Annotated in this window: 42 protein-coding genes, 1 pseudogene and 1 riboswitch (1 of these 44 running past the window's edge); of the genes and pseudogenes, 23 read left to right on the forward strand and 20 right to left on the reverse strand. The window is 56.6% G+C overall.

Annotation, left to right across the window (positions count from 1 at the left end; genetic code table 11):
• Positions 1-170: 170 nt before the first annotated feature.
• Together LOC70_RS21820 and LOC70_RS21825 are read right to left on the reverse strand one after the other, a co-directional pair.
• A complete protein-coding gene (locus tag LOC70_RS21820; protein ID WP_230256085.1) occupies positions 171-1,145 on the reverse strand; it encodes a serine O-acetyltransferase in 975 nt (324 codons plus the stop codon).
• A gap of 108 nt (positions 1,146-1,253) precedes the next feature.
• The gene (locus tag LOC70_RS21825; RefSeq protein ID WP_230256086.1) at positions 1,254-1,718 is read right to left on the reverse strand and encodes a hypothetical protein; all 465 of its coding nucleotides are present in this window, start codon (positions 1,716-1,718) and stop codon (positions 1,254-1,256) included.
• A 398-nt stretch (positions 1,719-2,116) separates the two neighbouring features.
• On the opposite strand from LOC70_RS21825, the gene LOC70_RS21830 reads away from it, so the two are divergent.
• Positions 2,117-3,001 carry a hypothetical protein gene (locus tag LOC70_RS21830; RefSeq protein ID WP_230256087.1) on the forward strand — a complete coding sequence of 295 codons (885 nt, stop codon included), beginning with the start codon at positions 2,117-2,119 and terminating at the stop codon, positions 2,999-3,001.
• Between the two features lie 13 nt (positions 3,002-3,014).
• Here the strand turns inward: LOC70_RS21830 and LOC70_RS21835 are convergent, their stop codons facing one another.
• Together LOC70_RS21835 and LOC70_RS21840 are read right to left on the reverse strand one after the other, a co-directional pair.
• On the reverse strand, positions 3,015-3,404 hold the full coding sequence (locus LOC70_RS21835) for a hypothetical protein (RefSeq protein WP_230256088.1): 390 nt from the start codon (positions 3,402-3,404) through the stop codon (positions 3,015-3,017).
• A 103-nt stretch (positions 3,405-3,507) separates the two neighbouring features.
• The gene (locus tag LOC70_RS21840; RefSeq protein WP_230256089.1) at positions 3,508-6,564 is read right to left on the reverse strand and encodes a CHAT domain-containing protein; all 3,057 of its coding nucleotides are present in this window, start codon (positions 6,562-6,564) and stop codon (positions 3,508-3,510) included.
• A 189-nt stretch (positions 6,565-6,753) separates the two neighbouring features.
• Here LOC70_RS21840 and LOC70_RS21845 point away from each other — a divergent pair, with 189 nt between their 5' ends.
• The gene (locus LOC70_RS21845) at positions 6,754-7,425 is read left to right on the forward strand and encodes a hypothetical protein (RefSeq protein WP_230256090.1); all 672 of its coding nucleotides are present in this window, start codon (positions 6,754-6,756) and stop codon (positions 7,423-7,425) included.
• Here the strand turns inward: LOC70_RS21845 and LOC70_RS21850 are convergent.
• Entirely contained in the window at positions 7,353-9,065 is a 1,713-nt protein-coding gene (locus LOC70_RS21850) for a HEAT repeat domain-containing protein (RefSeq protein ID WP_255716323.1), read from the reverse strand. The genes LOC70_RS21845 and LOC70_RS21850 overlap by 73 nt on opposite strands.
• Before the next feature lie 195 nt (positions 9,066-9,260).
• On the opposite strand from LOC70_RS21850, the gene LOC70_RS21855 reads away from it, so the two are divergent.
• The 3 genes from LOC70_RS21855 (at position 9,261) to rdgB (ending at position 12,798) form a co-directional block, all read left to right on the forward strand.
• On the forward strand, positions 9,261-10,850 hold the full coding sequence (locus LOC70_RS21855; protein WP_230256092.1) for a c-type cytochrome: 1,590 nt from the start codon (positions 9,261-9,263) through the stop codon (positions 10,848-10,850).
• 149 nt (positions 10,851-10,999) lie between these two features.
• A complete protein-coding gene (locus LOC70_RS21860; protein ID WP_230256093.1) occupies positions 11,000-12,178 on the forward strand; it encodes a hypothetical protein in 1,179 nt (392 codons plus the stop codon).
• A gap of 5 nt (positions 12,179-12,183) precedes the next feature.
• Positions 12,184-12,798 (forward strand): RdgB/HAM1 family non-canonical purine NTP pyrophosphatase, encoded by a 615-nt coding sequence (gene rdgB, locus LOC70_RS21865; RefSeq protein ID WP_230256094.1) that lies wholly within the window; start codon positions 12,184-12,186, stop codon positions 12,796-12,798.
• A 96-nt stretch (positions 12,799-12,894) separates the two neighbouring features.
• Here the strand turns inward: rdgB and queD are convergent, their stop codons facing one another.
• On the reverse strand, positions 12,895-13,308 hold the full coding sequence (queD, locus tag LOC70_RS21870; protein WP_230256095.1) for a 6-carboxytetrahydropterin synthase QueD: 414 nt from the start codon (positions 13,306-13,308) through the stop codon (positions 12,895-12,897).
• 511 nt (positions 13,309-13,819) lie between these two features.
• Here queD and LOC70_RS21875 point away from each other — a divergent pair.
• The 3 genes from LOC70_RS21875 to LOC70_RS21885 all read left to right on the forward strand — a co-directional run bounded on the left by LOC70_RS21875 (position 13,820) and on the right by LOC70_RS21885 (position 18,409).
• Entirely contained in the window at positions 13,820-14,770 is a 951-nt protein-coding gene (locus LOC70_RS21875; RefSeq protein WP_230256096.1) for a DoxX family protein, read from the forward strand.
• A 16-nt stretch (positions 14,771-14,786) separates the two neighbouring features.
• Positions 14,787-16,628, forward strand: coding sequence for a Gfo/Idh/MocA family protein (locus LOC70_RS21880; protein WP_230256097.1), 1,842 nt, complete (start codon positions 14,787-14,789; stop codon positions 16,626-16,628).
• A gap of 191 nt (positions 16,629-16,819) precedes the next feature.
• A complete protein-coding gene (locus tag LOC70_RS21885; RefSeq protein WP_230256098.1) occupies positions 16,820-18,409 on the forward strand; it encodes a sulfatase family protein in 1,590 nt (529 codons plus the stop codon).
• Between the two features lie 15 nt (positions 18,410-18,424).
• On the opposite strand, the gene ilvA is transcribed toward LOC70_RS21885, so the two are convergent.
• The 3 genes from ilvA to lepB are packed head-to-tail and all read right to left on the reverse strand — an operon-like array spanning position 18,425 to position 22,783.
• Positions 18,425-19,672: a threonine ammonia-lyase gene (ilvA, locus tag LOC70_RS21890; protein WP_230256099.1), complete on the reverse strand. Its 1,248-nt coding sequence runs from the start codon at positions 19,670-19,672 to the stop codon at positions 18,425-18,427.
• A gap of 16 nt (positions 19,673-19,688) precedes the next feature.
• Positions 19,689-20,675, reverse strand: coding sequence for an LPS export ABC transporter ATP-binding protein (gene lptB / locus LOC70_RS21895; RefSeq protein ID WP_230256100.1), 987 nt, complete (start codon positions 20,673-20,675; stop codon positions 19,689-19,691).
• Between the two features lie 20 nt (positions 20,676-20,695).
• Positions 20,696-22,783, reverse strand: coding sequence for a signal peptidase I (lepB, locus tag LOC70_RS21900; protein ID WP_230256101.1), 2,088 nt, complete (start codon positions 22,781-22,783; stop codon positions 20,696-20,698).
• A gap of 229 nt (positions 22,784-23,012) precedes the next feature.
• On the opposite strand from lepB, the gene LOC70_RS21905 reads away from it, so the two are divergent.
• The 9 genes and pseudogenes from LOC70_RS21905 to LOC70_RS21945 all read left to right on the forward strand — a co-directional run bounded on the left by LOC70_RS21905 (position 23,013) and on the right by LOC70_RS21945 (position 34,273).
• Complete coding sequence (locus tag LOC70_RS21905; RefSeq protein WP_230256102.1) at positions 23,013-24,425, forward strand: hypothetical protein; 1,413 nt, start codon at positions 23,013-23,015, stop codon at positions 24,423-24,425.
• Positions 24,426-24,504: 79 nt separating this feature from the next.
• The gene (locus LOC70_RS21910) at positions 24,505-25,716 is read left to right on the forward strand and encodes a DinB family protein (protein WP_230256103.1); all 1,212 of its coding nucleotides are present in this window, start codon (positions 24,505-24,507) and stop codon (positions 25,714-25,716) included.
• Positions 25,717-26,130: 414 nt separating this feature from the next.
• A riboswitch (cyclic di-GMP riboswitch) is annotated at positions 26,131-26,243 on the forward strand.
• Between the two features lie 173 nt (positions 26,244-26,416).
• Entirely contained in the window at positions 26,417-26,596 is a 180-nt protein-coding gene (locus tag LOC70_RS21915; protein ID WP_099261212.1) for a Flp family type IVb pilin, read from the forward strand.
• 440 nt (positions 26,597-27,036) lie between these two features.
• Positions 27,037-27,594, forward strand: a complete 558-nt coding sequence (locus LOC70_RS21920) for an A24 family peptidase (protein WP_230256104.1) — start codon at positions 27,037-27,039, stop codon at positions 27,592-27,594.
• 281 nt (positions 27,595-27,875) lie between these two features.
• Positions 27,876-28,988, forward strand: a complete 1,113-nt coding sequence (cpaB, locus tag LOC70_RS21925; RefSeq protein ID WP_230256105.1) for a Flp pilus assembly protein CpaB — start codon at positions 27,876-27,878, stop codon at positions 28,986-28,988.
• A 346-nt stretch (positions 28,989-29,334) separates the two neighbouring features.
• Positions 29,335-30,395: pseudogene (locus LOC70_RS21930) on the forward strand (type II and III secretion system protein family protein); the annotation flags it as partial.
• Entirely contained in the window at positions 30,396-30,947 is a 552-nt protein-coding gene (locus LOC70_RS21935; protein WP_230256229.1) for a hypothetical protein, read from the forward strand.
• Between the two features lie 123 nt (positions 30,948-31,070).
• The gene (locus tag LOC70_RS21940; RefSeq protein ID WP_230256106.1) at positions 31,071-32,297 is read left to right on the forward strand and encodes an AAA family ATPase; all 1,227 of its coding nucleotides are present in this window, start codon (positions 31,071-31,073) and stop codon (positions 32,295-32,297) included.
• 119 nt (positions 32,298-32,416) lie between these two features.
• Positions 32,417-34,273, forward strand: a complete 1,857-nt coding sequence (locus tag LOC70_RS21945) for an apolipoprotein N-acyltransferase (protein ID WP_230256107.1) — start codon at positions 32,417-32,419, stop codon at positions 34,271-34,273.
• Between the two features lie 103 nt (positions 34,274-34,376).
• Here LOC70_RS21945 and proS read toward each other — a convergent pair whose 3' ends face one another.
• The 5 genes from proS to ychF all read right to left on the reverse strand — a co-directional run bounded on the left by proS (position 34,377) and on the right by ychF (position 39,510).
• Positions 34,377-35,882: a proline--tRNA ligase gene (gene proS, locus LOC70_RS21950; RefSeq protein WP_230256108.1), complete on the reverse strand. Its 1,506-nt coding sequence runs from the start codon at positions 35,880-35,882 to the stop codon at positions 34,377-34,379.
• Positions 35,879-37,045 (reverse strand): glutamine-hydrolyzing carbamoyl-phosphate synthase small subunit, encoded by a 1,167-nt coding sequence (gene carA / locus LOC70_RS21955; RefSeq protein ID WP_230256109.1) that lies wholly within the window; start codon positions 37,043-37,045, stop codon positions 35,879-35,881. The genes proS and carA overlap by 4 nt, the downstream gene beginning before the upstream one ends.
• 181 nt (positions 37,046-37,226) lie before the next feature.
• A complete protein-coding gene (locus LOC70_RS21960) occupies positions 37,227-37,607 on the reverse strand; it encodes an amidohydrolase (protein ID WP_230256110.1) in 381 nt (126 codons plus the stop codon).
• A 62-nt stretch (positions 37,608-37,669) separates the two neighbouring features.
• Positions 37,670-38,251 carry a hypothetical protein gene (locus LOC70_RS21965; RefSeq protein ID WP_315857292.1) on the reverse strand — a complete coding sequence of 194 codons (582 nt, stop codon included), beginning with the start codon at positions 38,249-38,251 and terminating at the stop codon, positions 37,670-37,672.
• Between the two features lie 167 nt (positions 38,252-38,418).
• Positions 38,419-39,510: a redox-regulated ATPase YchF gene (gene ychF, locus LOC70_RS21970; protein ID WP_230256112.1), complete on the reverse strand. Its 1,092-nt coding sequence runs from the start codon at positions 39,508-39,510 to the stop codon at positions 38,419-38,421.
• Between the two features lie 328 nt (positions 39,511-39,838).
• Between ychF and queA the strand changes: the two genes are divergently transcribed.
• Positions 39,839-40,948 carry a tRNA preQ1(34) S-adenosylmethionine ribosyltransferase-isomerase QueA gene (gene queA, locus LOC70_RS21975; RefSeq protein ID WP_230256113.1) on the forward strand — a complete coding sequence of 370 codons (1,110 nt, stop codon included), beginning with the start codon at positions 39,839-39,841 and terminating at the stop codon, positions 40,946-40,948.
• An 88-nt stretch (positions 40,949-41,036) separates the two neighbouring features.
• Here the strand turns inward: queA and LOC70_RS21980 are convergent, their stop codons facing one another.
• The 3 genes from LOC70_RS21980 to LOC70_RS21990 are packed head-to-tail and all read right to left on the reverse strand — an operon-like array spanning position 41,037 to position 46,419.
• Positions 41,037-43,088 (reverse strand): alpha-amylase family glycosyl hydrolase, encoded by a 2,052-nt coding sequence (locus LOC70_RS21980; protein ID WP_230256114.1) that lies wholly within the window; start codon positions 43,086-43,088, stop codon positions 41,037-41,039.
• The gene (locus tag LOC70_RS21985) at positions 43,039-45,351 is read right to left on the reverse strand and encodes an HAD family hydrolase (protein WP_230256115.1); all 2,313 of its coding nucleotides are present in this window, start codon (positions 45,349-45,351) and stop codon (positions 43,039-43,041) included. Before LOC70_RS21985 ends, LOC70_RS21980 begins: the two co-directional genes overlap by 50 nt.
• Before the next feature lie 39 nt (positions 45,352-45,390).
• Entirely contained in the window at positions 45,391-46,419 is a 1,029-nt protein-coding gene (locus LOC70_RS21990) for a carbohydrate kinase family protein (protein ID WP_230256116.1), read from the reverse strand.
• Between the two features lie 78 nt (positions 46,420-46,497).
• On the opposite strand from LOC70_RS21990, the gene LOC70_RS21995 reads away from it, so the two are divergent.
• Both LOC70_RS21995 and LOC70_RS22000 read left to right on the forward strand, forming a co-directional pair.
• Positions 46,498-49,320: an HAD-IIB family hydrolase gene (locus LOC70_RS21995; protein ID WP_230256117.1), complete on the forward strand. Its 2,823-nt coding sequence runs from the start codon at positions 46,498-46,500 to the stop codon at positions 49,318-49,320.
• Between the two features lie 207 nt (positions 49,321-49,527).
• Positions 49,528-51,339, forward strand: a complete 1,812-nt coding sequence (locus tag LOC70_RS22000) for a peptidylprolyl isomerase (protein WP_230256118.1) — start codon at positions 49,528-49,530, stop codon at positions 51,337-51,339.
• 82 nt (positions 51,340-51,421) lie between these two features.
• Here the strand turns inward: LOC70_RS22000 and LOC70_RS22005 are convergent, their stop codons facing one another.
• The 3 genes from LOC70_RS22005 to LOC70_RS22015 all read right to left on the reverse strand — a co-directional run bounded on the left by LOC70_RS22005 (position 51,422) and on the right by LOC70_RS22015 (position 54,345).
• On the reverse strand, positions 51,422-52,294 hold the full coding sequence (locus LOC70_RS22005) for a BPL-N domain-containing protein (RefSeq protein WP_230256119.1): 873 nt from the start codon (positions 52,292-52,294) through the stop codon (positions 51,422-51,424).
• A 155-nt stretch (positions 52,295-52,449) separates the two neighbouring features.
• The gene (locus LOC70_RS22010; protein WP_230256120.1) at positions 52,450-53,865 is read right to left on the reverse strand and encodes a hypothetical protein; all 1,416 of its coding nucleotides are present in this window, start codon (positions 53,863-53,865) and stop codon (positions 52,450-52,452) included.
• A gap of 63 nt (positions 53,866-53,928) precedes the next feature.
• Positions 53,929-54,345, reverse strand: a complete 417-nt coding sequence (locus LOC70_RS22015; protein WP_230256121.1) for a DUF6384 family protein — start codon at positions 54,343-54,345, stop codon at positions 53,929-53,931.
• A gap of 474 nt (positions 54,346-54,819) precedes the next feature.
• Here LOC70_RS22015 and LOC70_RS22020 point away from each other — a divergent pair, with 474 nt between their 5' ends.
• The 3 genes from LOC70_RS22020 to LOC70_RS22030 all read left to right on the forward strand — a co-directional run.
• The gene (locus LOC70_RS22020) at positions 54,820-56,061 is read left to right on the forward strand and encodes a cell surface protein (protein WP_230256122.1); all 1,242 of its coding nucleotides are present in this window, start codon (positions 54,820-54,822) and stop codon (positions 56,059-56,061) included.
• 177 nt (positions 56,062-56,238) lie between these two features.
• A complete protein-coding gene (locus LOC70_RS22025; protein WP_230256123.1) occupies positions 56,239-56,820 on the forward strand; it encodes a DNA-3-methyladenine glycosylase I in 582 nt (193 codons plus the stop codon).
• Between the two features lie 2 nt (positions 56,821-56,822).
• A protein-coding gene (locus LOC70_RS22030; RefSeq protein WP_230256124.1) for a hypothetical protein crosses the window boundary here: on the forward strand, positions 56,823-57,671 show its 5' portion. The gene runs 195 nt beyond the window's last position; only the first 849 of its 1,044 coding nucleotides appear in the window; the start codon lies at positions 56,823-56,825; the stop codon falls past the right edge of the window.

Genomic DNA, 57,671 nt, shown 5'->3' on the forward strand with positions numbered 1-57,671 from the left:
ATCAACATCCATCGATGGACGCCTCGCTTCTATCGAAGCATCGGGCCGGGATGCCATGTGAGACATGGCCTACAGGGGATGCCGTACCGACACACGTTACGGGGAATGCCGTGTGGGACATGGCGTTGGGGTGATTGCGCTGAACGGCATGCTTGCCGTGACTGCCGCTGTCAAATTTGGTAATTGACTTCGGGACGCAACTCGTCGGCGGGTTCGTCTGATCCGCGAACTTTCAATTGCGGCTTTTCGAGCACCACGGTCGTTCCCGGCGAAACGCTGCGCGTGATCCAAACGCTGGAACCGATCACCGATTCGCGGCCGATCACCGTGCGTCCGCCCAGGATCGTTGCGTTGGCGTACACAACCACTTCATCCTCGATCGTCGGATGACGCTTTTGGCCGCGGATCAATTGACCATCGGCATCGGTTGGGAAGCTCAGTGCACCCAGGGTCACCCCTTGGTAAAGCTTCACATGGTTCCCAATGTGGCAGGTCTCACCAATCACGACACCGGTTCCGTGATCGATGAAGAAGTACTCACCAATCGTTGCACCGGGGTGAATGTCGATCCCGGTTTGTTTGTGCGCCCATTCCGTCATCATTCGAGGAATGAAGGGCACGTCCAACTGCACCAATTCGTGTGCGATTCGGTAGACCGTGATGGCTTCGAAACCGGGGTAGCAGAACACGACTTCGTCGGTCGTTTGGCAAGCCGGGTCGCCGTCGAAGGCAGCTTGCACGTCCGTTGCCAGCATGCGACGGAGTTTGACAATTCGCTTGAGCAACTCGATCGCCATGGCTTGACCCTTGGCTTCGAAATCGATGTCGGTCTCGCAATCCTTGTGATTCTGCAGCACGCGGTGCTCGTGACGCAGTGCACGAGCGATTTGCGTGGTTAGCTGATCGTGAAGAGAATCGATCAGACCGCCGACGTGATAGCGAATGTTGCCGGCATGCAGATTCGTGTTTCGCTTGTACCCCGGATACAGGATGTCCTTGAGATCCAACAGGATGTCAACAACCGCGGTGTAGCTGGGCAGTGGGCAGTGACCCAGATGATTGATGGAATCATCCTTGGTGTAGGTGCTGACGACCTGTTCGGTCAATTCAGGCAACTGCTCTTTCAGCCGAAAATCGGATGCCACGCCAAAACTCCTTCGAGCGACTGCGAAACAAATTCACCGGCGAACCGGAATCGAGCATCCCAGGCGAGTGTGCCTGGGATGGGCTCGATCAAAATGTCCTGATTCAGATCAGGGGCCGATGCTGGGCGGATTGTCCAGCAGGAAATCGCGGGGACCGCGGTGGGTATAGTAAGGATACGCGACTTGGGCAGACGGCGCACCTGGGGTGAATGGCTGAGCTTGCATTTGAGCCGCCGCACCGTGGCCCAGCAGACCTGGGTTCAAGTGCGAGCTGTAGCCCAATCCGCCTTGCTGCCATCCCAAAGGACCCGTTTCGCAGCCGGAGGTTCGGCAACCGGTTTTGCAGCCAACCAAACGGCCGCGGGTTTTGCCGAGCAATCCGCCGCTGCCGACGCGACCGCACGAGCCATCGCCGCAGGTTCCGCTGTTGCACGAGCCATTGCCGCAACCGCAATCAGAAGTCGCGACGCCGCAGTTGCCAGTCGCACATCCGCCACGAGTGTTGTGGTGAAGGCATCCGGTGCTGATCATCAGCATTCCGGCCATCGATCCGAGTAAGAGCCAACGATTCATTCCGAACCCTTCCATCCAATATGAATTGGGTGCCAGAGGCGAGGCTCCGGCACGTGATACGAGCTTTTCTTTCACCCTTCGTTTCGGCCGTTGGCATTGATTCGATGCACACAATCGCACCAACCGCGCCAGAAGTCGCCGGAGGCGGGCGGCAAGGTTTACCCAGATTGACAATTGAGCGATGTGTGGCCAAAAAGACGGCGAAAACCCAACGATCCACCAGCCAAATGCGACTGGACCAACCGGATAGAATCGCGGTGGCATGCAGGCGTTTTCCCGTGAATTCGCGTGCAACTAGCAGATCACAGCGTTAGTCTGAGTGGTGCGTCATCGCGACGCAGGCCTTTTCATGCTGGACATGAACGGCGGCGACGCGAATTCTCCAGCAGGCGGGAGTCATGACCTCATCGCAATCCACATCGCCCTCCGCGAAAACATCCGAGCCGATGTCGAGCCATTTCGCGTCCATCCAACGCTTCGGCACTGATTTGCCGGATGAGTCGCCCGGACGCGTTCTGCACTGGTTTCGTCAAATCGTGACTTTGCTCGCGATCACTGCGTTTCATGCCACGCTGAGTTTTTCCGCGTTGGCGATGATCTTGATTGCCATACGAGGATTCTTCTTCGCGCCCGGTCTATCGCTCATCGGCATGTTGGGTCTGGCGGCCGCGGCGATCGCTGCCATCACCGTCGGAGCCTTTCAAACGCTGATCGTGACGCGATACGAAGAGTATCCGTTCCACTGGTTGCTCGCTCGTCGTTTGCGTCGCGTGATTGCCAAACGCCGTCACGCGATCGTCGAGCCTCGCGACGCCTCATCGCGATTCTGTGAGGTGGTTCCCAAAGACCGTTGGAAGTTGCTGCGGATGGAAACCGCGGCGGATCTCGTTTACGTGCGGATTGACGAAGACGGGGTTTGGATGGAAGGCGATCGTCAGCGATACCATTTTCCGCCGAAATGTATTTTGGGGGCGATGCCGCAATCGTTTTCGCCGGCGGGCGGGTGGACCCAACTGCACGCCGCGATGATCTATGTCCGCACGGTGGATGGTCCCGAAGAGATCCCCGTGATCTATCGCGATTTCTCATTCGCGGAAATGGGGTCGGCGGAACGACGGCGTCAGCGTGACCAAATGGTCGAAGCCGTTTGCGAGATCGCTCGCGGCAGTGAGTACGAACCCATCTCGATGCCCGAAGACGTTCGGGAACTTGCCGAGCCTGCCGGCACCGATTCGCTGAACCCCTACGCGCCGCCGCGGATGGTTTCGCACACCGGTGCATGAGAATCCGAAAGGCTCAACGCAGAGGCGGAGTCTCAGGCTGGGAACGGTCGTCGTTACGCTCCGCCAGCAGTCCCCAGCAGAACGCGGGAACGATCTGCCCAAATAGCTTTTCATACAGTACCCACAGAATGTTCCATCCAATCAAGATGGAAAGCACGGGTGGATCTGATTGGATGTAATGATTGGCTCGTAAGAAAATTGGAAAGCTGGTCACGGCGATCAATGACAAAACCCACCACCATGAGTTTTGTCCCCAATGACGGATCGTCAGATAGTTCCCGCAATGTTCACAGTGTTGAAACGGAAACAAGAATTGCCATCGGTTGATCGGTCCTCGGCACACCGGACATCGATGGCGAATGGGTTCCGGGTCGACCGGAGGTGGTTGATACGGATTGGTCATGATCAACGCGGAGTTGGTTGCCAGATTGGGAGCGTTCCGCCCGACATCATACCGAACGGAAGCACGTCTTCATCGCATATGGCATGCACCCGCGTCCGGTAACTCACTCTTCGCTGCTGGGCGGTGCCAATCCAAGCGATCCGCTGGTTAGGTAGGTTGACCAGAACAGAGGCTCGCTGCCTTGGATTGGTTGCGAGTCCTCGTCGGCTTTGCCAAGCAACGGTTCTCCGTCGACCGACAGATCGGCTTGTCGAAGCAAGGACACCCCTCGCCGAGTCGCTGAAGTGAGGTTGGTGTGCGGCGTTTCGTTGATCAGTTCCGCCGTGACGGTTGCTGCGGATTGTCCGCCGGTCACCCATCGTGTCATCGTGATTTCACGAACGCCGCTGCAACGAAGTGCGGCCAAGGGAAAGAAAATCTCAGATCCGTCGCCCAGTTTGTTGGCTCCCGCAGCCGTCCGATAACCAGGCAAGGCCACCGTGCGTGGACCGCTGGCCGGGAAACGTATCCAGCCCTTGATCGAATCCCATGGTCCAAAGTTGTCCGTGCGAGGCGAAGCCGAATTGTTCGGGATCAACATCGTGGCGACGGGGTTGGCAACATTCGGTGTGACCGGAGACGCAATCAGCAAATGCCCGACGGCCAGACCCAGGCGGTCAGTGGGCGGAGCTGAACCCAAGGACCAGTGGATGGGATCGTCGGCGGCCGCCAGCATCTCATCGATCATTTGCTGATTGAGTTCTTGTTGTCGCGGGGCGAAGAAGGTGCCAGCGGCCACCGCGACTCGTTGGGCTTCGGTGGTGGTGCCGACGTCCCTAAGCGCGAGTCCAGGTGTCGGCGCGTAGGTAATTTGAAACGAATCCGCCCACAGCCGCGAATCGGTCGCTGGATCGTTAGGCGCATCTTCGGTTTGGGCGTCGTCGGCAACATTCTCATCCGCGGTTGCCAGATCGGCTTCGCTGGCGGGCAACAGCTCAAACGGCAAGTACCAAAGCGGTCCATCGGGAACGATGATCAACTGCTGCAGTCCGCTTTCGGACCAATTTGCATTTTTGGGGAAAAGCATCTCCTTCAGTTTGGATGCTGATTCACGCCAAGAATCGTCGTCGGGCAATCGCTTGCCGCGATTTCGATTGGCGCCGATTTCGGACAACAGCTTTTGCAGCATCGTCGGCATTCGCCGGCCGGCGGGGCACAACCAGCCCACCGTGTTGCCATCCCGAGTCATGGTTGCCACGATTCGGTTTCCGTCGACCATGAAAGTCAGCAACCCGGTGCCGGCGGGAAGTTTGGTCGCGTCCTCGGCGGCGACCGCTGGCGGACAAACCGCGGGGACTTGAAGACGTTGCAAAGCGATCTGCGTCGCCATGGATTCCTGCCTCGCCGCAATGGATGGGTCTCGCGGTTGATCGTCTTGCCCGGCATCACGCAAGGAAGCTTGAACGTTCTGGCGCAATTCGTTCAGCAGCGGCGACGGTTGAGCGATCATGTTTTTTGCAGAAGGCCAAAACGTATCCACGGGATCCGTGACCAACGCACGAACGTCCATCACTCGACCTCGCAGTGGCAATGCCGAAGCCAATCGAGCCGCCAGAATTCGATCGGTCGCCTGCAACGCATCCACGCCGTTGTTCTCTCCCACAGCCAAGTCCAATCGGCTGCGATGAAGCGGCGTGGTGTCCAGTCCAATCAGAGCAATCGCATCAACGGGATCACGTCGCCAAGTGGCCATCGAAACGGGAGACGTGAAGTAGTCGAGCAAGTTCTTCGCTGATTGATTGCCGATCGAACGACCCATCACAGATTGGACCAAGCCGAGTTGGTAATGCGAGGGCATGGAAACCACGGGGCGATTGCGATCGCGACGGTTGTTCACGAAGTCATTCAGCGATCCCATCGCGTTGGTCAGTTTGCCTTCGGATCCGCCCAGCGATTCGCCGCGTGCGGCAGCGATGCGTGCCGCGACGTAGGCTCCGTAGGCTTCCAAACGCGGGAAGTCGACGTCACGACGGGCTGCAATTTCAATGGCAACCGCCATGCTTTCGGCTGCCGCGTCGACCCGCCCGGCACTGATGGCCGCATCGGCGGCGACCAAGTAACAGTGCAACGAAGCCAAACGCGATTCGCGGATTAGGGTTTGTCCCGCGAGGATCGCTGATTTCTCCACGGTGCTGAACTGCCGTGAATCGGCGGCGCCCACGGCCAACTGCAATGCTTCGCCGATCAGCTCGTATTGTTCCAACGCCGCCGCGGCATTGACCGCGCGTTGGGACGTGGCGACCAAGGTTGCCGACGCGTTGGGATCGAGGTTGCCAGTGTTGTCGCCTTGGATGCCCACCGCCACGCCAGCCACCAACATCATCGGTGTCATGGAGTGAACTGATCCGCCCAACATGGAATACTTGCCCGCACGGTCCATCACCGTGGTGTCTTCGCCGACCGCGTATTGTCCGATGCCACGCATGGCACCGATCAGCGTGCGGCCACCGGGCGAGTTCAGCCCGCTGGGGTACTTGGTGGATTCCATCACTTCCGCGGCCAAAGGTTCCGTCGCGGACAGGTCGCCCATGATGACACGGCGTCGATACATCATCATCGCGATGCAGCGCATGATCTCGACAGCGTCAATGCGAATCAGATTGGGAGCTTCGATGCGTCCGCCCTGTTGCAAACGTTGCTCGGTCAGAAATTCGCCGCTTTGCAGCATCAGACTGTTTGGAACGGGAGCCAACCGAATCGCGTTGGCTTCGGGCCACAAGTTGCTCTTTCCGGCTTTGATCGCGCCGCCACGATCCAGGCCGCTCCAGTCGATCGCGCCCAACCAGCCACGATTCTGGATGGTGATTCGCATGCCCGCATCGAGGTGTGTTCGGCAAAGCGGAAGGTGACCCATGTGCCAGTAACATTCGGCCAACATGGCGTGAGCCGGAATTGCGTCGATCCATTTCCCGTTGATGTCGGTCCGTGCACTACGCAGCGCTGATTCAAAGGCTTCCACCGCGTTTCGTAGGTCACCGTCCCGATAGATTTTCAGCCCGGTGTAGTAGGCTTGTGGTGGATATTGGTTGCCCGTTTGAGCGACGCCACCGAAGCCTTGGGCTTGAGAAAGACGCGAGTTTGCACAGAGCGTTGTGACGAGGGTCAGGCAAACCAAAGCCATGAACCGGGGCGTCCAAGATCGTTTGATTTTCGTTGATGGATGCACAATCGAGCCAGCAAAGATGGGGAAAGGGACCATCTTCGCATTCTATCCGTGCCGCGTCCCTGAAACGAAGAAATCGCTGATTCCGTCTAGGGAGATTCCGTGACGCCTTCCGAGTGAATCGTCCCAACGGGTTATGCTGGTCGTATGAGCTTCGAGGAATCCAACACCGAACCGGTCAATCCGTATGCCACTACCTCCCATGCGGGGACCGAAGAGGATTTGGATGCGTGGCTTCCTGAGGTCGATCCCGCGGACAAACCGTTTCCAACGTTTGGTTGGACCGTCCTGAAGTGGTCGTTGATTTGCGGGATCGCCGCGATCCCAAGCTTCTATCTCGGTTTCATCGTGACTGGACAACAGGCCATCGGCATGTTGGTCGGAATCGGGATCTTCATCGCGGGATATGTGTGGGGCGACTACATCACCCGGCCACGACCGTGGCGACGTTCGCGTCGTGTGCAGTTGACAATGCGGACGGTCTATATCTTGCGATTGATCGCGTCGTTGGCCGTTCCCGTCGGGATGGTGACCGACATGTTTTTTGGAATGCTGGCGGTCATGTTCGTCACTGGGTTCACCGGGCAGGTCGGTGAGGGCAACGATCTGAGTTTCTTCGCCACCGTGGTTACCACCATCGTGCAAGGCGTCTTGCTCAACCTCGTGATGGCGGTCGTTGGGCTGTGCGTTTATCCGATCGTCAGCGTGATCGTTTCCAAACGCGAAAAGAAGCGTCGAAGGTCGACTCAGGAGTCTTCGTCGGCCGGCGACGTTTCACCGTTGTCTTTCTCCGAATCGCCATCTGCGTCGTCGCGATAGTAAGTCCGCATGTGTTTGGGAAGCGGGTCAAACGCGAGTTGATCGGCGAGGATGCCTTTGGTCTTGGCCATGCGAAGCAGCGCGATCGCGTCACCGTATCCGCCACCCACTTCGGTCAAGCCTTCCAGTATGCCCGCAAGAGAATTGTCGACTTCAGCAAATGCATCATCCTTGCCAGCTTGAAAGCGGCTGATGCGAAGCTGTCCGGACTCGGCGACTTTACGAATCATGATTCCCGAAGGGCCCAAAAAGAACGTGTCGATCTTCAAAGGTTGAACGTCGCCGAACAGCACGATTTCTGGTTTGCGATGCAGCGATACGACGACCGAGGCCGACGCCTTCGATGGGATCTGATAAAGGCGATAGGTACCGCGGAGATTTTGACCGGCCAATGAGTGCTTGGTGTCTTTGCGATCGCGAAGTGTGGCAAAACCGCCGTAGCGAGTCTCGAGGCTTGGCGAATCGAGCAAGCGTTTGAGTCCATCGACCACGTTGTGGTGATCCATGTCCTCCAGAGCTTTCAGTGCTGGTGCGCGGAAGGCGGGTTCCGATTGGGCAGCCGCGATCAGTGGATCGATCGCTTCTTCGCGGTCCAGGTAGGCGAGTGCCTCGGCGGCGTAGAAACGCAGTTCGGGATTGGAGGAGCCAACGGCTTCGATCAAAGTGGGGATGGCGGGTTCGCCGAGGCCTTCGAGTTGCAACGCCGCGTCGGCGGCCTTGGCGGGGTTTTTCATTTGTTCGCCGAGCTTGGTCAGGCGAATTTGTGTGCCGGATGATTCTGGAGCGACGCCGATGGCACGCACCACGGTCATCAGCCGCGCGACGTTGTTGCGGTATCGCGGGTGAACGTCCAATTCGATGAAGTCATCTTCGATCGGTTCGGCGATGCCTCGTCGTGTGGTGCCATCAAAGAAATAAAACCGAGCGTTGATGGCTTGTGCGATTGCGGCTGACATCTTGACGTGTTGATAGTCCGGACGAAGCACCAGACCGAGCTTACGATCGTTTTGAATCATGCCGCCCGAAAGGACTGATCCTTGAACTCGCAGGGCTCCGTCTTCGTCGCCTTCGTGGTCAGCTCGCGTCAACACGGGGCCAGTGGCGATGGCCAACACATCGCTGCTGCGGATCGCGCTGTCGAGCACCTTTTGGTGACGCATGCGAGTGTCCAGCAACCATCCACCGTGCAAATCGGTGGCTTCGGTTTTGGGTGGCGTCAGGATTTCCAGGTCAATGACATCGCCGCGGCGGGCGCCCGGCGGGATGACACCTCGGACTTGGACCAAAGCGGTGTCAGTTTGTTCCAAAAACTCATTCGGGTTGGGGATTTCGTTGCGTTTCATTTCCTCCAGCAGCATTTCGCGAAAGCTGGATGGCAGTGCGGGGCCGCCGGTGTTGGGCAGAGCGTTCACCACCGCGACTCCGTTGATCCGAACGCTTTGCATCCCGTGAGGAATCGCGGCTTCGCGAACCAAATCCGGTGGATCAGGAACCTTGAGCAACTTGGACAGTTGAGGATTCTTCGAATCGTCGTCCTTGTTGCGATTCCACAACGACGTGCAGCCAGCGGCGTGCGTGAGCACAAGTGTGAGACAAACCAGCCTGAGAAAACGGTTTCGAAGAAGAAATGTTGCAATCATGAGCTGGCAAGGACGTGCGTCGATGGATTTTGGCCACAGTTGCTGTTGGAAGTAGTCAATCCGAGCGAGCCACCACAAGACCAGCCATCCCGTGCGAGGTGGACAGGGCGTTAAAATACGGGTGCGATTGCGGTCCAGACGACAATACGCGATTTCCCACCTCGTTCCGACGATTTCCTCTTCATTGATGGACGCATGACTCAATTCGTGCAGCGAAAACCAGCGTATCCGTTCGTGATCTTCGTATCGCGTCGTTGGGGATGGTGTGTTTGGTTGGTTTGCTTGGTGTGTTCGCTGAACGTTTCCGCGGGTGGATTTGCGAAGCAAAAAACAGCCGTCACGCAATCCACAGTCGAGACACAATTCACGGTCGAGCAGACGGGGGACGTTGAACCGGGCGACGTTGAACAACGGGATGCCATTCGCCGAGGCTGGGAGGTATTGACCGAATTGCCACTGTTGCCAGGTGATTTCTCACAGGAGGTCATCGATGACATTTGGCGAAGTTGGCCACCGGAGGCTCGCGCCAAAGCCGCGCAAGCGTCACTCGAGGAACGTCAGCGATTGATCTATCAACGCTATGGGCTGTCGCCCCGGCCAACGCTGCGGGTTGAATCATCGGAGACCGGGGACTTGGTGGCGAGATTTGACTTGGACGAGTCGGTACTCAGAAAAGGCAATCAACCGAATTATCCGGGCCCACCGATGCAGTATGTCGTGGATGAAGACGGCCAATGGACAATGAACTGTTTGTCGTGCCACGGAGGTTCGGTCTACGGCGTGCCAACGCCGGGAGCCCCGAACAACCGGTATGCGTTACAAACATTGACCGAGGAAGTTCGCAGCACCAAGTTCCGAATGGGCAAACCTCTTGGGCGGATGGAATTGGGATCCATGGTGATTCCGCTGGGGACGACCAATGGAACGACCAACGCGGTGGTGTTTGGCATGGGACTGATGCACTACCGCGACGCGAATTTGAACGTTGTTCAGCGGACTCCGGTGTCATTCACTCACCACGACATGGATGCACCGCCGTGGTGGCATTTTCACAAGCGACCCTATCTGTACATCGATGGATTTGCACAGAAAGGCCATCGCGGGCTGATGCAGTTCACGCTGGTTCCGGAGAACGGGCCGGACTTCTATCGAGACAACGAAGATCACTTCCGAGACGTTTTCGCGTTTCTGTCTGCGCTTCGGCCGCCCAAGTACGAAGGCCCGATCGACGAGGACTTGGCCGAAACGGGACGTCATCTTTTCAACGACAACTGTTCTCGTTGTCACGGAACCTACGGGGCCGGTGGGGACTATCCGAATCAAATGGTGCCGATCGATGAAATCGGCACGGATCCGGTTCGCTTCGAAGCCCTGACCGTCGCGGGACGCCAAACCTATGCTGATTCTTGGTTCGCCCGGGATGCGAAGGGTGTGCGGCAGGAAACGCTGGTCGATCCTGAGGGTTACGTGGCACCGCCACTGGACGGCGTTTGGGCCAGCCCGCCTTATTTTCACAACGGCAGCGTGCCGACGCTTTGGCACGTGTTGCACCCCGAGGATCGCCCTCAACTTTGGCGTCGGGTGGATGAGTCGATGGACGAGGAGCGAGTTGGGTTCAAAATCGAATTGGCTGAGAAGGTGCCGTTGACCCAACCCGATGTTCAAGTCCGCCGCAGCTACTTCGACACGTCACGGGTTGGAAAGAGCGCCAAGGGGCACGACTATCCGAACGAGCTGACTGAACCGGAGAAGCAAGCCGTGTTGGAATACCTCAAAACGTTGTGATTGACTTGATTCGAAATTGGCATTTTTGCTAATGACGGGACAGGTCTCGTCCTTCAGTCCTTTGGCGATGCATTCGACAGATGACTGAAGCGAGCGGAGGCCCGGTTAAACAGCCCACACCGTCAGTTTCGATTCAGGAATAGGTTTTGATGAACAGTTCGCTTCGCTTCGGATTGATCGCAATCCTCGCCGTGGCCGCAACCGGATTGGTTGGGTCTTCGTCCGCCACTGCTCAGACGTCTCCGTTTCTGCGAATGTTCAAACGCGGGAAGCAGGTCGAAGCGGACCAAAACAAGACTTATTCATTGAGCGAAGAAGAAGGCCCGTGGTTGATCCTGGCACACACGTTTGTGGGTGCGGGGTCGAAAGAGCGTGCCGAGCGTTTGGCGTTGGAAGTTCGTCAAAACCTGAACTTGCCCGCTTACATCTATGAAGAGGAGTTTGATTTCTCCGGCGAAGTGGCCGCACCTTCATCGGGCATTCAGGTGACCGGTGGCACGCAGGCACCGCGTCGTCGCATGCGTTACGCCAATGCGATCCAATATGAAGCCCACGCTGTCTTGGTTGGTGAGTATGACCACTCGGAACATCCACAGGTCGCAGATGACTTGAAGCGAATCAAATCAGCCACCCTGCCAATCTTCAATGACGACAAGGAGATGGCTGCCGAGTTGGATCTTCGCAATCCGGTCACGGCGGTGAAGGCCTTGCAGCAAAAGTTCACCAAACGCAAAGGCGACGAAGGTCTGGGCGCGATGGCCAAGGCTTTCTTGATTCGCAATCCAATGCTGCCGGAAGATTACTTTGAATCACCTGAGGTGGATTCGTTTGTTCGCAAGCTGAACGAAGATAAAGAATTCAGTTTGTTGGAGTGCAATGGCAAGTTCACCGTCGTCGTGCGGACGTTTGAAGGCTACAACACGATCGTGGATGGCAAGAAAGAAAAGAAATTCCAGCCCAGTATGAAGCGTTTGGATCGCATGGCGATGGACGCGGCCAAGATGGTTCGTGCTTTGCGTGCTGAAGGCCAGGAGGCTTACCAGTACCACGACCGGACACGTTCGATCGTGACCATCGGAAGTTTTGATTCATTGGGGCAAGAATTGCCCGGCGGTGGGTTCGAGTACGCTCCGGAAATCAAGTCGATCATGAGCACCTATCGCGCCTTCAACGTTGATCCCAAAATCGCCAGCCAAGTCAATCGTGCGGGTGGCGACGGCGTGGCCGCCAAACACATCGACAACATTCCGTTTGACGTTCAGCCGTTGCCGATCGCGATTCCAAAGATCAGCAAACGCAGTTTCTACAGTGCCGCGGTTGGACGCTGATTTCGATGTTTGATTTGGTCTTGGGTACCGGCAACGCGAAAAAGCTTGTTGAACTTCGCATGATGTTGCCGGAGGACACTGTGTCGTTGACCGCCTTGTCAGAGATTTCCGAATCGATTGACGTGGTGGAAGACGGTGCGACCTTTGCCGAGAACGCGGCCAAGAAAGCCACCGAGCAAGCCAAGCACTTAAACCGCTGGGTGTTGGCCGAGGACAGTGGTTTGTCGGTGGACGCACTGAAAGGTGAGCCCGGCGTGTTTTCAGCTCGGTACGCCGGCACGCATGGTGACGACGAAGCCAACAACGACAAGCTACTTCGTGAGTTGGACGGTGTCCCGCCGGAACGTCGCGGGGCGCAGTTCAATTGCTACTTGTGTTTGTCGGACCCGGCCGGAAATGTTCGGCTCGCGGAGTCCGGGTTTTGCCGAGGGCGAATCGCCAGCGAACGCAGCGGCGGTGCCGGCTTCGGTTACGACCCGCTGTTCATCGTTCCCGAGTATCACAAGACCTTCGGCGAATTGAACCTGACCGTGAAGCGAGCGCTCAGTCATCGCTCGCGAGCGTTGCGGGTCTTCATCCCCAAACTGCTCAAACTGATTCGCTCGCTAGACGAAGCATAACTCTGCGGTCGCGGTGAAGATCTACCAGCTTGTTCGCGGATCGGCCTGGTCGGTGGATCGGCCTGGTCGGTGGATTGGCCTGGTTCGTGGATTGGCTCAGTCGAGTTCGACTTCGGCGTAGGTTTCTTCGCTTTCCCAGAGGCGGACCTTGTAGGCTTCCGCACCGGAGTCGCCGAGGATCTTTGGGCAGACATCTTCGAGAAAATGCTTGGCCATGTTCTCGGCGGTTGGGTTGCTGTCCATCTCGTAGACGCGATGGGGTTCGCTGCTGCGGATCGCGTCCAGGCCGTTTTGGTCTTGGTCCCAAAGCACGAACGTGTGGTCCCAGTTCTCGTCGATCCAGTCCTTGCAGCGATTTTTCAATTGCTTGAAGTCCAGAATGCGTCCCACGGCGTCCTGTTCTTTCCCGGTCACGTAGACCTCCAGGACGTAGTTGTGGCCATGCAAGTTTTGACATTTGCCCTCGTGCCCCACCAAGCGGTGTCCGGCGCAGAAGGTGAAACGACGCATGATTCGAATGGACAAAGAATGGTTCCTGGTTGGTGTGACTGGAGTGACCGCGTGACGCGGTGGAGTTTCTCGGGCGGCTCGCGTGACATTGCCCCCGTGACGCGGACCCGTTTCTATTGTGGGGATGTGTCGAGGGTCCGAGGGGCGTGAGCTATCGCGTTCGAAACTCGGTGGCGTCGTGCCGCGACCGGATGTCGATTCGGGTGGCGGATTGACGAACAGTATGGCCCGAAAGCCGAAAAGGTTTCTGATCCGCGTAGGTTTGTCGACCCCCACAATCCGTCGAACGTGTCCGGCGAAACGAAATGTGCGATTTGAATGGTGCGAATCTGTAGACGATCGCTTGGCGAACGGTCAATTCGTTGCCATAATGAGCGTTCCCCCTTCACTGGAGGTGCTCGCTGTGAATTGAACGATCCTTGGCGTCGCAGGGTTTGCGATGGACGAGGAATGTGCGTTCTCGACCCGAGGCCTTCTCCTTCCTGCCTGCCTATGACGGAGCCCATTCTCGGTGGCCAAGTTTTTGCTTTCCCCTTTGCGTTTGGCCGTTGGATGGGGACTCTCACCCCGGCTGTTAGGAACGATCGCGGTGGTGATGCTCACCCTGCTTCGACTCACGATCGGGTTCCACTTCATCACCGAAGGAGTGGACAAATACAAGGCGGGCAACTGGTCCGCCAAGCCTTTCTTTGCCAACGCGAAAGGTCCTTTTGCGGGGCATTTCCGCCAAATGGTCTGGGACTACGACGGCACCATGCGGTTGGATCTGGAGCAGACCAAAGTCGTTTGGGCCGTCTATCGCGACCGAATTGGCGAGCATTTTGGGTTTGACGAAAAGCAAACAGCAGCGGCGCAAAACAACTACGCCAAAGCGGTCCAGCAATACGAATACGTCATCGAGCTGAATGCCAACGACATCGAGGAGTTCGAACTGGGCCTGGGCCGAGTCGACGATTTGGATGCCGATAGCGTGGCTGGCGGAGTCAGCTCGTTGAGCGGTCAGCGAGAAGCCGTCCGAAAAGAGCTGGCGCAGAAAATTGGTCCTGTGTTCTCGCAAATCGATGCGATTTGGGAGAATTACGAAACCGCACAAAACAAACTGGCAACGCCGGAACAACAGTCCCGCTACCTTGCGTATGAACTGGTGAGGCCGCGTTTGCAAATGATGGACACCAGCGTGATTGATCGCTTGGTGCCTTACTTTGACATGGCAGTGGGTTGGTGTTTGTTGCTGGGGCTTTTCACCCCGGTCGCCGCGTTAGCTGCCGCTGGTTTTCTCGGTTCTGTCTTTTTGAGCCAGTACCCGCCAGAAACGGGGCCGACCTCCAGCAATTATCAGCTGATCGAGTGCATGGCATGCTTCGTGTTGGCCGCCACGGGGGCGGGACGCTTTGCCGGGCTCGATTTCTTTTTGCATCTCATCATCCGAAAATTCTGCGGCAATGACGCCGCCACTGCGTGACCGGGAGTCCACTCAAATGGTAGATAAGCTCAACGCCGATCAAAAAGAAGTCGGCTCACACAATTACTATTCCGCCGTCGGCAGTTACTACGACGTCAACCGTCGCGATTTTCTCCGCGGCATCGTCGCTGCAGGGGCGGTCAGCGGTGCCGGTCTGGGTGCGGCTTACTTTGGATACGGCAAAGTCACCGATCCGGTCCGAGTCGCGGTCATCGGGACGGGGGACGAGGGCAACGTGCTGATCGGTGGTTGCAACCCGGAATATGTTGACGTCAAAGCAATCTGCGACATCCGCCCCTTCAGCCAACACCGAGCGTTCCATGGCGATTGGTCGTCATCCTCGGCTCTGAAGCGTCGGCCTGGATTGATCAGCGTGGCTGGTTACAAGGACGAAGCCGAAGCACGCAAGAACGTGAAGGTCTACGACGGTTCCAACGGCGGCATCATGGCTTGCCTGGACGATCCCGACATCGAAGCGGTGATCATCGCATTGCCGTTGTTCTTGCACGCTCCCGTTGCGGCTCAGGCGATGGAACGTGGCCTGCATGTGCTGACTGAAAAACTGATGGCCCACAACGTGGCACAGTGCAAAGTCATGTCGCGAATGGCGGGTGAAATGGAAGACAAGAATGGCAATCCCATTCACTTGGCGACCGGTCACCAGCGTCACTACAACGTCAAGTATCAAGACGCGATCAACCTGATCCGTTGGGGATTGCTCGGTCAGCTTCACCACATTCGTGCTCAGTGGCACCGTGGCAACGTTCCCGGTGCCGACAGTTGGTCCATGCCGATCCCCGGTGGAGAAATGGTCAATGGCAAGAACTTTGACCGCATCGCGAAAGACATCGCTCACCGTCAGAAGTTGCTGGCGGAGACGACGGATCCCGATGAGATGGTTCGTTTGCAAAACGAGATCGCTCAGTGGACCGCTTGGGACGCTGACAAGAACGTGAATCCGAAGGAATTTGGCTACAACGATTTCTCCGTCGGCGACAAAATGTTCACCGCGATGGAAGAGCTGCATCGTTGGCGATTGTTCGATCGCACCGGTGCGGGTTTGATGGCCGAACTCGGCAGTCACCAACTGGACGCGGTCAGCATCTTCCTCAGCTCGCTCCGCGACGACGGAAAGAAGGTGCATCCACTGAGCGTTCACGCCGTGGGTGGTCGTCACATCATGCCGGTGGATCGCGAAGTCGGCGACCACGTTTACTGCATGTTCGAGTTCCCTGGGCCGGAATACAGCAGCACGTTTGACGTTGGTTATTACGACCGAGTTGAACGCTATCCGAATCCAGACAGCCCCGGCAACGGTCCCGTGGCTGGTTACGACACCGATCCGAACAAGAAAGTTGTTGTGACCTACTCGTCGATCAACGGCAACGGCTTCGGCGGTTGGGGTGAGGTCGTCATGGGAACCAAGGGGACGTTGATCTTGGACAAAGAAACCGACGTTTACCTGTACCGCAACAGCGACACCAGCAGCAAAGTCGGTGTGGCCAAGAAGGACGCCGGTTTCGCGTTGGATACTTCAGCCAGCGGCGACTACGCGGCACCTGTTGCACAAGCGGCGTCGGCTGGACCTGTCAGCCGTGGTTATCGCGAAGAAATCGAGCACTGGGCTTACTGCATCCGCAACCCAGACGGCGAAAACCGTCCTCGTTGCTACCCCGAAGTCGCCATGGGTGACGCCGTCATCGCACTGGGAACCAACGTGGCTCTGAAGCGTTCGGCAAAGGGCGAAAGCGGATACCTGAAGTTCGAAGAGGAGTGGTTCGACATCGATAGCGATGCAACTCCGGACGACAGCGATATCAAGACCGAAACCGAATTCATGAAGAAGCCAGTGGCGTAAGTCGTTGCTTCTGGAATTCGAAATGCGACACGGCGGCTTCGGTCGCCGTTTTTCGTGCGCGGTGCGGGACCGGCAACGCCATTCGCTCGATGGTCGTTGGCTAAGATAACGTCCTCGTTAACGTGACAGAACGATGACCAATCCGAACCGCTGAGCCAGCCTTGATGATGGACCGAATTTCTGTTTCCCGGATGTCTTTGATGGTCGTGCGATGTCGGGTGACTCTGTTTGGAATGGTGGCGTGGTTGCTGATGCTCGGCATGCAGCAAACCACGTCATTCGGTGACGATCGTGATCCCGGACAGGCGGATCGTTCGCGGATTAGCATCCTGCCCAACATTCTGATCGTGTATGCCGACGATCTGGGGTATGGGGACCTGTCTTGCTACAACGCGGAAGCGGCTTATCAAACACCGCGGCTGGATCAATTGGCGGCGGAAGGCATTCGATTCACGGACTCGCACAGTCCGTGCACGATTTGTTCTCCGTCTCGTTACGGATTGTTCAGCGGGCAATGTGTGTTTCGCACCGGGCGACGTGTGACGGCGTTTGAAGGAGCCAGCGGTCCCAGCTATCTCACGCCGGAGGATTGGACCATTGCGGAAATGCTGAAATCCGTCGGTTATCGCACTGCGGTCTTTGGCAAGTGGCACGTCGGGCTGACGTGGGTGGATCGCGAAGGCAAGCAACTGCGGGGCGGGTTTCGAGATGTCGATCAGATCGACTACGAAAAGAGCACGCCGCTGGTGGATGGTCCCAATGCACACGGATTTGATGTGTCGTTCATCACACCCAACTGCCCGACAACTGACCCGCTGTATCTGTACATCGAAAACGGGATGGTTCCCGTGCCAGCGAGTCAACGTCATCTGCGGAACACCCTGCCCAATCCGGGCGGGAAGTGGCGATGGGACAACGACGAAGGTTGGAAGTCACCGGGATACCAATTCGTCGATGTCGATGAACTGTTCTTCGAGAAGGCCAGCGATTTTCTAAAAGACCATGTTGAGGCACGCGGTGATCAGCCGTTCTTCGCGGTGGTGTCGACTCAGATCGCTCATGCCCCGGTGCTGCCTGGTCCGCAATATGCCGGCAAGACGGACGCGGGGCCTCGGGGAGACTTCGTTCGACAGTTGGACTCTTTGACCGGGCAGCTATTGGATCTGTTGCGGGAGCTTGGCGTGGACGACAACACCTTGGTTGTCTTCAACTCGGACAATGGTCCGGAAACAATGCATACGATCTGGATGCGTGCAGATCACAATCACGATCCGGCGGGCGGATGGCGAGGCATGAAACGCGATGGATGGGAAGGCGGGCACCGCGTTCCGATGATGATCAAATGGCCCGGCAAGATTGCACCCGGACGAGTATCGAATCAGTTGATCAACACGACTGACTTGTTCAGGACGCTCGCTGCCGCCGTTGGGGCGGACATGCCAGCGCACGCGGCGAAAGACAGTTTCAATCTGCTGCCGGAGTTATTGGGAAATGCTGACGATGGTGAGAGCATTCGCCCGTACATGTTGACGCAAAGTTTTCGCGGCGAATTTCAACTGCGAGCCGGTGATTGGAAATATTTGGATCACGCAGGGTCCGGAGGTAATCGGTACGACAGTCCATTGATGAAGCCACATTCGGCTGGCGTCGTGGAGGACGGTTTTCCCGGTCAGCTCTACAACCTGCGGGACGACCCTGGTGAGACTCGCAATCTGTACGAATCCAATGCGGCGAAACGGGAAGAAATGAAGTTGCTGTTGAAGTCGATCGTGGGATCGTGATTGGAACAGCGGTGCTCAAACGAGCAGTTCGAACAGCATGCGTTGTTCGTTGACGACCTGGAATTCGATGTTGTGTTTGGTCATCCGGTCGAGCAAGCCTTGGTAGTCGTCCCGGTGGGCGACTTGGAGGCCAACGAGTGCGGGCCCCGTTTCTCGATTGTGTTTCCGCGTGTATTCGAAGTGGGTGATGTCATCGGTGGGCCCCAGCACGTTGTTCAGGAACTCACGAAGTGCGCCGGCACGTTGCGGGAATTTGATGATAAAGTAATGCTGCAAGCCCTCATAAAGCATTGCTCGGTCGCGAATTTCTTCGGTGCGCGTGATGTCGTTGTTGCTGCCGCCGACAATGCACACGACCGTCTTGCCACGAATCTCTTCGGTGAGTTGTTCCAAAGCGGAAATCGCTAACGCACCCGCCGGTTCAACGACCAAGCCTTCGTCGTTGTAGAGCTGCAGCATGACGCTGCACACTTTGCCTTCGGGAACCAAGACCATGTCGTCGATGACTTCTTGCGCAATCTGGAAATTCAAATCGCCAACACGACGCACGGCGGCACCGTCGACAAAGTTGTCGATCTTATCCAGCGTGATCACTTCGCCCCGGCGGAGGCTGTCGTGCATAGCAGGAGCGCCGGCCGGTTCGATCCCGATGATCTTGGTCGATGGCGAAAGCTGTTTGAACACGCTGCCCAGACCCGAGATCAGTCCTCCGCCACCAACGGCAACAAGCACATAGTCGATTGGTTCCGCGTGGTCCTCGAGAATCTCCAACCCCACGGTTCCTTGTCCTTCGATGATTGCTGGATCATCAAAGGGCGGGATGTAGGTCAATCCTTCGGCGGTAGCGAGGTGGGCCTGCGAGGCCGCGTCATCAAAGGTGTCACCGATCAGGATCACCTCGACGTGTTCCTGGCCAAACAACTTGACTTTGTCAACTTTTTGTTTGGGTGTCACGGCGGGCATGAAAACTCGGCCGCGAATTTTCATGGCGTGGCATGCGTAGGCGAATCCTTGAGCGTGGTTGCCGGCGCTGGCGCAGACGACTCCCGCGGCCCGTTGTTCGTCGCTCAGTTGCGACATGCGGTTGTAAGCCCCGCGAATTTTGTAGCTGCGGACTTCTTGCAGGTCTTCACGCTTGAGCAGAATCTCCGCGTCGTAAGTGGCGGAAAGGCGAGCGTTCCGCATCAGAGGCGTGTGCCGTGCGACACCAGCGATGCGTTCGCGTGCCGCTCGGATACGTTCGGCGGCGATCAATGAAGTCATGTGGATGCAGTTCTGTTCAAACGTCAGTCACACGTCGGCGTGGAACTTGCCGACGCGGTTGTGCCGCGGGTGCGGAAGGTTGTGGATGGGCCGCGTCCGGACGGATGTTGGGTGCCGCCGCGGATGGGCCTGGTGCCATGTTAGTTGGGCGAGGTGCCGGGGGAGAGGCAGCGGGGCGGTTTGCCGTTTCATCCATTGGGACGCCCGCTGCCGCATCGAGGTCACCTAAATATTCTTCGCGGACTTTCGGATGCCGCTTCACTTCGTCAGGCGTGCCGTCAATCAGGACTTGGCCCTGGTAGATCACGTAACAACGATCCACCGTGGTCAAAATCTCTCGCGCGGCGTGGTCGGTGATCAACACGCTGATGCCTGAATCGCGGAGCTGTTGAATGACGCCTTGGATCGACTGGACCGTGACCGGGTCAATCCCCGCGAACGGTTCGTCCAGCATCACAATTCGAGGATTGGAGACCAAGCAGCGCGCGATTTCGAGTCGACGACGTTCACCTCCGGACAATCCCGCTGCCCGGCTTTTGCGGATGTGAGTGATGTTGAACTCTTCCAGCAACGCTTGGGTGCGTTCCTTGCGTTCTTTGCGGCCGACGCCCAGCAATTCAAACAGAGCCGAGATGTTTTGTTCGACCGTCAGCTTCTTAAAGACACTGGGTTCCTGGGGCAGGTAGCCCATGTGACCATCGCGAGCACGCCGGAACATGGGCCAGTCCGTGACGTCCTGTCCGCTGAGGTACACGCGGCCTTGGTCCGGTTGCACCAGCCCGCAAATCATTCGGAAGCTGGTTGATTTTCCAGCACCGTTGGGGCCCAGCAAGCCGACGATTTCCGCATCGCCGACATGCAAATTGACGCCGTCCACCACGCGTCGTCGTCCGTAAGTCTTTTGCAGCCCGACGGCTTCCAGCACCGGTTCGGATGACGATGCGAAAGCGTTCGCCTCGGTGTCCTGTTGAGGAAATGAGGTGGGAGTGAATTGATCCGTCATGTTCGATTCCTTTCGATGCATCACTTGATGCGTTGCATGCGATCCAAGTTAGGCCAAAACGGAAGGGGTTTTTTCCATGGGTGCGGCCAGAAGACCAGCAAGGCTTTGCCGACCAACAGATCGCGAGGCACGTACGAAACATCCGCGAATTTGTAGGCGTCTTCATCGGGGCTTTGATACATCCCCAATCGAGTTTTGTTTCCTGCCCAACAGCGAGCGTCGAGGCTCTCGGGGCTATTGTCGCCCATCGGGAAGAACTGGTCTTCATCCATTCGGAAGGAAACGGTGCGGCGAGCTTCCCAGCCGGGGAACTCGGACCAAATGGTTGGTTCGCCCATCAAAATTTGAATGTCGCGAACGATTTCGTCGGCTTGTGAGCCGGCACCGACAAAGCGTCGGAGTCGCCCCATGTCGTAGTCCAACATGCCATCGTTGCTGTTGTTGACCGCGATGTAGTACTTGTCGCGTTGGATCAGCATTTGATGCAGTTCAGCGGAGCCACCTGATACACCGATCGCAACCGGAGCAGCGTCCAACGGATTTCCCGCCCCATCGTATTGCGGTTGATTCTGATCGGGAGGAACGATCGCGGCGAAGTCGAATGTGGTCGGCGTTTCGAACGTGATCACTTCGTCATCGACCCACAGCGTCAGTTGGTTGTCCGCGTTGCTGAAGCGAATCGCGTGACGTTGTCCGGCGCGGATTGACGTCTGTGCCGTTGGACTGAGATTGTCGTTGCCATCGAACTTAAACGACTGGGGTTCTGCGGATGACCGGCCCATTTCCAACGACAGCGTGGCATTGCCCGTTTGCAGATCGATGTGGCAAAGATGGCGGACGCCAGCCTCGACAATTTCCAAGTGAAGTTGTTTTGCGTCGCCGGAGGTCTCGATGTCTTGGGTGACGATTAAATCGCCGACCCAGTGGATTCCTTCCGAGCCATGATTGGAACCGCCGTAAACGACCGTGCCTCGAAACTGTGCCAAGTCGCCGCCGGATTCGTAATTGCTTTTGAAGACACCGGCCGTTCGGCTCTGACCCAGCAAGCGTTTGAAGAGCGACGCACCCGGAGCTGGTTTCAGGTCGTAGACTCGGTCCGAGTCCACATGCAGGTAAGCGTCGTAGGCATAGAAGTCGGTGATCAATCGACCGCTTTGAGGATCGATGTCTGCCAGGGAACCTCCCGCGATGGCATCTCGCCATTGAGATTCGGTTGGGAAACGGTGGTAGTAACGGAGCCATTGAGTTTGGTCGCCCTCGGCTTGCACGGTGGCAGTCAACCCATCGGGCGACGCGGTGACTTTCCATGAGTTCTCGGGGGCGGTCGATTGACCGGGTTGCCAGGGCTGCAATCGAGACGGGTAGTTCGCATCGAGCAACGCTTTGGCTTGATGGTTGCTGTCATAAACCAAGTGGCTCATGGCGAGCAATTTTTCAGGTGGCTTGCGTTGGATTTGTCCAATGTTTTCGATGCGGTCGAAATCGCTGCCGTCGATGTCACCGGGCTGGTCGGCTTTTGCGGCTTCTGAATTCGGACGGGCGTAGATGTCACCGTGGCGGATCGAAACCGTTTCACCGGGCAGACCGACCAATCGTTTGATGTAGTTCTGTTTTGGGTTCACGGGGACTTTGAAAACGATCACGTCCCAGCGTTGAGGTTCTTTCAGTGTGTAGGCGAACTTGCTGACCAGAATCCGGTCGCCGCTGAACGTTTGTTGATTGGGATCGTTGGCGAGGTCCAATGAATTGACGTGGCGGCAGTTCGGGCAAATGCCTCCGACGACCGCGTTCTCGAGGGCCGGGGTACGGTTTTCGAGGCTGGCGCCAATCGGAAACTGTTGGCCGCATTGGTCGCAGAAAATGTCTTTGTGGGCACCCATCAATGCGGGAGCCATGGATCCGGTGGGAATCACGAAGGCTTCTGCGATGAACGCACGGAACAGCAACGCCAAAATGAACGCGACCGCGAATGCTTCGACCGTTTCGCGGGAGCCTTGCAGGCGGAAAACGGCGGCGCGTTGCTGAGGAACAGACATGGCATCAAAAGCCGCCTGTGCTTCGGAAACCGTGTCCTCGGCGGTGGTTTTCGATTCGATCGGTTGATTCATAACGTTCGAAAAACGGGGAAATCGCTGGAAGGGAGCAGTCTAGCGAAAGTTCGGCTCGACCGGACCATCGGTTTTTTTCGGCCAAACCGGCGCAATCGGGCCAAACGCAAGGCGAGCATTCGGGGTGAATCTGGGCGCCGGGTGAGGACGATTCCTCGGATAGAGGACACTGCCACGCTCTTCCACGGACGAAGAGGAGCCTCTGTTCACCGCAAGGATGATTTCTCTCGTGAAACCCGTCGCCCCAGCCACCGAATTTCCAGCCCCCCGCTGGATCCTGCCGTTGGTTTTGGCCGCGACCGCCATGGCGTTGTTCACGGTCCAATCGCCGGAGTCCTCGATCGCGGAATCAGCAGACGTCCGGGATGCTCGACCCTTCGACGTTTCTTCTGCGGTTGAGCCCGCTGCAACTGCTGATCCGGAAATGAAATTGGTGTCGGCCAAGATCAATCGGACGGGGTCGCAGTTGAGCGATCGGTCCTCGATCCAGTGGGACGACTTGAGTGAAATTCCCGAGACGGGAATTTCGGAAGCGGACGCTCAGTTGGTTGCTTCGTCCCGGTCGGATTTATCGGGGGTATCCGGTACCCAGGTCAGCTACACCCGGTACGAGGTCATGCAGTGGGCTTATCAAAATTCGCCCGAAGCCAACATGATTGACCAAGAAATACGATCGGTTTCATGCGGTGTGGATTGCGATGATGAAGACGCAATGTGCCAATTGCGGTTGATAACATCTGTTCTGGCAGAAATCGCTCTGGGACGTCGAGCCGATGATGCGGCCGAAGCAGCCAAGGCTTACGACCGACTGATCGCCGCGCAAGACGGAATTGAAATCGCCGGCGAGGGTTTGCGTGTTCAGGACCGATTGATTGATTTGGCGAACGAAGCGGACCGATTGGGCGTTCCCGATGGAGACGTGTTGCAATTGCAGCAGGCCAAATTGGTTTGGCAAGACATGCAGTTGCAACAGAACTTTGCCACCCGAAAGCTGCGACAAGAGCTCGCTCGTCGAACCGGGCGACCGGAAGCTGAGGTGGCGATCGCGTTGATTCACGAGCCGCTGCAAACGTTGGAATCGATCGGATCGGTTGATACGGGGCTCAGCGTCGCGACCGCTTTGGAAAACCGCAACGATTTGAAAGCGGTCAAAAAGCTGTGCGCTGGAATGCGAACTTGCAACGTGTCATCGGCACGTCAGCTGATGGGTGCCATCAATCCGGGCGTCGGTTTGGCAATCGCCTCCGCGGGAGCCAAAGGATTGCTTTCTTGCCTGCATCCTGACACCAGCGGTCGCGATTTGAATTGCCGACGTCAGCAATGTTCGCTGCTTCGCGAATCACTTTCGGGCGTTGTTCGCAACGAAACGCTGCAGGCCGTCCTCGACGTTCGGTTGGCTCAATCGCGTTTGGAGTTGATCGATCAGCAATTGCTGTGGGCTCAAGAACGTTTGCAAGAAAAGCAAGCGGCGATCGATCTGGATCAGCAACCTGTGGGCTCGGACGATCTGATTCGATTGGAAATTCAGCGTGTTCGCGGAGATCAGTTGGCTCGCCGATTGGATTTATCGCTTGCCATCACGGAATGGAAACGCGTGCAAGGAATCGTGCAGCAATCAAGACGAAGCGGCGTGCTACGATAGCGGCTGGTCATTATCCAATGCGATTGCCGGAACCACCCGCATGTTCCGGATCATTGCACCGCTTCAATAGGACGTTTCCATGCTTCCGGCTGCCCCGTTGTCGAGAACGCCGCTCTTTCGCGAATCATCTGGGTTCGCCATTCGTTTGCTGGCGAGTCTCGGATTGCTTCTTGGGACTGTGATCGCGGGCCCTTTGAACAGGGCAGATGCTTCGCCCGGGGATCCCGCTCTGGTTCAGATTTGGCCGAACAAGGTGGTTTCGATCGAAACACACTGGGGATTTCGCGTTGCGATCACGCATGGGACGAAACCGACGGAGAATCTGGGCAATTGCGATCTAACGGTCGATTTGGGCCGGGCGGAACAAGTTTGGCTGCAACGTTTGCCGAATGAAGATGCTGTCCGAGCAATCAGGCAGCCAAGCGACCTTGCACTTTCGAAATCAGATCCGAATTTGGTCGAGGTAACCGTCGAGTCAAACCGCATGGCGGTGATTCAGGTGGATGGCATGCGGATCGTGGTGGCCGCCGACGAATTAAACGCGAGCGAACTAGAGCAATTCGGGCAGATTGATCTGTTGGTAGGCGACCCGTCGGGGATTGCTGGTGTGTCGGATCCGTCTTCGGATAGCTTTGTGATCCGCAATTGGATACCGTTGGATCAAACCAAGGCGGACGACATCGGAACCGATGCGGCGAACCAATGGGAAACAAGAACTCGATCGCACAATGCGGTGGCGGTATCGGCAAAGACACCAAAGTTGGAGAAGCAGCCTCCCGTTCGTTGGCTGATGGCGACGGAAGTTTGGACCATGCCCGATGAGATGGACGAGCTGTTTGTCGCGATGGAACGTTCTTGCCGTGAGTCTCAGACGATTTTCGCCGATTTGTCGGTGGCTCAGATGAATTTCCGTCCGGCCAACGGAACGCACACGCCGCGTTGGAATGTGGAACACATGATGGGGCGTCAGCTGTTGTTCTTCTCTCAGATTTACAACGCGATTGATCCGTCGATTCCGGTGATGGATCTGAACCCCGCGCAGATGCCACCGGATTATGAATTCGCTCACGCGGATTGGACGGGAGCGGAAGAGGCTCGGCAGATGCAACGCGTCAGCAAGTTCACGCGGCGTTTTGCCTACTTGTTGGATGGTTACGCTGTCGACGAGAAGGCACCAGCCAGTCGCTGGCCAACATTGGCAGCGCTGCTGAAGCAGATGGAACGTCACTACGGCGAGCACACCGCGAATACTCAAAAGAAGTTTGAGTTACCCGGTTGGCCCAGCGAATGATTCGGCTGCACGCGTGGATGTTCGCGTAGGCTGGTCACGCTGAATGATCGCGGATTCGAAGCTTGTCGTGAGCAAATGCGGGCAGGCTGAGTGCGTTTGCATGGCATGTATCGCCCAGTCCCATCCGAGTAGGGGTGGATTCGAATGTTCGGCGTGGGGCGGCGATGTGGTGTGATTCCCTGCGACACGGTGTCCAAATGTGCGGCACGCAGCGCGTTGCAATCGTTAGGACCGGTGCAACCCGGCATCTTGCCTCAGCGTTAAGGTTGGGGCAAACGATCTTTTTTGACACCTTCGTTTTCTGTCGTAGTGTTCGGTAGTGAGAAAGTGAGTTGCGGTTTCACGCGGCTCACTGCCCTGCTGAACGGTCGAAGGTGTGTTGCCTTTTTCAGCTTGGTGGGGTCAGCCGAAGTTCCCTGACAAAGGCAAACCGTTCGAGAGGACGGCACGCAAAACCACGGGTCCGTGAGTCGGCCGAGCGTCTTTGATGTCGCTGGGCTTGGCTTCAGGAAAGCCGGGTTGCCGTGGAAAGAACACGTGATGTTTCTTCGGAACATCCGAGTTTGAACCGAGGCTTGTCAGTTTGATTTCCAACGACGAAGGCTGTTGTCACGTGGTCGATTCACATCGAGTCGGCTGACACATTGTCGCCGGGTTAACGAGACATCTTCGTGGCCCCCGTTTTTGTCTGGAGTTAGACATGAAGAAATTTGCTGAAAACGTTGTTGCTTTCTTGAAAGAAGAAGACGGACCAACTGCAGTTGAATACGCCGTCTTGTTGGCTTTGATCATCGTCGTTTGCATCGGTGCTGTTACCACGATCGGTAACAACGCCAATGACAAGTTCGGCGAAGCCGGTGCAGCGATCGCCGCTAACTGATCGCTTGCATGGCGGGCTCGTCCCGTCAATTTGGCGACATCCCGAATGGCGGTGGAAGCGATTCCACCGTCCTTCGGAATCGCCGCAGGGGGAGCCCTTTTGCTGTGAACTCAGTGGCGTGAGTTGCCATCGGATGCGCCGAACCGTGTCCTGGCACCCGATCGTTTCACGCTTGGTTCATGGTCCAACCTCAATCCAAATCACCTTCTAGCTTGCCCCCGGGCATTGAGCGAATGAACTATCCACTGATACCTGCCGACGCAGCCGCCCACGTATGGCAACTTGCCTGCTGTGGCGTGACTTTGTTGTTCGCCATGTTGAGCTGGCTCATCGGTCCTCGTTGAGACGTTCACCGCCACCAAAAAAACATTCCAATTTGAAACCACCAACGGCGACTCGTTGCACGGACGAATCGACCGAAGAAACACGGGGATATCACCATGGAAACGCTCCTAAATGCCATCACTGAGAACTGGACCATTTGGTTCGTGACGGTGGTCTTGATCGTTGCCGCCGTCATCGACGGTATGATTTTGAAAGTGCCGAACTGGCTGACCTTCCCGTTCATCATTTGCGGTTGGGCTCACTGCTTCATCCAAGGCGGATTGCCAGGATTGGGCTACAGCCTGCTGGGGACTTTCGGCGGCATGATGATGCTGTTGCCACTTCGCAACGTCGGCGGCATGGGTGCCGGTGACGTGAAACTGTTGGCTGGCATCGGTGCATGGTGTGGATTCATGATCACCTTGAAGGCCTTCGCCGCGACGGCAGTGGTTGGTGGAATCATGGCACTGTTCATGATCTGGAAGAGCGGAGCTTGGGAAAAGCACTACGCTCAGTTCTGGACCATCATGGAAGAGTGGCGAACGGTTCGTAAGCCAGAACGATTGGCTGCAATCGCTCGAGAGCGAAAGCCAACCATGTATCTGCTGCCTTATGGCATCCCGATGGCGATCGGAACGATCATCTACTTCGCCGCCACGGGTCAGCTTGTTTGATTCAATTTGAACGGCGAGGGCCGCATGGTTACCCCATGCGGCCTGTCGTCATTTGTGCCCCAAATCATGGGGCTTCTCCCACAATGCGTTGGATTTCAGGTGCTAATTGGTCGCGTGTTAATCTGTGACGATTACGCGAAGACGCCCGGTTGCCCCAAGTGTGTTTACCTCGTGAAGACACACACCCGATACCGTGAGTGACGCTTCCATTGCGGGCGATCGAACCCACGATCGAATTCGACGCGAGCAGTCTGTCAACACTGGTCACCTAAACGATTGCCATGCGAAATAAATCAGTCTTCCTCATCCTGGCGTGCGTTTGCGGCACCATTGCCGCAATCGGCATGAGCCAATGGATGCAAGCTCAGTCGACCGGCGGCAACACCGTTGAAATGGTCGAGATCTTTGTGACCTCCAAAACCATCGACATCGCCGAAGAAATCACGGCTGACAAGATTCGTTTGGAGCAATGGCCCGCTGATCGAGTGCCACAAGGCGCCAGCGGAAAGCTCGAGGACGTCGAAGGAAAATTCGCTCGCCAGCGTTTTTATGAAGGCGAGCCTGTGATGCCGGTGAAGTTGATGGCGGACGCTAATGGTTCCTCGCAAACGATTCCCGTCGGTTACAGCGTCGTATCGATGCGAGCCGATCCGGAAAGTAGCGTGGCGACTTTGGTTCGCCCCGGCGACCGCGTCGATGTGATGGCATATTTCGTCAAAAGCGATCTGATTCCCGAGACCACCGCCAAGTCGGTTTTGACTGGCGTGCGAGTCTTCGCTGTGGACGGACGCACCGAACGTGAAGTGGACCCCGAAGTGGAAGCAAAGCCAGCGAAATCTATCTCGCTGTTGATCCATAAGAAAGACACACCCGCTTGGACCTACGCCAGTGAACTTGGCAAGATCCGCCTGACCCTGGGGAACCCAAGCGACACTCGCGAAAGCGAAGGCGGCAACACCGAAGGCGAAGACTTCCTGAAGTGGTTGTCGGATTATCAAATCGCACAAGCAGAACGTGAAGAATCTGACCGTGAAGAGACGCCTGTTTCGACACCTTCCATCCAAGCCCCTAAGAAGGAAAAGAAGAAGGGCTTCAAGATGCTGAAGATGTCCGGTGGCGTGCTGACGGAATACTGGATCGAAGAGGGATCCAGCGTGCCGAAGGTGCTCAATGAATCCGGTCGAGAAAACATTCAAGAAGACACGAAGGATCTCAGTACTCGTCCGGGGGCGGATTATCCCCTCCCTAGCGAGAACGAACTGGATGAACCGAGTGCACCGACCGATTACAGCTATCTGAATGGATCGCAAAGCCCGTTTTACAACAGCGGCCCATCGCGAGGATCAGAAGCGTTCGGTTCGCAAGACAAAGAATACGGTCCAACCAGCCGCTGATTGATTTCAGCGAACACAAGACGGAAGCCAAGGCAAGCTCGCTGAGTCCAGCGAGTCGCCGCCCACGACCAACGCGTTTGTAACGGAAAGCGTTGGTCGTCGAAGTCGCGAGCGTTCATGGATGAATGCTCGTTGAGAAGATTGAATAACTCGACCCGCCCCGGCAAGGATGCCTCCGATGCGAGTGTGCACTTTTCGAAACTGTTGTGATTCAACGCTGACTCGTTGGATCGCAGCCGCCTTGATGCTGGTGACCGCCAGCGCGACTGGGACGGTCTCAGCTCAGTCCGCATCGACTTTGACATCCGCCGCTGGCGACCACAAAATCAGCCAGACCGTCGAAAGGATGGACCTGATTGTCAAAAGTAGTCGCATCCTGTCGTTGAACGAACGCATTCCGCGATTCCAGGTTCACAACGAAGAGGTGTTGGGCGCGACACCCGTTTCTGAAAACCAAATTCAAGTCTTCGGGAAAACGCCGGGCACCACGCAGATCAATTTGTGGGACACGGAAGACAAGCTTTACACCATCGACGTCACCGTTGTCGCGGATGCTCGCGAGGTCGAAGGCATCTTGAACTCGCAGTTGCCTTTGGCATCGTTGCGAGTCACGCCGATCGGTGAATCCGCCATCATCTCGGGTTACGTGACCAGCGTCGACGACGTGGATCGTGCCGTGGCGATCACGGAGCAGTTCTACACCACCGTGATCAACAACATCGAAGTGGTGGGTGTTCAACAAGTCTTGTTGCATACCAAGATCATGGAAGTCAGCCGGACGAAGCTTCGTCAACTCGGCGTCGACTTGGCAGTACTCGATGACAACTTCACTTTGCTCAACGGACCCAGCGGCGTGCTGAACGTCGACGCATTGGGAGCATTCCCTGACGACGGTGCGATCCTGGGACCTGTCGGGCCGCTGTCCAACAGCAACGCCATCACTCGGATGAACGTCAGCAATAATTTCGAAGCGTTGTTGTCAGCGTTGGAAGAACAAAAGCTGGTCAAGCTACTGGCCGAGCCGACCGTGGTTGCAACGCACGGTCGTCCCGCACGATTCACCGTCGGCGGTCGAATCCCGACCATCGTGCCCGGTCAAAACGGGCAGGTACAGATCACTTACGAAGATTACGGTACCAGCATCGACTTCCTGCCTTTCGTGGTTGGACCCGGACGGATTCGTTTGGAAGTTCGTCCAGAGGTCAGCGAACCGGATGCTTCGCGTGCGGTCACAATCGATGGTACCAATGTGACCGCGTTCACGACTCGCTATGTCGAAACCGCCGTTGAGATGCAGGCGGGGCAGACGTTCGCTTTGCCGGTTTGTTGCAAAGCCGCACGGAAGCCACCACCACGCGAACTCCGTTCTTCGGAAGCTTGCCTTACGTCGGTGCGTTGTTCCGCCAGATGCAAGAGCGTCGCAACGAAATTGAATTGCTGATCATGGTCACACCTGAGTTGGTCGAAGCCATGGACCCGCACGAGGTGCCTCGCGGTGGCCCAGGTCTGAACTCGCATTCACCTGACGACAAAGAGTTCTACGCATTCGGTCATATCGAAGTGCCAAACTTGAAAGCCAACGATTGCTACAACGAAAACGCTCAGCCTGGCATCAACGGCATGATCCAAGGCAGCCCGATCGAGTCGGGGCCAATGATTCACAACCCGCCGGGGTACAACGCACCGATGCAAATGGTTCCTGGGCAAGCCTACCCACAAGGTGAGATCGTTGATCCAACTTTGCCAAGTCCTCAAGCATCACTGCGGACACCCAATCGGACCCAGGCCAACGTGGCTGGTTACTACCAACCGCAACCGAACCGGCAACAACCGGTGAGCCAACGAGCCAACAACCGGTACGAAGCCGGCGTCTTGTTGCCAGCCGATGCGATCGTTCCCAGTGCGGAGCCCAAGAAGGTCGCCGACGGAGTGATCGTGAGCCAGCCTGAATACCGATGACAAACCAAGCGGCTTGATCGGTTCGTTGAGCCTATCAAGTCGCATTGAAATTGCCCCACATGTGGCCCGGGATTCGTCCCGGGCTGTCCCCATGATTCTTCCCACCATTCGAAGCTGTCAGTTATGAGTAACGTCCTACGATTGGCTTTGGTCGATCCAAACGACTCGTCCCGCGAAACCTTGAAAGCGATGCTTTTGGGCATGGACACCGTTTGGTTGGAGGCGGACTGCTCTCGCTATGAGTTCTTCCCGGACATCGTGGAGCAAACGACGCCGGACGTGGGTGTGATCTCGTTGGACACGGATTCGACCGCGGCGATTCGACTGATTGAACGGATCACACACGAAAATCCCAACACCGCTTTGCTGGCAACCAGCGCCGTTAGTGACGGGCAGTTGATCCTTCAGGCGATTCGCGCGGGGGCACGCGAATTCTTGACGTTGCCATTGGTGGAAGACGAATTGTCGGCAGCTTTGGGACGTATTGGGCAAGCGAAGTTCGGTGGGGGCGACGCTCGCAATCGCTCGTGTGAGGTGATTGCGATCGCTGGAGCCACCGGGGGCGTGGGGACAACCAGCACCGCTGTGAACTTGGGATGTGTTCTCGCGGAAGAGAGTCGCAACAGCGTTGCTTTGCTCGATTTGGATTTGGCGCTCGGCGATGCCGATGTGTTCTTGGATGCAATTCCGGACTACACGCTGGCCGATGTGGTGCAAAACATCGGTCGTCTGGATATTCAGTTGCTGAAAAAGTCACTGACCAAGCATTCCAGCGGTCTGTACTTGCTGCCTCGCCCGGTAGAACTGCATGACTTGGAAGCGATCGACGCGGAAAGTCTGAGGAAAGTGATCGGTCTGTTGAAGGCATCGTTCTCGCACCTCATCGTCGACCTTTCAAAGACCTACAACGCGCTGGACATGATCGCGATCGAAGCAGCATCAAAAGTTCTGCTCGTCACGCAATTGGATTTGCCTTGTTTGCGAAACGTCGTTCGATTGATGATGAGTTTCGAAGAGACGGAAGGGCTCGCCGATCGCGTTGAGATCATTGTGAACCGAGCCGGATTGGACGCCGGTCAAATCAGTCTGAAGAAGGCAAAAGAAACCTTGGGCCGAGAGATCTTCGCCCTGTTGCCAAACGACTATCGCACGATGGTCGAGGTGCGAAACAACGGGGTGCCTTTGATCACGCAAGCTCCCAAAGCGGCTCTCACCCAAGCTTTCCGCGACGTGGCTCATCGCTTGGGCAACCCGTCTCCCACTGAATCAGAAGAGGGCGAGTCCAGCGAAGGTCATGGCGGAGCCGAAAGCCGTTGGAAACGCTTTTGGCCGGGCGCGGCAAAGGCTTGATCGAAGGTCCTGTCGAGGGTTTGATGTCCGACAGCATCACGTAAACGGGTTGTCGGGCATCGAGCGGACTGGTATTTCACGGGCAAACGAATCGTTTCCCGTGTTCGCGAGCCAGTCCGTTGAGCGACAAATCATCCGCCGAGTCTCCTTCTTTTGAGACGCCTGACTCAGCCGACCGGTCCAACGCGTCTGGTAGTGACAACGCCGCGAGTTGGAAATGGTGTTTCGCGGCATCCACGTTGGCGGCTGGTGTTCTGTGGGCTTCTGGTCCACCGCTGGCGATCGGACCGCTCGTTTTTGTCGCCATCGTTCCGCTGCTCGCCATCGCGGAAACGCCCGACGCGACGCCTTGGAAACGCAGTGTCTATCTGGCTTTCTTGGGCTATTGGTTGTTGAGTTTGCAGGGGCTGCGTCACGCGCATCCGCTGATGTTTTTGCCATGGTTGGCGTTGTCCGCTTACCTTGCCATCTATCCGGTGCTCTTCATCGGGTTGATTCGAAAGTGGCAACGCGTCGCATCGAATCGTGAGGGCTGGCGCAGCAAAATTCCGATCGGCATGATCGCGGCGGTGTATTGGGTCGGCCTGGAATGGATTCGCAACTATCTGTTCACCGGAATCTCTGTGTTGATGTTGGGGCACGCGTTGGCGGACATGCCGATGCTAATTCAGATCGCTGATTTAGGAGGGACTTATGCGGTGAGCTTTGTCATCGTGACCGTCAACGTCGCGATGTATGAAGCCGCGAAACGTTGGATCGTGCAAACGATTTTGCAACGCGGTGCACCAACCGGAGAGGCACGCAGGGATGCTTGGGGATCGATTGTCGTGGCGGCGACGTTGTTGCTGGCAACTTGCGTCTACGGATTGAGCGCTTTGCAGCATGAAGTCCAGCCTGGCGAAGTCACGGTTGCCTTGCTCGGACGCAACGAACCAACGATTTACGAACAGGACATCCAGCGCGAGCAGGCAATCTTCAGCGAGTACGCGAAAGCGAGCGTGGATGCGGTTGCGAATTCGAAGACAACGATTGACGCTGTGGTTTGGCCCGAGTCGATGTTCTCCGGCGGCATGCCTTGGATGACCACGGGACCGAATTTGGTCGTTCCCGATTTCATGCAGAGTCCTGGAATGTCACCGCTGCCTCCCGAGCAACTCGAATTCGCAGTCCAAAACAGCCAACAACAATTTCGCGAACGGGCCGTCATCATTCAAAAAGCGATGGTGTCGGACGAAGCGTTGCAGAACACAATGCCGGCGATCATCGGTGGTTGCGGATTGGTGCGATACGCGGAAAAGCCCAGCCAATTCAGCGGAGTGATCTGGGTGGATGCTTCCGGGGAAGTCGCGGGGACCTATGCCAAGAATCACTTGGTGCTGTTCGGCGAGACGATTCCGCTGGTGAAGAGTCTGCCTTGGATCAAAGACATGGTGCCGCCAGGACTCGGTTTGGATCGAGGCGATACGGGAGAGCGGTTTGATTTGCCCGGTTTGTCGCTGCTGCCGAATCTCTGCATCGAAACGGCTGTGGAGCGGGTTCCGATTCGGCACATGCACCAATTGATGTCGGACCAGGTACGAGCCGACGGCGCGGTGAACAAGTCTGCCACCGACCTTTTACCGAACGCGATTGTCACGTTGACCAACGATGTTTGGTTTCGAAACTCCGCGGTCGTGGATCATCACCTGCGTTGTGCCCAACTGGTGGCTGTTGGTTGTCGTCGTCCAATTTTGTCCGCCGCCAATGGCGGACCGACGGCGTGGGTGGATTCGTTCGGGCGTGTGGTTGAACGTTTGCCCAAAGGCGAAGACGGTGTCATCTACGCACAGCCAGATCTCGACAGTCGAGTCAGTGTCTACGTTCGTTGGCAAGATTGGCCGGCAACGATCCTTGGTTTGATTGCCGGTTGGGGATGGATTGCCATGTGGTGGGCGTGGTGGCGCGGACGTGGCCACCATGATCCCGCACCCGAGTGATACGGGATTCGTTCGGCTTAACACAACGACCGACGATGGCCAGCTTCACCGTGAGTTGTTCAGTGACTGTTGGCTTGGCTGTGTCGCCGATGGTTGCTTGCTCTCAATAAGCTTTCGCAAACACGGCTCGTTTCGCCGCGGGCTTTCCGGTCAGGAAACAACTTCCCTCGGTGTCGTTGTCTGATTGAGGAACACAACGAATCGTGACCTTCAATTCCTTCAGCAATGGCTGCAAGGAATCTTCGTCGGCGAAATGGCACCATGCGAATCCACCTGCGATCGCATCGTCGTCTTTGGACGAAAAGAAGTCACGAAACTCGGCTTCGGTCTTCAGCTCGACGGTGTTGTCTTCGCGAAGCTTCAACGCGGCGTCGTAGAGTTCTTGCTGCAACGTGGCCAGTTTCTCGCCGATGGTGGCGACCAATTCGGTTCGCTCAATACCGACGCTCTTGGGTTGATTTCGAATACCGCAGAAGACGGTGCCCGCGGCAATGTCTTTCGGACCGACTTCCAGGCGAATGGGCACACCACGTTTGATGTGGAACCATTTTTTCTCGCCTCCGCGAATGTCTCGATCGTCGATGGAGACTCGAACGGGCGCGCCGGCGTAGGTTTGTGCGGCCAATTCGTCGCGCAGTGATTCGACATATGCCAACACTTCGGCGCGCGAATCGTCTTTGTAGATCGGTTGGATCACAACGTGCGTGGGGGCCAAGCGAGGTGGCAACACCAGACCGTCGTCGTCGCTGTGCGTCATGATCAACGCGCCCACCAATCGGGTGCTGACGCCCCACGAGGTGGTCCATGCGTACTCGATATCGCCCGTCTCGCTTTGGAATTTAATTTCCTGGGCACGCGAGAAGTTTTGGCCGAGGAAGTGGCTAGTTCCGGCCTGCAATGCCTTGCGGTCTTGCATCATGGCTTCGATCGACAGGGTTTCGACCGCGCCGGGGAAACGCTCCAACGGAGTTTTGCTGCCGACGATGACCGGCATCGCCATCCAGTTTTCCGCGAAGTCGCGATAGACCTCGACCATCTTTTCGGTTTCTTCGATGGCTTCGGCTTCCGTCGCGTGAACCGTGTGACCTTCTTGCCACAAGAATTCAGCCGTTCGCAGGAACATTCGCGTCCGCATTTCCCAGCGGACCACGTTGGCCCACTGATTGACCAGAATCGGCAAATCGCGGTGGCTTTGCACCCATTTCGCGTAGGTTGCGCCGATGATGGTTTCGCTGGTCGGACGAACTATCAGCGGTTCTTCCAGCTTGCCGGCGGGACGCAATCCGCCATCGGGATCCGGTTCCAAACGGTGATGCGTGACCACCGCACATTCTTTCGCGAAACCTTCGACGTGCTCAGCTTCCTTTTCCAAGAAGCTCATCGGAATGAAGAGTGGGAAGTAAGCGTTTTGATGCCCGGTGGCTTTGAACATGTCGTCCAAAGCTCGTTGCATGTTTTCCCAAAGCTGATAGCCCCAAGGTTTGATCACCATGCAGCCGCGAACGGGAGAGCTTTCAGCGAGATCGGCCGCCCGAATGACCTGTTGGTACCATTCGGGATAATTCTCGGCGCGAGTCGGGCTGATGGCGGTCTTGGGGGCTTTGCTCATGCGTTCACCCCTGCTTTTTGATCCAATTGCTCTTGGAATCGTGAGAACAGGTAATGGCTGTCGTGAGGACCGGCGGCGGCTTCGGGGTGATACTGAACCGCAAACGCACCGGTGTCCTTGTGACGAACGCCGGCGATGGTGTCATCATTTAAATTGCGGTGGGTGACTTCCAGGCAATCCGGCAGGCCCTCGTCGTCGACTGCGAATCCGTGGTTTTGGCTGGTGATTTCGACCTTGCCGGTTTCCAAATCCAACACGGGTTGGTTGGCACCGCGGTGACCAAATTTCAGCTTGAAAGTCTTGGCACCGCAGGCGACGGACAGCAATTGATGCCCCAAGCAAATGCCAAACACGGGGACTTGTCCGAGCAATTCACCGATTGTTTTGTGGGCGTAGGTCAATGGCTCCGGATCCCCAGGGCCGTTGGACAAAAACACGCCATCGGGTTGAAGCTTGAAAATCTCTTCTGACGACGTGTTGCCGGGAACGATGGTGACTCGGTTGCCGCGTGAACGCAGGTGACGTGGGATGTTCCATTTCATGCCGAAGTCCATGCAGACCACGTGAGGTCGGCTGTCGTCGGCCAACGATGCGTCGCGAGCGGCTTCGCGGAGTTCTTCGATGGTCCAGTCATCCAGTTCGTTGGTCCATTTCTCGAGCTGCGATGGCATGACTTCTTGAACCAAGTCGCGGCCGACCAAACCGGGAGATGCCTTGGCCTTGGCGACCAGCGAATCGTCGTCCAGGTCTTGTGTTGATAGGACACCTCGCATCGCGCCTTCGCTGCGGATGCGACGCACCAAGGCTCGGGTGTCGATGCCGGCCAAGCCGATGACGCCTTGCTCTTTCAAATAATCGCTGAGCGAACCTTCCGAGCGATAGTTGCTGTGCAGACGGCTTTCGTTGCGGATGATGAATCCGGCCAGGTTCGTTCCGCGGTTTTCCAAGTCGATCGAGTTGATCCCGTAGTTGCCCATTTCTGGGTAAGTCATCGTGACCAGTTGGCCACGATAGCTGGGGTCAGTCAGGATTTCTTGGTAACCCGTCATCGACGTGTTGAAGACGACTTCGCCGGTGGTTTCACCTTCGGCTCCGAGGCTGGTGCCGGTGTAGACGGTGCCGTCTTCAAGAGCGAGTTTGGCAACTTTGGCGGATGAGCTCATCAATGCACAGAGGGGATCGCGGAATGTGGTAATCGCCGAATGAAATGAGTGCCTGCGATGCGGCACCCTGTTATCGCCGGGAAGACGATTTTCTTCCAGTCCCCCGAACGTGCGTCCCCGTGGTTTCCGGCCGATTTCACTGTGTTTCTTAATCGGCACTCGCATCGGCGGCGCGATCCACTCAGCCGGGCGATTGTACCAGTGCAACGATGCGGTCCACGGCCAGACGAAGGGATCGAGCGGCCATCACAAAATTGGTGTGACCGCTGACTTCGGGTTGGATGGCTTCGTACAGCTCAGTCGCACTGCGAAGGCGTTTCAGTTTCTTCTTGGCCATCTTCATGTACAGCTTCGGGTCGATTTCATCGTTGACCGGTCTGACGGCCAAAATGAAATCGTACAGGTCCCGCACGACTTCCCGGAGGTCCTCGTCTTCCTCGGCCTCGTCGGCGTGTTTGAGAAAGGTTCGAATCATCCACACGTGCGTCAACTCATTGTCGATCGCACGCGGGATCGACAATGCGTCCGCCGCTGACGTGGTGGGCTGGTTATCGGAACTCATCGAATGCACCAAGAGGCGAGTTGCTCTGAGACGATTTTGGCTCTGCGGAGATTCGGCCCCGATCAGGTAGGCTGAGAATCGTCGGTTTCCACCGCGGTCGCGGCATGTGATTCAGCCGCCTCGGTGGTTTCCGTTGCCGGTTTGGTGGGGGCGTGCCCGTGCGGCGTGTTCATGGCGACGATGACAACGCCGACCACCGTCAGGGCCATGCCGACCCAGAGCAACGGGTTGATCGTCACATGACCGCCGAGCCGAATCACGGACACGATGGCCGTGACAGACACCGCGCCACCAAAAACGATTGGCATCACCAGCAATGCATTGCCTTTGCTGGTCATCATTGCGGTGGTCAGGCACAACGCGCCGAAGGCACCGAGGGCACCCGCGAGAAAACCCCATTTCATCGTGGGGAAGTATTCTCCGGTGAAGCTGAACGAGTCGCCTTTGACGCCCATCATTGCCAAACCACCGAGAATCGCGATGACCAAGTAGGCGATTCCGATGAACACGTAAGGTTTGAACGGCGACCAAAGCGGCGCGCCGTTGACGCGTGGAGCCTGGGCGTTGCCGATCGTTGGGCCGTAGCAGCCCCAGAATAGAGCGGTGCCGAGAGCGAAAAGGATTGGGATCAACATTTTGTTCATAGAACCGTCAAAGGAAGGAATGGCGGCAGGGTGTGACTCAACCGTTCACGCCACATCGGTGGGTTCGGTTTGCGGCGTTGCTTTGATTGAGTTTGGGAAGGGAGGTCTCGGTGCAAACGAAGCGTTTGTCCGCGACGCATGGAAGTGCGATCTAACTGGAAGGGCGATCAAACGTTGAACAAGAAGTGACAGATGTCACCGTCCTGCATCACATAGGATTTTCCCTCCACTCGAAGTTTACCGGCTTGGCGAATGTCCTTTTCCGTTTTGTGTTCTTCCAAGTCGTTCAATTGGTAAATTTCGGCTCGGATGAACCCGCGTTCGAAATCGCTGTGGATCACACCAGCAGCCTGAGGCGCCGTGGCACCAATCCGAACCGGCCAAGCGCGGACTTCTTTTTCACCAGCGGTGAAGAAGCTCTGCAGACCAAGCGTGTGATAGGCGGCTCGCGCGATGACGTTCAGCGACGGTTCGTCCAGACCCACGTCGGCCAACATCTCGTCGCGATCTTCTTCGTCCAGCTCAGCAATCTCGGCTTCCAGCTTGGCACAGACGCACGCCACATTGGCGCCGGTCTTTGCCGCGTGCTCGCGAACTTTGCCGACCAATTCGTGTTCACCGGCCAAGTCGTTCTCGTCCACGTTGGCCACGTAGAGGATGGGCTTCGCGGTCATCAGGCCGTAGCTGCTGATCGAGTTTTCTTCCGCGTCGGTCAATTCCAACGTCCGCAGCGGCTGTTCGCTTTCCAAGTGTGCGTTGCACTTTTCGATCGTCGCGACGCGCAGTTTGGCTTCTTTGTCACCGCTTCGTGCGGTCCGTTGGGCTTTGGCCAATGCGTTTTCGAGTGTCTGCATGTCGGCCAAGACCAGTTCGGTCTCGATCGTGTCGATGTCGGCGATCGGATCGACTTGACCGCTGACGTGGATCACATCCGGGTCCTCAAAACAACGCACGACTTGCAGGATGGCGTCGACTTGACGGATGTGGCTGAGGAATTTGTTTCCCAAGCCTTCGCCGTCGGCGGCTCCTTTGACGATCCCAGCGATGTCGACCAGCTTCAATGCCGAAGGAATCACCTTTTGCGGTTTGATGAAGTCCGTGATCCGATTCAAGCGAGGATCGGGCACGCTAACGATCCCTTCGTTGGGCTCGATGGTGCAGAACGGATAGTTGGCACTTTGGGCGGCGACGCTGGAGGTCAACGCGTTGAACAGGGTGCTTTTGCCGACATTGGGCAAGCCGACGATTCCGGCTTCCATCGAGTTGCCTGAATGATTGAGGAGGGAACGGTTGGGGGCGGAGCCAATTCGCGGTATGTCAAATCAATCCGAGAACGCTTGGCTGCGGTCAACTCGCATTTCTACGAGAGAGGCTTTGTCGAGCCAAAGGCACCTCTGATTGAATCAACCCGCCGACGGCTTTTTCCGCGACGGCCAATGTTATGGCGATTCGGAAGCGTTTCGTCGAGGCGACGCGTCTCGCGATGTTGGCCTGGCAACCGTATGCTGGTCAGCGGTTTCGCACGGAATGCACCGCGACCCCTATGCCCTGCCCTGATACTTTCTCTCCAAAAATCTGTTTGGCCGTATGCCCTCATTGGATCTCTACGACTACGACTTGCCTCGTGAACGCATTGCTCAGGAGCCGCTGCACAATCGGGTGGACGCTCGGTTGATGCTGATCGATCGAGCCTCCGGTGACATCGAGCATCATCATGTTCGCGATCTGCCGCAGTTGTTGCGGGCCGAAGATGTGATGGTGATGAACAATTCGCGAGTTGTGCCCGCTCGCCTCTTTGGCAAACGGACCAACACGGGGGGACGTTGGCAAGGATTGTTTTTGCGTCGCGATCGAGAAACCGGTGTCTGGGAATGCCTGACGAAGACCCGTGGTTCGCTGCAACCCGGAGAGACGATCACACTTCAAGACCGCGATGCGCGTGCCGGTGGCGAGTTGTTGGTGATCGGTCGCGGCGAAGAGGGGCACCTGCTGGTTCAGCCCGTGCCGAATGACTTTTTCCCCGGACCCCCACAGGCGATCGAACCGGGGAAGTGGTTGGATCGCTACGGCCGAGTCCCCATCCCCCCCTACATTCGCGACGGGCACATGGTGGATGCGGACGTGACCAATTACCAAACCGTGTTCGCCAGTGCCAAACCGGAGGACGCGGGCAGCGTCGCCGCACCCACCGCGGGTCTGCACTTCACCAAAGGACTGCTCAGTGAGATCGCCAAAGGGCAAACCGCTCGCGCGGAAGTGACGTTGCATGTTGGCATCGGAACGTTTCGCCCCATCGAAGTCGACGACATCGACAAGCACGAGATGCACGAAGAGTGGGGACGGATCGAGGAGGACTCAGTCGATCTCATCAACGATCGGCGCGGCGGAGGTGGACGTTGCGTTGCCGTGGGAACCACCAGCGTTCGCGTGCTGGAAAGTTGTGTCGTCAACCGAGACGAACAAACGGGACGCGGCGAAGTGGCAACTTGGACCGGTGCAACGGATCTGTTCATCAAGCCACCGTATCGGTTCGGTGCTGTTGACGCACTGATGACCAACTTTCACCTGCCCAAAAGCTCCTTGCTGGTGCTCGTCAGTGCTTTTGCCGGCCGAGACCTGATCCGCAAGGCCTACCAAGAAGCGATCGAGAATGAATACCGCTTCTTCAGCTATGGCGATGCGATGTTGATTGTTTGAGGGAAAAAGTGGGAAAAGGACGCAGGGCCTCAGGACCACAGTGGGTGGGAATCGATGTTGATCGGCTCAGCGACCCAGCTTCAGTTCTCTACACACGATGCAGCCACATGAATTCGTAGGCTTGAAGTGTCAGCGGGTGCGACGTTGTGATGGTTTGGCCCGAGTAGAGATCTTCGAAGAAGCGACCCATGCCCGCAGTCCGCAATCGATTGCTGTCGATTTGTTGTGGATGTTCGGAGAAGTTCGCCACGACGATGACTCGGTTGCCCTCGTGTTGTCGCACGTAGCCCAGCAGGTTCTGGGATTCGAGCACCAGCAGTTCCATGTCCAGTCCACCAAACGCCGGCGTCATCTTTCGAATCGCTATTAACTTGCGAATCGAGCGGTAGATGCGGGCTCGGATGGAACCGTCGTCGCCAAGCTCGTCCAAGAAGCTCCACTGCATCTTCGGTCGGTGGACCCAGCGTGTGTCACCGGCTTTGGCGGGGTCTTTGACGAAGTCGTAATCGTTGAGAGCACCCCATTCTTCACCCAAGTAAACGAGCGGAATGCCGCCGATGCTGAGCATCATGGCATTGAGTAACAGGATGCGGCGAATCGCCAATTCTTTCCAATCGTCGCGGTCCGCTTCGATGGCTTGTTCGAGTCCCGCCAGTGAGGCCAGCGTGCCGCTGATCCGCATGTCGCCATTGTCAGGATTGTGTTGAAACGGAACGCCCCTGGCGAAGGATCCTTCGAACTGGCCGGTGTAGAACGCGTTCAAGAACTGGCGGTGTCCAAACGCATTGATGCCAACCGCGTCCGCGTCCGCATCATCGAACGTCCAACCGATGTCGTCGTGGCAACGCAGGTAATTCACCCAAGTCGTTTGTTCCGGCAGTTTGTGCCGTCGAGCCAACGAGCGACGCAGCAACTTGGTGTCGCGTGTGGCCAAGGATTCCCACATCAACGCCATCAATGTTGGGTTGTACGAGGTCTGGCATTCCTTGTGACTAATGTAACGAACCACGTCATCCGGGTGAACGATGGCTTCGCTCTTAAACACCAACCCTGGTGCCGCGATGCGGGCGCAAGAATTGAAGGCTCGAATCAACGTGTGAGCTTCCGGAAGATTCTCGCAGTTGGTGCCCATCTGTTTCCAGATGAACGCCACCGCATCCAATCGCAGCAGGTCGACTCCGGTGTTGGCGATGAACAGCATCTCGGCCAACATCGCCCGGAAGACTTCCGGGTTTCGATAATTCAAATCCCACTGAAAGCTGTTGAACGTGGTCCACACCCAACGCTGCATCCCGTCGTGCCAAGTGAAATTCCCGCGGCGAACGGTGGGGAAGATCTCTCGAAGCGTGCGTTCGTATTGATCGGGAACTTCGCGATCGGGAAAGATGAAGTAATAGTTTTGGTATTCTTCATTGCCCGACTGTGCCTGTTGTGCCCAGTAGTGATCGTCGGCGGTGTGATTGAAGACGAAGTCCAAAACGAGCAAGATGCCCGCTTCGCGAAGATCTTCCGCCAGCAGTCGCAGGTCATCGATGGTTCCCACGCGAGGATCCACGCTGCGGTAGTTGCTGATCGCGTAACCGCCGTCGTTGTTGCCGGGACGAACGGCGAACAATGGCATCAAGTGCAGATAGGTCAGCCCGAGGTCCTGAAAGTACGGAATCTGTTTGCGCAGTTCGCCCAGGTTTTCGCTGAACAAGTCCACGTACAGTGCACCGCCAACCAGCTTTTCCGACAGATACCAATTCGGATTGTTCATCCGAATGTCGTCGTCGTGCTTCAGCGTGTCAGGCCGCAAACGCCATCCACGAATGATGGTCTGAAGAATTTGTTCCAGGTGATAGAAAAAGTCCCACTGGTCACCGTAGAGGTGTACCAGATAGCCGAACAGATCGTCCCAGTGCTGCACGATGCGCAGCTGGATCTCGTCGGCTTCTTTTTGTGAAACGTTTTCGATTTCCCAAAACGACTCCAGTCGCGGAAGCAGGCGGTCGAGAGCCTGTCGCGCGCGGGAGTCTTTCACACCGTTTCGCACCGCGTGAAGAAGCGTGTTGCTATGAATCGCGTTCATCGTGTCAGCGGTGGCAGGTTCAAGTGGCTGCGGCGGTTTCGGAAGATTGACGTTGGTTGCTGTCGTCATTCAAATCGTTTGCGGGCTGTTCGTCCTGTGAGTGGTTGTCCTGTCCCGCCGACTCGCTGGTGCGATGCTTTCCGGGCTCGTGTTCGATCTTATCGTTCGGAATCCGGATGTGATTCAGGAAATCGTAGTATTCGATCCCTTCCATAATCCCGCGAGCGTGGTGGCCGTCGGCAAAATAAATGCGAGGCAGTCGCTTGAGCTTTTCCAGTTCGGGACTGTAATTGCCCACCACAACGCCCAGCGTGCCGCCTTTCAGCATGCCTTCGTCGTTGCCGCAGTCACCAGCGACCAACAAACGCTCGGGCTCAAATCCCCACCGATAAGCAAGGTGTCGCAGCGACAGTTCACTCCCGCCACGCAGCGGGATGATGTCCAAAAAGGACCCCAGTGACAACACGACTTTGACACGCAGTCCGGCGGACCGGAGCATCTTTCGGATTTGAGCCACGGTGGGTGAGTCTTCGGGATCGATCCGGTAGCTGATCTTGAATTCGGTTTGATCCTTTTCCGTTTGCAGGAAAAGCCCCGGAACATCATCCAGGATCTCATGCACCAACTTGGGCTGCCAATGGTGTTTGATCTGTTTTCGCCATGACAGGTCGGGCGTCAAATCTTCGCCGTAATACAACTCGGTTCCCACCGCGGCGGAGAGGACATCCGGCCGAGGCAGGTTGAGCTTGTTGATCAATGCCATGGCCTCGTCCAGCGAACGTCCCGTGTCGACTCCGAATCCAACATCGCGGCCGGCCGTGTTGAGCAGGTCAACAAAGTCCGCGAGGGCTTCGTCATCGCCCGTCAACGTGTTGTCCAGATCGGTCATGATGATCCGATCGAACTCAGGCAAACGCCGGGTTGTCCGTCCGGATGATTGGGCCAACGCGGGCGTGGCGGATTGTTCGATGATTTCGGTGACGTCGCGCAGATAGCGATCGACGTGGTTGGCCCAACTGTAGTGAGTTCGTGAACCTTCGATTCCGTTTTCGGACCACTCTTTCCATTGTTCAGGTTCGGTCAAACCACGCATCAATGCGTGATCGATGTCCTCCGGCGAAAGAGGATCGATCAGCAATCCGTTTTGACAGTTCGCAATGATGTCTCGCGGACCGCCGTCGTTGGTGGCCACAATCGGAACGCCGCTCGCCGCGGCTTCCAACAGCGTCAAACCAAACGGCTCGGTGAGCGCGGGATTGACGAAGATTCCCTTGCGACGAGCCACCAGTCGATACAGCTCTGGCACATCGCTCGGGCGGTGTGACTTCGGGTACGCGACATGTCCGTAAAGGTCGTAAACGTCGATCAGATGCAAGACGTTTGTCAAAACGCGACGCTGTGACGCCGGCATTTCGCGAAGATCATCACGGGATCCCAACACCAATACCAAGTTGGCCAGTTCACGAAGTTTTGGGTTCTCACCGAATACACGAACCAGCATCTCGATGTTCTTGCGCTCATCCGGACGGGCCATGGCCAACACCATGGGCTTCTCGGCATCCTTCAGGAACGGCGTCAGTTGGTCATGGATTCTCGGCAGCGGTTCGGAATCATCGCTGGGATAGAACTGCGACAGGTCGACTCCCGGCGGAATGACCTCCATTCGATCCGGTTGATAGTGATCGTAGATCGAGTATTGTTCCTCGACCTCCTGCCCCGTGCTGGTAATCACCATGGAAGCCGTTTCCAAGGCGAACTCTTCGGCTTCTTCTCGGGCGGTGAATTTGAATTTTTTGTCGAGGTCGTGCGTCGACTTCGGGGCTTTGGAATTCTGATTAGCGGCCAGCAAGCGTTGTCGTTTGACTCGGCCCAATGAGTGTCCGGTGAAGACGTACGGCACGTGAAGAAGGCGAGCCAATTGTCCGCCGGCGTAACCCGCATCGGCGTAGTGGCCGTGAATCAAATCTGGCAAACCGACTCGGCGATAGTGACCAAGCATTTGGTCAATGAAGGTTTCCAGGTAGGGCCAGAGTCCTTCTTTGCGGAGATACCGTTTGGGACCAAACGGAACGCGAATGATTTTTGCTTTGGGATTGATGATTTCTTCGACTTGGGCGTAGTCCGGCCCAACGCGGTCATCGAAGATTTGCCGAGTCACCAGCTCGACCGATTCAATGTCTTCTCGTCTGGAAAGTTCTTCTGCAAGCTCGAGAACGTATTTGATTTGTCCTCCTGTGTCTGCGTCGCGTCCAAGCTCAGGGTCTCGTGCACGGATCAATCCATGCAAACTCAGCAATGTGACGCGAAGTGTCCCGCTGGGGGGCATACTCATGGTATTCCTGTCGAAAAAAGGACCAGGTCCCGTGCGCGTTCAATCATCCGGAACGCACCTCGGATCCCCGCTGAAATCAATCCTGTAAAAATCTGTGTCGTCACTGGTGGCCCCCGGCAAACCACAAACTTGGGACGCGAATCGTGTCGCGAGCCGAAGCGTTGGTTCGATCGGAAGCCGTCTCAAATGCCCGGCAATCACAACGGATGCAAAAGCGTCTCCCGCACCGACGGGATCGATCATGGTTTCTGGTTCCGGAGCGACCACCGTGATCGGTGGCTGACCGTCGTTAGGAAGACCATACTGTTGTTTGTTCAAATAACACTCCGCGCCTTCCGCACCCAGTGTTACCAGCAAGCATTCGAGATTGCTGTACTGGGAAAGCAACTCGCGTGCCGCCGATCGACGAGCGTCCGCATTGAGCAATTTTTGACTAGCTAGATCGCCCATTTCGTCTTCGTTCAACTTGACCAGGCCCGCTCCCGGCATCAGGTCGTCCAGCCACGCCGTGTCATAGTGCGGCTTACGAACATTGATGTCGAAAAAGACATCCAATGAATCGTTGCCGCTGGTTTGGAAATGACGCCGCAGTTGATGAATCGTTTCTCGATTGGGCTCGCTTCGATACGCCAGCGTGCCGTGGTAAAGCAGCGATGGCAGACCTTGTTTAGAGGCTTTCGCAACGCGGTCTTGCACGGTTGCCAGCACTTCCGCGTTGGGAACGGGGATCCGGTCGTAGGCCACACCGCGAACGATCTCGTATTGTGGTTCGCCATCGACCAAGGTGACTTGCACGGTGCCGGTGGCAGCATCCGGCAGCACAGCGACTCCGTCCGTGGACAGGCCCCACTCTCGCATTCGTTTCAGGATCTTGTGTCCGAGTTCATCATCGCCAACGGCGCTGACAAAGAGCGGATTCAAGCCGAAACCCGCCAAGTTCCAAGCCACATTCAGTGGTGCTCCGCCCAACACTTGACGATCGGGAAAACAATCCCACAAGACTTCTCCCACGATGATCGCAACGCCTGCTGGATGATCTTCACTGCGGGCAATCGACGAATCGGTCATCGTGCGTTGTAATCCTTGGGGAGCATTCGGAGTCAAATTGCAAACGTCATCCTCGCGCAACAACGCTGATCTTACACGATGAAAACCACCATCGCATCCGACCACTCGACGTCTCGTTCCGCCACGCTTCGTTCCTTACCGCCCAAAGTCTTGGCAACGGATTTGGATGGAACGTTCTTGCCGTTGGACGGGGATGAAGTTGCCGTTGAGGCGATGTCGCAAATTCGCAAGCACTTGGAGGCAAACGATGTGCCATTGGTGTTTGTGACCGGTCGGCACTTCGATTCCGTACGAGACGCGATGGGCGAATTTGATTTGCCCACACCGCAGTGGATTCTGTGCGACGTTGGTGTCAGCATCTATCGATTGACCGACGAAGGCGACTTTGTTCGCGAAAGTGCCTACGAAGCGATCTTGGATGAGGTGCTCGGTGACGTGGACGTGGAAACACACCGTCACGCGATTGCGGAATTGGACGACTTCACGTTGCAAGAATCATTCAAGCAAGGTCGCCACAAGTGGAGTTACTACGTCCCCGCCGAAAAGTTGGAAGCTTGCCACGATGCCGTGGCGGCTTATCTCAAACTGCACGAGTTGCCATGCAGCATCGTCAGCAGCATCGATCCATTTAACAACGATGGATTGGTCGACGTTTTACCCCAAGGAGCCTCCAAAGCGTTCGCACTGCATTGGTGGTGTGAACAACATCAATTGGAACCGGAGCAGATCGTTTTCTGCGGCGATTCCGGCAATGACACCGCGGCACTCATTGCGGGGTATCGCGCCGTCGTGGTCGGCAATGCCGATCGCAAAATTGCACGCAACGTTTGGGACGCTCATGTGGCCCACGGTTGGCCCGATCGATTGAAGTTGGCAACCGCGACCAGCACAGGTGGTGTCTTGGAAGGAGCACGTTGGTTCGGATTGTTCGATGAACTGTCAGAGGTCGGCGGGGCAGCAGATGAGCTCGCGCCGACAAGCAAACCAGGTGAGATTGCTTGGGGAGCAAAGCTGGTTCGATCCAATGAAGCCGAGTTCACGTTATGGGCTCCCAAGCAACAACGCGTTGCGCTGGAAGTCTTGCCTGGACGATTGTTCCGAATGACGCGTGATGACCGAGGCTTTCATCACTGTCATGTTTCCGAAGTCAGCGATGGCACTCGTTACCAGTACCGTTTTGTTCGTGACGAATTCGCGGACGTGTTTGATGCCGGGACGGAAGCCTTGAACCTGGACATGTTGCTACATGCATTGCCAGATCCCGCGTCCCGGTATCAGCCGGATGGTGTCCACGGACCATCCGCCATCGTTGACACGCAGTTCCCGTTTCAGGCCCGGCCGGAGTCCGTCGCGAAAAGCCTGGATGAGTTGATTATTTATGAACTGCACTTGGGGACGTTTACCGAAGAAGGCACCTACCTCGCGGCGGTTGAGCGGTTGGATGAGCTGGTGGATCTCGGTGTCACCGCCATTGAATTGATGCCGGTGGCGGCTTGTGCGGGGCGATGGAACTGGGGTTACGACGGGACGCATTGGTATGCCCCGATGACATCGTTCGGTACCCCGGAAGAGTTCCGGCGTCTGGTCGACGCGGCTCACCAACGCGGGATGCTGATGATGGTGGACGTGGTCTACAACCACTTTGGGCCCGAAGGAAACTATTGGTCGCAATTCGGGGCCTACTCGTCACGAAAACATTCGACGGTTTGGGGGGCCGCCCCCAACTTCGATGGTAAGAAACACGGAGATGTCGTTCGCCGATTTGTCATCGACAATGCGATCATGTGGTTGGATGAATACAACCTGGATGGTTTGCGGGTCGATGCGATCCACTGCATGAAAGACGACTCGGAGAAACACATCACGACGCAAATGGGGGAAGAGCTGCGTCAATGGGAATCAGCGAATGGCCAACGGGTTTGGTTGATTGCCGAAACGAATGTCTACGACAAAATCATGGTGCAGCCTTTGTCCGATGGCGGCAGCGGCTTCGACGCGCAGTGGAGTGACGACTTTGTCCACAGCATGTTCGCGACGGTGCGACCCGGCGAACAGCTCACGCAGCGAATCTATTCCGCCGGTGTGGATCTGGAGCAATCCCTTCGTCGCGGTTTTGTCTTCGCCGGTGATGTTCGCGGCGATCGTGGGCGTGAACCGCAGCCGGTGGTGGATGACGCGGGAAACCTTGTGCGTGTGAACACAGAGTCATCGATCATCTGCATTCAAAATCACGATTTCATCGGCAATCATCCGACGGGAAAGCGACTGCACCAGTTGACTTCATTGGAAACGCAAGCCGCCGCGGTGACGTTGGCAATGTTGCAACCGTCGATACCGATGCTGTTCATGGGCGAAGAATTCGCTTCGGAAAATCCTTTCCGGTTCTTCGTGGATTTCGGTGACCCACGCCTCCAAAAAGCTGTGGTCCGTGGTCGCAAACGAGAGTACCCGCAGCACGATTGGAGTGACGGTGTTTTGCCAACCGACGAGCAAGCGATGCGTTCGTCCGTCATCGGTGCTGTCGAGGACGGGAACGAAACGATGCGGGATTGGTACAAAACCCTGATTGCGATCCGCAAAGGCTACACCCACGACGGATTGTTGGACTCAAAGCATCTTTCCGTGGATGTGAATACAGAGTCGGGCCTCTATGTGCTTCAGTACGAAATGGACGGTCGTGCCTTGTTGGTGATGGTCCGACTGTCCTCGGCGGAAGATTCCGCGTCCAACGAAGAGGTGCCCGTCGCGGATTACCAAACGCTGTTGCGGACCGGTGATGCGAAAGCCGAAGGATCGGGGACTTGGCGATTGTTGGCCGATTCGATGGAGGCCTTTGGCGAGCGTCTGACGGAAGGCTTGCTTCCCAATCATGCCCGCATCGGTGTGATTGAAGCGACTTGATGGACGCGGATACCGGCTAAGCAACGTGTTCAATGTCGATCGTTGAGCCAGTTGGAAGCCTGGGGGTTGCCCATGTTGCCTGGCTTGCGCGGGTGACCAACGTCGATACTGAAATCGTGCGGTTGATTGAACTTGAGACAATTTGGCGGTTTTTCTAAAGTCGCGGCTCAGGTTCCAAAAATCACCCGGATAAAGGAATGTCCGAAGATGACGGCTCACGCTCGTTGGATGTTGCGATCAACATCACCGCAAAATTCTATTCGTCGGCTCCTCGTATTGGTCGCTGCCGTGGTCGCGATCGCCGGCGGCGTCACGACGATGTCGGTGGATGCTGCTGAGAACTCGGTCGTCGCCGTGGTCAACGCGGACCCGATTTCGCGAGACACGTTGGCGGAAGCCAGCGTCGAACGCTACGGCACGGATGTGCTGGACAACTTGATCAATCGTCACTTGATCATGCAGGAATGCAAACGCCGCGGTCTGGGCGTGACGACGGAAGAAGTCCGCACGGAGATCGTTCGTGTTGCCAAGAAGTTCGGCCTGAACGTGGAAAGCTACCTGCAACTCTTGCAGGAAGAACGCGACATCACGCCTGAGCAATACAGCCGCGAAATCATTTGGCCGATGCTCGCCCTGCGAAAGCTGGTCGCCGACCAAGTGGATGTGACTCAGCAAGAGTTCAACGAAGCGTTTGTTTCGCAATACGGCGAAGCGGTGAAGTGCCGAATGGTGATGATCCAAGACAAGTCACAGGCCATTCAGTTGCATGCGCAAGCCGCCGCGGAACCGAGCAGCTTCGCTCGTTTGGCAAAGGAATTCAGCGAAGACCCGACCAGCGCCAGCGTTGGCGGTTTGATTCCACCGATTCGTCGCTACATGGGCGACAAGACCATCGAAGACGCAGCGTTTGGTTTGGCCGAAGGCGACGTTTCCGAAGTGTTGCCGGTTGGCGATCACTGGATGTTCTTGCAAGCCGTGCGTCGCATCCCCGCCAGCCAACCTTCGCCGCAAGCGTTGCCGGCCATCAAAGAACAAATCAACGATCGAATTCGTGACGAGAAGATGAAGACCGCCGCGAGCCAATTGTTTGAGCAACTTCAGAAACAAGCTCAGGTCGTCAAAGTATTGGGCGATCAAGCGGCTTCCGCCAAGTATCCCGGCGTCGCCGCGATCATCAACGGACAGCAAGTTTCGATCGCCAGTGTCGCTGCCGAATGTATCAAGCGTCATGGCGAAAGTGTTTTGGAAGGCGAGATCAATCGCAAACTGCTGACACAAGCTTTGTCCAAAGCTGGGAAGCAAGTCACCAATGCCGACCTGCAAGCGGAGATCGAGCGAGCCGCGATCAGCTTTGGCTACATCACCCCCAACGGTGCCGCTGACATCGCCGGATGGTTTGACGCTGTTCTTGAAGGAGGCCCCGGAACGCGTGACGTTTACATCGAAGACGTCGTGTGGCCGAGCGTTGCACTGAAGAAGTTGGTGGAAGACGAAACCACTCTGACGCAAACCGACATGCAAGAGGGATTCGAAGCTCACTACGGCCCCCGTGCAGAAGTGCTGGCTTGTGTGTTGTCGGACCAACGCAGTGCCCAAAAGGTTTGGGAGATGGCTCGAGACAACCCGACGGACCAGTTCTTTGGTCAGTTGGCAAACCAGTACAGCATCGAACCCGTTTCAGCGAGCAACTATGGCAAGGTGCCGCCGATTCGCAAATTTGGTGGTCAACCTGCTGTCGAAAAGGAAGCGTTCCAGATGAAGCCGGGTGACCTGAGCGGCATCATCGCAACGGGCGACAAGTACATCATCTTGCGTTGCCAAGGATTCACCGAGCCCGTCGTGTCGGACTTCAACGCCGTGGAAGGAGAGCTTCGCAGCGTTTTGCTCGAGAAGAAAATGAATTTGGCGATGGGGCTGAAGTACGATCGGTTGAAGGAAACCGCCGAGATCGACAACTTCTTCGTGGCGACCAAAGAACTGCCACGCGTCGCAGGATCGGAAGCGTCCACTCGACAGTAATCGAAGACGCTCATCGACAGCGCTCATCGTTGACGCTGTCAACCAACGAAGACCACGCAACCGCGGCCGAATCATTCTGGATTCAGTCGCGGTTTTTCGTTGGCGTTCGTCGCCGACCGGGAGTGGGTCGGGCCGAGGTGGGGCACCGGGGAGTTGCTTCAGGTCGTGATTGGTCGCACGCGAGCCATTGAACCGCGATGGTAATCCAGCTTCCCAACGCTTCGGTGAGTTCAGGGTGGGGGCTGAAGCACAGCACTCGTCCCTCGTCGTATTCGCCGCGAACCGCGGCCGATGTTCCAATCATGATCCCGCGTGGGGCTCCCTTTTTCGCGATTTCGGTCGAGAACACCGCCAAGCTTTCATAGTCGGGCACTCGGGGGTCATCCCACTCGCGACGGCCTAGCAGTGGTCCCTGCGCATAATAGATGTTGACTTCGTGGTCCGTGCAGTCGAAAAGGGTTGCCGCTTGATCCGTGAGCGAAATGCTGACATCGCCGTTTCCGCGATTCCAATGGAGACGGTCGACCACCTTCGCGTCCAGCAGGTTCAAGGACCATGAATAGTCGTTGGTTGCAAGGTAAGCACCGGCGCAAATGCCAAGATAACCACCGCCATCTGACACAAACTTTCGAACCGACTCGCGGCCGGCTTCTTGCAATGCTTTTCCCTGTTGGCTGCCGCTTCCGCCGGGGTGGATCAAGACATCAAAGTCATCCAGTACGCCCGACCGAATCTCTTGAGCATTGATGGTCTGCACCGAAAACGTCTGATCCTCAGCCGTCAAGTTGGACTGCACTGACTTCCAGCTTTGCCCAACGCCATTGTCATTGTAGATCGCGACACGAATTGCCTCGTTGGCGTGTGAGAGAGTGCAAGGCCAAGCTCCAAGCCCGACGAAACACAGACTCACAAATCGCAACGGCAAATGGATCGTCAGGTGGCGGTGAATACGCATGGCCGGTGTCATGTTCCTGGTTTGGTTGAAGAAGCTCAGTCTGCAACAACGAAAGATCGGCGTAGATTTTGCTGTGGCAACGATTGTTCGCGAACAAGCCTGCGAATAGTGCGTTTGCGTGGCAGGCGTTTGGCTCTTTTCCTGAATGACCGTTCTCAGCGACGTCGACTGCGCCGGCCGGCTCGTCTGGCGTGCTCGCTCATGGCGCCCGCCGCGGCGTGTGCCATCGCGTTGACCAGGACCTGCGTCATCGGGTGCGTGGCGACATTGGTCACGTGGTCCATCGCGGTGGGACCCCAGCTTTGCATTCGCCGGATTGAATTCCAAACCGCATCCACATCGTGCGGCGATTGGGCTCGGTCCAACATGGTCATCACGTCGAGCATGTCCGAAAACTGACAACGCCCGCGGTCAAAGCTGGACGCGCGAAAGCGTTGGATCAAACGACCGATCGACTGATGGATCTGCTGCTGAGTGACCATGTCGTCCTGAAAACGGTTGCTGGTCAATTCCGTTTGGTCCATCTTGGTCTCGATGCCTCGCAGGGAAGCAACGATTTGGTCGTCGGTGATTTCCGGGGTGCGGCGAGCTTTTTGACGCAGTTCGTGAGTGTCCGTTTGAGCCAACATTTTCCGGAACAGCTCGACGGCTTCCTGGTAGTAAGAGCACTGCGTGGTTTCCAGTTCGGTCAGTTTTGCTTGGCTTGTCTCGCATCGCTGCGTCCACTCACCGAGGTCATCCAGCAGTGATTCTCGCTGTCGTTTCAGTGCCCGGACTTCGCGAAGATGTTGGTCCAAACCGTGTTGGTCCGCCGCGCGGTCACGATGTCCCTCCAGTTCCTGCATCACGGTTTCCAACGCGTCGCGATCTTCCGCGATGATCGCACGCATCGTTTCTGGCGTGTTCTTCAGGTAGTCGTAGTCGCGTTTGGATTGTTGGTAGTCGCACATTTTCGCGACCCACCGGTCCATCCGTCGCGTGAATCCACGATGGGTGTACTGGGCCGTGCCGAAGTGTCGGTCTTTCAAATAGCTGAAGAGTTTGCATTCCTCAAACGCGGGTAGTTTCCGTGCCGCGTCTTGGCTGATTTCGTCCAGGTTCGCTTCGGCGCGTTCCAGAGCCGCCTCCGCCATCGCAGCGCGATCGGACAAGGCAACGAATGCCGGATTGCTCTTCAAAGTATCTTCGACCGCGGCAATCAATTGCTCCTGTTTGGCTTCGGCCGCTTCCAAATCCTGGTTGAGCTTTGCCAATGCCGCTTCTTGCGTCTCGCGACCGTGGTTGTCGGCTTCCAAGTCATCTTGAAGGCGTCGAACGTGATCCTGTTTTCGTAGCAGGATCTCGTGCATCGTCGGTCGCACTTCTGACCACGTCTCTTGGATCGCTTCGCGGGATAGTTCCGGCAGATAGTGCTCGGCCAAACTACGCAGTGTCTCGTCCCGTTGGGCTTCGAGCTGGTCCTGGGTTGCTTGGAACTGTCCCATCTGGCTGCGCAACTGTTCCAGTTTTGCAGCGGCCTGGTTGTAGGCGGTCAGCAGTTGTCCGTGGACGGTTGGGCCGGTCAGCGGCATGGCGAGTGATGGGAAAGAAGGCTGCAGTGATAGAAAGTCGCAAACAAAATTGGCGTGACAGCGTTAGGCAAAGAAGTACCAAGCCCCCGCGGCGGCTGCGGCCGTGGCCGCCATGGCAATTCGAGTTCGCCAGATCCAGCAATAGGCCATGAATTTCCTGAAACCCGGCTTGGGGGCTTCGTACGTGTGAAGATTGGACAGATACTGGTCGATCGCCGCGTCGATCTCCGCTTCGCTGACTCGGTCGCCCGACATCTCGGCGGTCCGGATCAACTTCTCGCGAAGCTGAATGCGAACTTCATCGGAGCGAAACATTTCCTCGGCGGTGGCACGCCGGTCGCGAAGTTCGCGAGCGACATCCATGACTCGTAGCGTTTCCGCAATGGTCAGGTCTTCGCCGGGAAGCTTGGTTTTGGCGCGGCGTTGACGCAGCTCTTCCATGCTAGAAGGCGCGGTCGCTTGAGCTTGTGCGTTGGCCATGACGATCGAAAATTGAAAGGACGAAGGCGTCGTTTGAAACCGGCTGGGAAAGATCAGGTTGAGGGCGCTGTTTCGGAATGATCTCATTCCCGGACGGATCTCACGAAGGCACCGATTGCCGAAACCAGCGCGGGACGAATTTTCCGCTTAGCGAGCTAGCTTCGTTCGAGAGTTCGATTGTATCGGCAGATCGTTGGATCGCGGAGTGGGCAAGACTCGCCCCGTGATTGCTCCGACCTTCGCAGGAACGTAACCTAAGTTCCGTGTCGCAACATTGGCCCGCTGAATGGGCCCGCTAGATTGGCAAATTAGGTCGCCAAACTTTTCGTGGCGGCACGTTGAATATCGCGCTCCGTCAGCCGGTCAATTCGGCCCGGTAAGTGTGACGGCAGGGAAGTGTCGCTGCCCGAGCAGAGTTTCTCTTCACGTCGTTCCTTTTCACATCCATTTGTACCAACGCACGAGTTCATTCACATGAGCCAGCAAGCCAACGCCTCCGCACCCGCTGAGTCCGCCCAGCAAACCACCTCATCCGCACCATCGGCGCAACGGGACACGCGTTCGATGCGGCAGTACCTCGATCGTGCTTTGGAAACGTTGAAGAAGTTTGGAACGACGGAAAACGTTGCTCCACAGGAATTGATCAGCCTGTTGGAAGGCGTGCGTCATCTGGACGAGGCCAAGGTGTTGGCCATCGCGGACGTGATCAAACACATGAGTTCGTTCAACGCTTTGGTGCGTGAGAACATCGAGTCCGTGGAAATTGGCAATCGATACATGGACATCACGCAGATGTTCGATTCCGTTCGAGAGGACAGCAAGCGGCTGATCGCTCAATTGGACGACGGCAAAATCAGCGGCACGGAAAAAGTGTCCAACTGGTGGATGAAGATGCGACGTGGAACCCCCAGTGATCGCTTTGAAAAGATCGCCGAGATCTATGGCGACGTTGCGAAAGACACCAAAGACGCTCTGAACGTCGAAGAGCAAATCATGGACGCGTACATCGATTTCCGATTCGCGTTGAAGGAAGCCGAGGTGCTGGCTCGCGAACTTCTGGACACCCATGCCCCCATTTTGGAAGAAGCCAAAGACGGTTTGGCCACGGCTCAGGAAGCGCTCGACAACTACACCGGTGAGGACCAAGGCGGCAAAAGCCAGCTTGAGCTGAAACGAGACGAAGCCCGGCATAAGTTCGAAGAGGAAGACAAGACGTATCAACTGCTCAAAGACATCGCCGAGAACTTGGAGATTGGTTACGACGTCGGCGAAACGCTGATTACCAAGCTGAAGCAAACTCACGATGTGAAAGAACGTGTGTTCCGCCGTGCGGTGACGTTCTTCACCACCAACGAACATGTCTTCACAATTTTGGGAACCGTTTACACCAGCCAACATGGTTTGCATGAAGTGACGCAGGCCACCGAGGCCATGAAAGACGGTGTCAACAAAGGCCTGGAGGACATCGCTGATCTGGGTCGCGAATTGGAACGGGCGGCGTTGAAAGCGGGCTACGGCAGCACGATCAATCCGGAGTCCGTGCAAAAGTTGGTTGATGCCATCAGCGGGTTCCAAATCGAATCGCTGCAAATGATCGCGGAACTTCGCAAAGAAAGCGAAGAGAGCACCAAAGCCATCCGTGCCAGTGTCGAAGAAGGCAAGCGGAAGTACCAACAAACGCTGGGCCGCTACGCTCGCGGTGAATCGCTGCTGTAGGCGATCGTTTTCGAGCTGAAGTTCACTCGCCAGATGGCGAGTGCTGGTGAAGTGTTGTCGCGCTGACGCCGCGTTGCTTGCATCTGAACGCGGCTTTGGTAGGGCGACAAGCAACAATGGATTCGCGTTTTAGTATCATTTGGTTGTTCACCACGTACGTTCAGGATCAAAGCTAGCGTGGATGAAGCTCCATTTTCTCGTTGCGGCTGGTGCGAAGTGGACCCGGAATACCAGCGGTATCACGACGAGGAATGGGGCGTTCCACAGCGTGACGATCAACGGCTGTTTGAAAAGGTTTGCTTAGAAGGTTTTCAGTGCGGGCTGTCGTGGATCACAATTCTGAAACGCCGCGACGCCTTTCGGGAATGCTTTGCCCAGTTCGATCCGCTTCGGTTGGCGGAGTACTCTGCATCGGACATCGAGCGTTTGATGCGGGACGCTCGGATCATTCGCAATCGAGCAAAAATCGAAGCGGCGATCCACAACGCTGGTCGCATGCGTTGTTTGATGGACGAGCATGTCTCGTTGGGCGAGTTGTTGTGGCAGTTCAAGCCTGAACGCGACCTCGCGTTTGCTTACGCGGACGAGATTCCGGCCATCACGGATGAATCACGCCGGATGAGCAAGGAGCTGAAACGACGTGGATGGAAGTTTGTTGGCCCCACGACGTGTTATGCTCTGATGCAGGCGACCGGCATCGTGAACGACCATGTTGTTGGATGCTGGCGATACCCGATCATCCAGGCAATGCGAGAGTGATCATGGCGACGAGCAGCCCCAGCCAAACGAGCGGCCCCAGCCAAGTCGAGCGATCTGTCGATGCCAATGAACCGCAGGTTGCCACGCCGGGTCGAGTCAAACTGTCCAAGGCAATTGATTGGAAGAGTTTTTGGCTGGGGTTGGGTGGATTGTTTGCGGGAATGCTTGTTTCGATCGTCGCTGGAGTGACCGGAATGTGGGCGATCGATGACACATTTCGGCAGTTTGATCAATTTGTAACGATCATGTTCGTGTTCGTTGGCGTCATCTGTATGCCCATACTGGGGGCGTTTGCACTGTTGACGACCCTGCCATTGTTGATGCTGCAGCGCTATATCACTCGTGTCGCGTTCGTTGCTTTGCTCGGGCTCGTTTGTGCTGGGCTTCTCTGTTGGACACTGATGTTGTTCGAGCAAGGTCCGCGAGGAGATTTTAAAGATATCTGGGATGAACTTTCCCCGCTGCTGTTCGGTTACTGCTTGGCGTTGGCCTTGGTAGCGAGTGCGGTCGGTTGGATGAGCACGCGGACGCTGCGTCCAAAGTTGAAGGCCTCACTACCGCCCCGTCGCGGGTCGATCGCCGACTCGTTGGAATTGATGGCGGTGTCTGCGCTGGTCTTTGTTGTTTGTCGTGCGATGTTTGAATCACTCCAAGACCCCATCGACTTTTGGGTTTCAGTGGCCCTTGGGGTCATTGCCGGATCCGTGGTTTCTTCACTGACTTTTGTCTTGATGCCGCGTAATGCAGGACCGACGGCACATTCGCCCAAAGCTTGGTCACTGAAATGGATACCTGTCTATTTTGCCAACTGGATGGGAGCATCCGCCGCGATCACCGCCTGGGGGTTTTGG

Origin of the sequence: Rhodopirellula halodulae (assembly GCF_020966775.1) — a bacterium.
Taxonomy (GTDB): Bacteria; Planctomycetota; Planctomycetia; order Pirellulales; family Pirellulaceae; genus Rhodopirellula; species Rhodopirellula halodulae.

Excerpts from the sequence above, each read along its gene's own strand:
- LOC70_RS21830 (WP_230256087.1), top strand. The coding sequence starts at position 2,117 with ATGACCTCATCGCAATCCACATCGCCCTCCGCGAAAACATCCGAGCCG.
- LOC70_RS21825 (WP_230256086.1), bottom strand. The coding sequence starts at position 1,718 with ATGAATCGTTGGCTCTTACTCGGATCGATGGCCGGAATGCTGATGATC.
- LOC70_RS21935 (WP_230256229.1), top strand. The coding sequence starts at position 30,396 with ATGCAAGAGCGTCGCAACGAAATTGAATTGCTGATCATGGTCACACCT.
- LOC70_RS21840 (WP_230256089.1), bottom strand. The coding sequence starts at position 6,564 with ATGGCTTTGGTTTGCCTGACCCTCGTCACAACGCTCTGTGCAAACTCG.
- LOC70_RS22005 (WP_230256119.1), bottom strand. The coding sequence starts at position 52,294 with ATGCGTATTCACCGCCACCTGACGATCCATTTGCCGTTGCGATTTGTG.
- ilvA (WP_230256099.1), bottom strand. The coding sequence starts at position 19,672 with ATGACTTCATTGATCGCCGCCGAACGTATCCGAGCGGCACGCGAACGC.
- LOC70_RS22010 (WP_230256120.1), bottom strand. The coding sequence starts at position 53,865 with ATGCCGCTGACCGGCCCAACCGTCCACGGACAACTGCTGACCGCCTAC.
- LOC70_RS21990 (WP_230256116.1), bottom strand. The coding sequence starts at position 46,419 with ATGACCGATTCGTCGATTGCCCGCAGTGAAGATCATCCAGCAGGCGTT.
- LOC70_RS21885 (WP_230256098.1), top strand. The coding sequence starts at position 16,820 with ATGTCTTTGATGGTCGTGCGATGTCGGGTGACTCTGTTTGGAATGGTG.
- queA (WP_230256113.1), top strand. The coding sequence starts at position 39,839 with ATGCCCTCATTGGATCTCTACGACTACGACTTGCCTCGTGAACGCATT.
- LOC70_RS21980 (WP_230256114.1), bottom strand. The coding sequence starts at position 43,088 with ATGACGACAGCAACCAACGTCAATCTTCCGAAACCGCCGCAGCCACTT.
- LOC70_RS22015 (WP_230256121.1), bottom strand. The coding sequence starts at position 54,345 with ATGGCCAACGCACAAGCTCAAGCGACCGCGCCTTCTAGCATGGAAGAG.
- LOC70_RS21880 (WP_230256097.1), top strand. The coding sequence starts at position 14,787 with ATGGTAGATAAGCTCAACGCCGATCAAAAAGAAGTCGGCTCACACAAT.
- LOC70_RS21855 (WP_230256092.1), top strand. The coding sequence starts at position 9,261 with ATGACTCAATTCGTGCAGCGAAAACCAGCGTATCCGTTCGTGATCTTC.
- LOC70_RS22020 (WP_230256122.1), top strand. The coding sequence starts at position 54,820 with ATGAGCCAGCAAGCCAACGCCTCCGCACCCGCTGAGTCCGCCCAGCAA.
- cpaB (WP_230256105.1), top strand. The coding sequence starts at position 27,876 with ATGCGAAATAAATCAGTCTTCCTCATCCTGGCGTGCGTTTGCGGCACC.
- LOC70_RS22000 (WP_230256118.1), top strand. The coding sequence starts at position 49,528 with ATGACGGCTCACGCTCGTTGGATGTTGCGATCAACATCACCGCAAAAT.
- LOC70_RS21940 (WP_230256106.1), top strand. The coding sequence starts at position 31,071 with ATGAGTAACGTCCTACGATTGGCTTTGGTCGATCCAAACGACTCGTCC.
- proS (WP_230256108.1), bottom strand. The coding sequence starts at position 35,882 with ATGAGCAAAGCCCCCAAGACCGCCATCAGCCCGACTCGCGCCGAGAAT.
- LOC70_RS21960 (WP_230256110.1), bottom strand. The coding sequence starts at position 37,607 with ATGAGTTCCGATAACCAGCCCACCACGTCAGCGGCGGACGCATTGTCG.
- LOC70_RS21915 (WP_099261212.1), top strand. The coding sequence starts at position 26,417 with ATGAAGAAATTTGCTGAAAACGTTGTTGCTTTCTTGAAAGAAGAAGAC.
- carA (WP_230256109.1), bottom strand. The coding sequence starts at position 37,045 with ATGAGCTCATCCGCCAAAGTTGCCAAACTCGCTCTTGAAGACGGCACC.
- LOC70_RS21845 (WP_230256090.1), top strand. The coding sequence starts at position 6,754 with ATGAGCTTCGAGGAATCCAACACCGAACCGGTCAATCCGTATGCCACT.
- lptB (WP_230256100.1), bottom strand. The coding sequence starts at position 20,675 with ATGACGGATCAATTCACTCCCACCTCATTTCCTCAACAGGACACCGAG.
- LOC70_RS21995 (WP_230256117.1), top strand. The coding sequence starts at position 46,498 with ATGAAAACCACCATCGCATCCGACCACTCGACGTCTCGTTCCGCCACG.
- queD (WP_230256095.1), bottom strand. The coding sequence starts at position 13,308 with ATGCGTCGTTTCACCTTCTGCGCCGGACACCGCTTGGTGGGGCACGAG.
- rdgB (WP_230256094.1), top strand. The coding sequence starts at position 12,184 with ATGTTTGATTTGGTCTTGGGTACCGGCAACGCGAAAAAGCTTGTTGAA.
- ychF (WP_230256112.1), bottom strand. The coding sequence starts at position 39,510 with ATGGAAGCCGGAATCGTCGGCTTGCCCAATGTCGGCAAAAGCACCCTG.
- LOC70_RS21985 (WP_230256115.1), bottom strand. The coding sequence starts at position 45,351 with ATGAGTATGCCCCCCAGCGGGACACTTCGCGTCACATTGCTGAGTTTG.
- lepB (WP_230256101.1), bottom strand. The coding sequence starts at position 22,783 with ATGAATCAACCGATCGAATCGAAAACCACCGCCGAGGACACGGTTTCC.
- LOC70_RS21850 (WP_255716323.1), bottom strand. The coding sequence starts at position 9,065 with ATGATTGCAACATTTCTTCTTCGAAACCGTTTTCTCAGGCTGGTTTGT.
- LOC70_RS21910 (WP_230256103.1), top strand. The coding sequence starts at position 24,505 with ATGCTTCCGGCTGCCCCGTTGTCGAGAACGCCGCTCTTTCGCGAATCA.
- LOC70_RS21920 (WP_230256104.1), top strand. The coding sequence starts at position 27,037 with ATGGAAACGCTCCTAAATGCCATCACTGAGAACTGGACCATTTGGTTC.
- LOC70_RS21835 (WP_230256088.1), bottom strand. The coding sequence starts at position 3,404 with ATGACCAATCCGTATCAACCACCTCCGGTCGACCCGGAACCCATTCGC.
- LOC70_RS21965 (WP_315857292.1), bottom strand. The coding sequence starts at position 38,251 with ATGAACAAAATGTTGATCCCAATCCTTTTCGCTCTCGGCACCGCTCTA.
- LOC70_RS21860 (WP_230256093.1), top strand. The coding sequence starts at position 11,000 with ATGAACAGTTCGCTTCGCTTCGGATTGATCGCAATCCTCGCCGTGGCC.